At 61.1% G+C, this 55,987-nt stretch carries 56 protein-coding genes (2 of these 56 cut by a window edge); 30 read left to right on the top strand and 26 right to left on the bottom strand.

What is annotated here, in order from left to right:
- Positions 1 to 563 carry the 5' portion of a rhomboid family intramembrane serine protease gene (locus tag HY36_RS15905; RefSeq protein WP_035554829.1) on the bottom strand. It extends 148 nt beyond the left edge of the window, so only the first 563 of its 711 coding nucleotides appear in the window; its start codon is at positions 561 to 563; the stop codon falls past the left edge of the window.
- Positions 564 to 702: 139 nt separating this feature from the next.
- On the opposite strand from HY36_RS15905, the gene HY36_RS18585 reads away from it, so the two are divergent.
- Positions 703 to 1,083: a DUF4345 family protein gene (locus HY36_RS18585; protein WP_035554827.1), complete on the top strand. Its 381-nt coding sequence runs from the start codon at positions 703 to 705 to the stop codon at positions 1,081 to 1,083.
- A 51-nt stretch (positions 1,084 to 1,134) separates the two neighbouring features.
- Here the strand turns inward: HY36_RS18585 and HY36_RS15895 are convergent, their stop codons facing one another.
- A complete protein-coding gene (locus HY36_RS15895; protein ID WP_241764238.1) occupies positions 1,135 to 3,678 on the bottom strand; it encodes a TonB-dependent receptor in 2,544 nt (847 codons plus the stop codon).
- Between the two features lie 485 nt (positions 3,679 to 4,163).
- On the opposite strand from HY36_RS15895, the gene HY36_RS15890 reads away from it, so the two are divergent.
- On the top strand, positions 4,164 to 4,718 hold the full coding sequence (locus tag HY36_RS15890) for a PAS domain-containing protein (protein ID WP_162176016.1): 555 nt from the start codon (positions 4,164 to 4,166) through the stop codon (positions 4,716 to 4,718).
- Positions 4,719 to 4,734: 16 nt separating this feature from the next.
- On the opposite strand, the gene HY36_RS15885 is transcribed toward HY36_RS15890, so the two are convergent.
- Positions 4,735 to 6,372: a choline dehydrogenase gene (locus HY36_RS15885; protein WP_035554956.1), complete on the bottom strand. Its 1,638-nt coding sequence runs from the start codon at positions 6,370 to 6,372 to the stop codon at positions 4,735 to 4,737.
- Between the two features lie 148 nt (positions 6,373 to 6,520).
- On the opposite strand from HY36_RS15885, the gene HY36_RS15880 reads away from it, so the two are divergent.
- Entirely contained in the window at positions 6,521 to 7,132 is a 612-nt protein-coding gene (locus tag HY36_RS15880; protein WP_051602885.1) for a PilZ domain-containing protein, read from the top strand.
- On the opposite strand, the gene HY36_RS15875 is transcribed toward HY36_RS15880, so the two are convergent.
- Positions 7,129 to 7,659: a gamma carbonic anhydrase family protein gene (locus tag HY36_RS15875; protein WP_035554823.1), complete on the bottom strand. Its 531-nt coding sequence runs from the start codon at positions 7,657 to 7,659 to the stop codon at positions 7,129 to 7,131. The genes HY36_RS15880 and HY36_RS15875 overlap by 4 nt on opposite strands.
- Before the next feature lie 257 nt (positions 7,660 to 7,916).
- Between HY36_RS15875 and HY36_RS15870 the strand changes: the two genes are divergently transcribed.
- Entirely contained in the window at positions 7,917 to 8,726 is an 810-nt protein-coding gene (locus HY36_RS15870; protein WP_035554822.1) for a PhoH family protein, read from the top strand.
- A 76-nt stretch (positions 8,727 to 8,802) separates the two neighbouring features.
- On the opposite strand, the gene HY36_RS17970 is transcribed toward HY36_RS15870, so the two are convergent.
- Complete coding sequence (locus HY36_RS17970; RefSeq protein ID WP_206741219.1) at positions 8,803 to 9,567, bottom strand: hypothetical protein; 765 nt, start codon at positions 9,565 to 9,567, stop codon at positions 8,803 to 8,805.
- Between the two features lie 184 nt (positions 9,568 to 9,751).
- On the opposite strand from HY36_RS17970, the gene HY36_RS15855 reads away from it, so the two are divergent.
- Positions 9,752 to 10,210, top strand: coding sequence for a DUF3429 domain-containing protein (locus HY36_RS15855; protein WP_035554816.1), 459 nt, complete (start codon positions 9,752 to 9,754; stop codon positions 10,208 to 10,210).
- On the opposite strand, the gene HY36_RS15850 is transcribed toward HY36_RS15855, so the two are convergent.
- From HY36_RS15850 to HY36_RS15825, 6 genes are all read right to left on the bottom strand, one after another.
- Positions 10,207 to 10,776, bottom strand: a complete 570-nt coding sequence (locus HY36_RS15850) for a hypothetical protein (protein WP_035554814.1) — start codon at positions 10,774 to 10,776, stop codon at positions 10,207 to 10,209. The two genes, HY36_RS15855 and HY36_RS15850, sit on opposite strands and share 4 nt — an antisense overlap.
- Positions 10,766 to 11,269, bottom strand: a complete 504-nt coding sequence (locus HY36_RS15845; RefSeq protein WP_035554812.1) for an MgtC/SapB family protein — start codon at positions 11,267 to 11,269, stop codon at positions 10,766 to 10,768. The genes HY36_RS15850 and HY36_RS15845 overlap by 11 nt, the downstream gene beginning before the upstream one ends.
- Before the next feature lie 48 nt (positions 11,270 to 11,317).
- Positions 11,318 to 12,428, bottom strand: a protein-coding gene (gene prfB, locus HY36_RS15840) for a peptide chain release factor 2 (RefSeq protein WP_155841995.1) whose coding sequence is annotated in 2 segments (ribosomal slippage) — positions 11,318 to 12,358 and positions 12,360 to 12,428 — 1,110 coding nt in all. Because the reading frame shifts where the segments join, the coding sequence is not laid out codon by codon here.
- Between the two features lie 86 nt (positions 12,429 to 12,514).
- Positions 12,515 to 15,193, bottom strand: a complete 2,679-nt coding sequence (locus tag HY36_RS15835; protein WP_081806244.1) for a penicillin-binding protein 1A — start codon at positions 15,191 to 15,193, stop codon at positions 12,515 to 12,517.
- Positions 15,194 to 15,294: 101 nt separating this feature from the next.
- On the bottom strand, positions 15,295 to 17,217 hold the full coding sequence (locus HY36_RS15830) for a tetratricopeptide repeat protein (protein ID WP_035554808.1): 1,923 nt from the start codon (positions 17,215 to 17,217) through the stop codon (positions 15,295 to 15,297).
- A gap of 138 nt (positions 17,218 to 17,355) precedes the next feature.
- Entirely contained in the window at positions 17,356 to 19,038 is a 1,683-nt protein-coding gene (locus HY36_RS15825; protein ID WP_035554806.1) for an electron transfer flavoprotein-ubiquinone oxidoreductase, read from the bottom strand.
- A 94-nt stretch (positions 19,039 to 19,132) separates the two neighbouring features.
- Between HY36_RS15825 and HY36_RS15820 the strand changes: the two genes are divergently transcribed.
- Complete coding sequence (locus HY36_RS15820) at positions 19,133 to 19,921, top strand: uracil-DNA glycosylase (RefSeq protein WP_035554804.1); 789 nt, start codon at positions 19,133 to 19,135, stop codon at positions 19,919 to 19,921.
- Here the strand turns inward: HY36_RS15820 and HY36_RS15815 are convergent, their stop codons facing one another.
- Positions 19,922 to 20,398, bottom strand: coding sequence for a hemerythrin domain-containing protein (locus HY36_RS15815; RefSeq protein ID WP_035554802.1), 477 nt, complete (start codon positions 20,396 to 20,398; stop codon positions 19,922 to 19,924).
- An 89-nt stretch (positions 20,399 to 20,487) separates the two neighbouring features.
- Here HY36_RS15815 and HY36_RS15810 point away from each other — a divergent pair, with 89 nt between their 5' ends.
- From HY36_RS15810 to HY36_RS15795, 4 genes are all read left to right on the top strand, one after another.
- The gene (locus HY36_RS15810) at positions 20,488 to 21,171 is read left to right on the top strand and encodes a TIGR04283 family arsenosugar biosynthesis glycosyltransferase (protein ID WP_035554800.1); all 684 of its coding nucleotides are present in this window, start codon (positions 20,488 to 20,490) and stop codon (positions 21,169 to 21,171) included.
- Positions 21,171 to 21,776, top strand: coding sequence for a TIGR04282 family arsenosugar biosynthesis glycosyltransferase (locus HY36_RS15805; RefSeq protein ID WP_035554798.1), 606 nt, complete (start codon positions 21,171 to 21,173; stop codon positions 21,774 to 21,776). Before HY36_RS15810 ends, HY36_RS15805 begins: the two co-directional genes overlap by 1 nt.
- A 71-nt stretch (positions 21,777 to 21,847) precedes the next feature.
- Entirely contained in the window at positions 21,848 to 22,258 is a 411-nt protein-coding gene (locus HY36_RS15800) for a BLUF domain-containing protein (protein ID WP_051602883.1), read from the top strand.
- A 72-nt stretch (positions 22,259 to 22,330) separates the two neighbouring features.
- On the top strand, positions 22,331 to 23,464 hold the full coding sequence (locus HY36_RS15795; protein WP_035554943.1) for a PA0069 family radical SAM protein: 1,134 nt from the start codon (positions 22,331 to 22,333) through the stop codon (positions 23,462 to 23,464).
- On the opposite strand, the gene adhP is transcribed toward HY36_RS15795, so the two are convergent.
- On the bottom strand, positions 23,461 to 24,489 hold the full coding sequence (adhP, locus tag HY36_RS15790) for an alcohol dehydrogenase AdhP (protein WP_035554796.1): 1,029 nt from the start codon (positions 24,487 to 24,489) through the stop codon (positions 23,461 to 23,463). The genes HY36_RS15795 and adhP overlap by 4 nt on opposite strands.
- Positions 24,490 to 24,781: 292 nt before the next feature.
- On the opposite strand from adhP, the gene HY36_RS15785 reads away from it, so the two are divergent.
- Complete coding sequence (locus tag HY36_RS15785; RefSeq protein WP_035554794.1) at positions 24,782 to 25,864, top strand: site-specific DNA-methyltransferase; 1,083 nt, start codon at positions 24,782 to 24,784, stop codon at positions 25,862 to 25,864.
- 38 nt (positions 25,865 to 25,902) lie between these two features.
- On the opposite strand, the gene HY36_RS15780 is transcribed toward HY36_RS15785, so the two are convergent.
- Positions 25,903 to 26,742 carry a hypothetical protein gene (locus HY36_RS15780; RefSeq protein WP_241764236.1) on the bottom strand — a complete coding sequence of 280 codons (840 nt, stop codon included), beginning with the start codon at positions 26,740 to 26,742 and terminating at the stop codon, positions 25,903 to 25,905.
- A 50-nt stretch (positions 26,743 to 26,792) separates the two neighbouring features.
- Here HY36_RS15780 and HY36_RS15775 point away from each other — a divergent pair, with 50 nt between their 5' ends.
- A complete protein-coding gene (locus HY36_RS15775; RefSeq protein WP_035554792.1) occupies positions 26,793 to 27,710 on the top strand; it encodes a fatty acid desaturase family protein in 918 nt (305 codons plus the stop codon).
- Positions 27,711 to 27,716: 6 nt separating this feature from the next.
- On the opposite strand, the gene HY36_RS15770 is transcribed toward HY36_RS15775, so the two are convergent.
- The 3 genes from HY36_RS15770 to mutY form a co-directional block, all read right to left on the bottom strand.
- Positions 27,717 to 29,657: a sialate O-acetylesterase gene (locus tag HY36_RS15770; RefSeq protein ID WP_035554937.1), complete on the bottom strand. Its 1,941-nt coding sequence runs from the start codon at positions 29,655 to 29,657 to the stop codon at positions 27,717 to 27,719.
- Positions 29,658 to 29,775: 118 nt separating this feature from the next.
- Positions 29,776 to 31,614, bottom strand: coding sequence for a hypothetical protein (locus HY36_RS15765; RefSeq protein WP_155841993.1), 1,839 nt, complete (start codon positions 31,612 to 31,614; stop codon positions 29,776 to 29,778).
- A gap of 113 nt (positions 31,615 to 31,727) precedes the next feature.
- Positions 31,728 to 32,777: an A/G-specific adenine glycosylase gene (gene mutY / locus HY36_RS15760; protein ID WP_035554788.1), complete on the bottom strand. Its 1,050-nt coding sequence runs from the start codon at positions 32,775 to 32,777 to the stop codon at positions 31,728 to 31,730.
- A gap of 38 nt (positions 32,778 to 32,815) precedes the next feature.
- Between mutY and HY36_RS17965 the strand changes: the two genes are divergently transcribed.
- The 10 genes from HY36_RS17965 (at position 32,816) to HY36_RS15710 (ending at position 41,635) form a co-directional block, all read left to right on the top strand.
- A complete protein-coding gene (locus HY36_RS17965) occupies positions 32,816 to 33,397 on the top strand; it encodes a DUF721 domain-containing protein (protein WP_051602881.1) in 582 nt (193 codons plus the stop codon).
- A gap of 30 nt (positions 33,398 to 33,427) precedes the next feature.
- Positions 33,428 to 34,063, top strand: a complete 636-nt coding sequence (locus tag HY36_RS15750; protein WP_035554786.1) for a DsbA family protein — start codon at positions 33,428 to 33,430, stop codon at positions 34,061 to 34,063.
- Between the two features lie 74 nt (positions 34,064 to 34,137).
- Positions 34,138 to 34,794, top strand: a complete 657-nt coding sequence (locus HY36_RS15745) for a DsbA family protein (protein ID WP_051602880.1) — start codon at positions 34,138 to 34,140, stop codon at positions 34,792 to 34,794.
- An 18-nt stretch (positions 34,795 to 34,812) separates the two neighbouring features.
- Positions 34,813 to 38,274 (top strand): chromosome segregation protein SMC, encoded by a 3,462-nt coding sequence (gene smc, locus HY36_RS15740; RefSeq protein WP_035554784.1) that lies wholly within the window; start codon positions 34,813 to 34,815, stop codon positions 38,272 to 38,274.
- A gap of 149 nt (positions 38,275 to 38,423) precedes the next feature.
- Complete coding sequence (locus tag HY36_RS15735; protein ID WP_051602879.1) at positions 38,424 to 38,780, top strand: AtpZ/AtpI family protein; 357 nt, start codon at positions 38,424 to 38,426, stop codon at positions 38,778 to 38,780.
- Positions 38,777 to 39,559 (top strand): F0F1 ATP synthase subunit A, encoded by a 783-nt coding sequence (locus HY36_RS15730; protein WP_035554782.1) that lies wholly within the window; start codon positions 38,777 to 38,779, stop codon positions 39,557 to 39,559. Before HY36_RS15735 ends, HY36_RS15730 begins: the two co-directional genes overlap by 4 nt.
- 117 nt (positions 39,560 to 39,676) lie before the next feature.
- The gene (locus tag HY36_RS15725) at positions 39,677 to 39,913 is read left to right on the top strand and encodes a F0F1 ATP synthase subunit C (protein ID WP_027838455.1); all 237 of its coding nucleotides are present in this window, start codon (positions 39,677 to 39,679) and stop codon (positions 39,911 to 39,913) included.
- A gap of 86 nt (positions 39,914 to 39,999) precedes the next feature.
- A complete protein-coding gene (locus HY36_RS15720) occupies positions 40,000 to 40,539 on the top strand; it encodes an ATP synthase F0 subunit B (protein ID WP_035554780.1) in 540 nt (179 codons plus the stop codon).
- Between the two features lie 11 nt (positions 40,540 to 40,550).
- Entirely contained in the window at positions 40,551 to 41,135 is a 585-nt protein-coding gene (locus HY36_RS15715) for a hypothetical protein (protein ID WP_081806240.1), read from the top strand.
- Between the two features lie 125 nt (positions 41,136 to 41,260).
- Positions 41,261 to 41,635 carry a hypothetical protein gene (locus HY36_RS15710; protein ID WP_035554778.1) on the top strand — a complete coding sequence of 125 codons (375 nt, stop codon included), beginning with the start codon at positions 41,261 to 41,263 and terminating at the stop codon, positions 41,633 to 41,635.
- Positions 41,636 to 41,714: 79 nt separating this feature from the next.
- On the opposite strand, the gene HY36_RS15705 is transcribed toward HY36_RS15710, so the two are convergent.
- The 7 genes from HY36_RS15705 to HY36_RS15675 form a co-directional block, all read right to left on the bottom strand.
- Positions 41,715 to 43,391 (bottom strand): ABC transporter ATP-binding protein, encoded by a 1,677-nt coding sequence (locus HY36_RS15705; RefSeq protein WP_241764235.1) that lies wholly within the window; start codon positions 43,389 to 43,391, stop codon positions 41,715 to 41,717.
- A 100-nt stretch (positions 43,392 to 43,491) separates the two neighbouring features.
- A complete protein-coding gene (locus HY36_RS15700) occupies positions 43,492 to 44,616 on the bottom strand; it encodes an inositol monophosphatase family protein (RefSeq protein WP_241764234.1) in 1,125 nt (374 codons plus the stop codon).
- Entirely contained in the window at positions 44,603 to 45,949 is a 1,347-nt protein-coding gene (locus HY36_RS15695) for a TldD/PmbA family protein (protein WP_035554776.1), read from the bottom strand. The genes HY36_RS15700 and HY36_RS15695 overlap by 14 nt, the downstream gene beginning before the upstream one ends.
- A 44-nt stretch (positions 45,950 to 45,993) precedes the next feature.
- Entirely contained in the window at positions 45,994 to 46,380 is a 387-nt protein-coding gene (locus HY36_RS15690; protein WP_035554775.1) for an MAPEG family protein, read from the bottom strand.
- Between the two features lie 79 nt (positions 46,381 to 46,459).
- The gene (locus HY36_RS15685) at positions 46,460 to 46,735 is read right to left on the bottom strand and encodes a hypothetical protein (RefSeq protein ID WP_035554773.1); all 276 of its coding nucleotides are present in this window, start codon (positions 46,733 to 46,735) and stop codon (positions 46,460 to 46,462) included.
- Positions 46,736 to 46,855: 120 nt separating this feature from the next.
- Positions 46,856 to 47,167, bottom strand: coding sequence for a hypothetical protein (locus tag HY36_RS15680; protein WP_035554771.1), 312 nt, complete (start codon positions 47,165 to 47,167; stop codon positions 46,856 to 46,858).
- A gap of 61 nt (positions 47,168 to 47,228) precedes the next feature.
- Positions 47,229 to 47,942, bottom strand: a complete 714-nt coding sequence (locus HY36_RS15675) for a fused DSP-PTPase phosphatase/NAD kinase-like protein (protein ID WP_051602878.1) — start codon at positions 47,940 to 47,942, stop codon at positions 47,229 to 47,231.
- A gap of 152 nt (positions 47,943 to 48,094) precedes the next feature.
- On the opposite strand from HY36_RS15675, the gene HY36_RS17960 reads away from it, so the two are divergent.
- The 3 genes from HY36_RS17960 to HY36_RS15660 are packed head-to-tail and all read left to right on the top strand — an operon-like array spanning position 48,095 to position 49,388.
- A complete protein-coding gene (locus tag HY36_RS17960; RefSeq protein ID WP_051602877.1) occupies positions 48,095 to 48,469 on the top strand; it encodes a DUF6249 domain-containing protein in 375 nt (124 codons plus the stop codon).
- Positions 48,453 to 49,028, top strand: coding sequence for an RNA polymerase sigma factor (locus HY36_RS15665; protein WP_206741218.1), 576 nt, complete (start codon positions 48,453 to 48,455; stop codon positions 49,026 to 49,028). Before HY36_RS17960 ends, HY36_RS15665 begins: the two co-directional genes overlap by 17 nt.
- 12 nt (positions 49,029 to 49,040) lie before the next feature.
- Positions 49,041 to 49,388, top strand: a complete 348-nt coding sequence (locus HY36_RS15660; RefSeq protein WP_035554767.1) for a hypothetical protein — start codon at positions 49,041 to 49,043, stop codon at positions 49,386 to 49,388.
- Positions 49,389 to 49,400: 12 nt separating this feature from the next.
- Here HY36_RS15660 and HY36_RS15655 read toward each other — a convergent pair whose 3' ends face one another.
- Both HY36_RS15655 and infA read right to left on the bottom strand, forming a co-directional pair.
- Positions 49,401 to 49,982: a Maf family protein gene (locus tag HY36_RS15655; protein WP_035554764.1), complete on the bottom strand. Its 582-nt coding sequence runs from the start codon at positions 49,980 to 49,982 to the stop codon at positions 49,401 to 49,403.
- 5 nt (positions 49,983 to 49,987) lie between these two features.
- Positions 49,988 to 50,206, bottom strand: coding sequence for a translation initiation factor IF-1 (infA, locus tag HY36_RS15650; RefSeq protein WP_011646371.1), 219 nt, complete (start codon positions 50,204 to 50,206; stop codon positions 49,988 to 49,990).
- A 235-nt stretch (positions 50,207 to 50,441) separates the two neighbouring features.
- On the opposite strand from infA, the gene HY36_RS15645 reads away from it, so the two are divergent.
- From HY36_RS15645 to HY36_RS15625, 5 genes are all read left to right on the top strand, one after another.
- Entirely contained in the window at positions 50,442 to 50,762 is a 321-nt protein-coding gene (locus tag HY36_RS15645; RefSeq protein WP_241764233.1) for an ArsR/SmtB family transcription factor, read from the top strand.
- 83 nt (positions 50,763 to 50,845) lie between these two features.
- Positions 50,846 to 51,904 carry a helix-turn-helix domain-containing protein gene (locus HY36_RS15640; protein ID WP_035554762.1) on the top strand — a complete coding sequence of 353 codons (1,059 nt, stop codon included), beginning with the start codon at positions 50,846 to 50,848 and terminating at the stop codon, positions 51,902 to 51,904.
- 108 nt (positions 51,905 to 52,012) lie between these two features.
- A complete protein-coding gene (locus HY36_RS15635) occupies positions 52,013 to 54,310 on the top strand; it encodes a TonB-dependent receptor (RefSeq protein WP_241764232.1) in 2,298 nt (765 codons plus the stop codon).
- Positions 54,311 to 54,414: 104 nt separating this feature from the next.
- Positions 54,415 to 55,710, top strand: coding sequence for a spinster family MFS transporter (locus HY36_RS15630; RefSeq protein WP_035554904.1), 1,296 nt, complete (start codon positions 54,415 to 54,417; stop codon positions 55,708 to 55,710).
- Positions 55,707 to 55,987, top strand: partial view of an alpha/beta fold hydrolase gene (locus HY36_RS15625; protein ID WP_051602876.1) — the 5' portion only. The gene runs 622 nt beyond the window's last position; only the first 281 of its 903 coding nucleotides appear in the window; it begins with the start codon at positions 55,707 to 55,709; its stop codon lies beyond the right edge, outside the window. The genes HY36_RS15630 and HY36_RS15625 overlap by 4 nt, the downstream gene beginning before the upstream one ends.

The following is a 55,987-nucleotide window of genomic DNA, read 5'->3' as shown; positions in this document are numbered from 1 at the left end:
AGGAATACGGCGCTGGCCGAAAGGAATCGGCGCTCCAGAAGCTGCGCGGGCAGGCCGTTCTGGATCATCAAAGCCGCAGCAATCAGCCCTGAAACACCACCAGACGCGCCAATGGCCGGCGGACCAGAGGGGTAGTGAGTCGCAAGATGCGCGAGAGAGCCACCCACGACCGCAGCCACAAATAGGCCCAGAAACGCCAGATTTACACTGAGTTGAGAGCGCCAGAGCCGCGCAAAGACCGAATAGACCGGCTTCCCGACGGCGATCAGCATGATCGTATTCATCAGGACGTGTGACCAGCTGCCATGAACAAGCGCCGTTCCGGCCAAAGGAATCAGTGCCTCCAACGCATTATTATAGGGCGCGTAGCCTCCAGGGACCTGTTGTCCGGCGATCCATCCCCAGAATCGATCGGGAAACACCCCGCCGAGATCCACAAAGAACAGGTCGAGCGAGGATCCTGCGAGGATCCGCAGGCCGTGAAGCGCGATGATTCCCAAGGCCAACGCCGTAACGAATGGCGGGGCATTGATAATGGGGGGCGCACGCCGCGATTGGCGCATAAGCGATCTCCTGTCCGGTTTGCTTCACATCAGATGGGGCGTGACGGGCAAAATCCACCCCGTAAGGACAGAAATACGTCGCCGAACTTCGCGCAGGCCCGCCCTTTCCGATCATTGCGTTTGCTCTAGCTCTCCTCGCATGATGATTCGTATCTACCTTTTTCTCATGGCGGCCAGCTTTCTGGCGTTCGGAATATGGTCCCTGCTTGATCCAACAGGAATGGCGGCAAGCCTTGGCGTTACGATTGGTGGCGAGAATGGCGTGTATGAAGCGCGCGGCATCTATGGCGGGGTCAGCCTCGGTGCGGGTCTGCTGGCGCTCTCCGGCCTGATTCGCCCGCGCATGGTGCGGCCAGCGCTTTGGTTCATCACGACATATATGGGCGGCTACATGTTCGCCCGCATCGCCGGGCTGATTGCCGGGGACGTGCCCTCTTCCCGATTCCTGACCTTTGTCGGCTTCGAGATGGGCTGTCTGGTCATCGCAATCGTGTTGTTGACCGCCTACCGGCCCAAATAAAAAGCCCCGCCATGATGGGCGGGGCTTTCGAGTTCGTGATTCGAGTGAACCCTAGAACGTCTTGCGGACTGTCAGGCCGTAAGTTGCCGGCTGGTTCGGATAGCCGGAGATGGAGCCATCCTGGGCCACAGCCGGGAACGCCACGGTGATATACTCGTCGTTGAAGATGTTCCGGCCCCAAAGCGTGAAGCTCAAGCCCGATTCTGTGGTCAGGCCAGCCGATGCGTTGAACGTGCTGACTTTCTTCTGATCATTGATCAGTGCCTGGTTGGCTGGCTCGTCGAAATAATCCGACTCACTTTCGTACTGCCAGTCACCGCGGATGAAGGCGTCATAGTTCTTCACATTGAATGTGTATGTCGCCGCGGTCGATGTGGAGACTTCCGGAATGCCGTAAGGCTTCTGACCGGAAATGTCGCCGCTCGCCGATTCCTCGAAGCTGTCATAGACCGGATCAAGGAACGTGCCGGCAAAGCTGAGCAGCAGATTGTCGGTGGCATTCCACTGCGCATCCAGTTCCAGGCCTTGCGTGGATTGCTCACCCGCATTGGCGAGCGCAAAGCCCGTTCCCGTGAAGACGTTGGACTGGAACCCTTCGATCGTCTGGTCGAAGATGGCGACGTTAAACGCAAAGTCCGAATACGCACCTTTCACGCCCAGCTCGAACACTTTCGATTCTTCCGGTCCGGCAAAGCGCGTGCCGGTGGTCAGGTTCGGAAGCAACAGGCCGCCTTGCGCAAGCAGCGCGTAGTCGGCTGGAGTTGGACGGCTGTCACGCGACAGGTTCCAGGAGGACGCCTTGAAGCCGGTTGCATAAGATCCGTACACGTTGACGGAATCCGTCACGTCATAGGCAAGGCGGAAGGTGACTGACGTATCCTCATCATCCGTCGAGCCGCTTTCCACGGCGTTCGGGAAGTTCAGGAATGGCGGCAGGAATTGCAGCTGTTGCAATGCGCCGGGCGCACCTGCGGCCGTTGCCTGAATGGTTGCAAACTCTGTCGGGAACGCCGTTGCAAAGGCGGCGACAGCGGCCGGATCGGTCGGGTTCACACCAGCCTGCAGCAACAGACCGCCTGCCGTTGCCTGCGTGATGAACGGCGCAGCCGTATTCAGGTCCACTGCCGCAAACGTGTCCGTGGAAACCGCGTTCGAGAAGGCATTCTTGTTTACCTGCGTGTAGTTCAGGCCAAAGGTCGCTGTCAGGCGGTCGGTGACTTCATAGTCGATCGTACCGAATAGGGAAGCAGACGTATCGTCCTGCCCATAGAATTCGGTGAAGCCCTGGCCTGGCTGGAAGAAGGTGCCGGTCGGCACGCCGAACACCACAGGCTCAAGCGATGACAGAAGGCCAGACGACAGAATGTCGATATAGCCACGAATGTCGCTGCCATAGAGAAGCTGGTTTTCGATATCGACGGTTTCATCGAAGTAGAAGCCACCAATCATCCAGCTCAGCGGGCCACTGCCGTTTGAGGTCAGGCGGACTTCCTGTGTGAAGGTTTCGATTTCGACATCGTCAGACTTGCGCCCGAGCAGGTCTGCGCTGGTGAAGTCAGAATCCTGGTTCGTGCTGAGGTCAGACGTCCGGTAGGACGTGATGCTGGTGACGGTGAATGCGCCAGCATCATAGTCGCCCTGCAGGGAGATACCGCTATTCTTGATGAGGTTCTCGGACCCGAAATTGTAGGCCACTTCATAGGAGAACGGGTCTTCGGCAACGAGATTTCCGCCCAGCGCCAGGATGGCCGCGCCGGTCGGGCCGTTGACGACGTTCGCGGCAGCACAGCAGATTTCGTCGATCTCATCATAGTCTGCGATCACACGGAAGGAGAGGTCGTCGCTTGGCTCCCAAAGCAGGTCACCGCGAATGCCCCAGCGATTGCGCTCGTTCGTGTCCGGGCCATCGCCCAGATCTTCGACATAGCCATCGCGCGTGTTGAAATTGCCGCCAAGGCTGAAGGCAACCGTGTCAGACAAAGGACCGGTTACGAATGCGCCAGCGCGGTAGCCATTATAGTTGCTGACCGTGCCTTCGACATTGCCGCCCCATTCGAATTGCGGCTTCTGCGTCACGATGGAGATGACACCTGCGGAGGCGTTCTTGCCGAACAGGGTCGATTGCGGCCCGCGCAGAACTTCGACGTGCTGCAGGTTTGGCAAATCGGAAATCTGGGAGGTCGAGCGCGAGCGGTAAACGCCATCGACGAACACACCCACCGAAGGCTCGATGCCGGCATTGTTCGCGCCGTTGCCGAAGCCGCGGATGATGAAGTTGGTGTTGGAGGAGGATTGCTGTTGGCTAACGCGAAGCGAAGGCACGACGGATTGCAGATCTCCCAAATCGACAATCTCGGCCTTCTCGATCACGCTCTCATCAACAACGGACACCGCCACCGGCACATCCTGCAGCGTCTGTTCGCGCTTGGTGGCCGTGATGGTGACAGTCTGGAGGGTCCGGCTCTCTTCTTCTTCCGGCGCGTCTTGTGCGATGGCAGGCATGGAGAGAGCGGCGAACGCGGCAAAGCCCGCGCTGAGGGTGAGCGCCGATTTGAACTTCGGTGCACCCGATACAACAAATTTTCTGGATTTCACGTGTTGGTCCCTTTGAGCAAATTTCTGTTTTTGGTTTGGGAGGAATTTTTTTCAGCTGCGCTGTACTACCTAGGACTAAACAAACAGGTAGGCATGGCAAGGCATCACCATGAGTTAAGAGTGGAGTTTTGCCGAGACTGTGGTGTTGCAGCCGCATAACGCTGCTTTTGACGAAGAAATGAGCACGATCTTGCGCGCTCGGTCATGCAATCCATCCAGACATTGCACAGGCGAATCAAATCAACTCCCCTCAACGCTCCAATTTCGTGTCTCATCCTGTTCCGAGTCGAGACTCACCTGTCCCACAATTGAGCGAATGGCCGTGTACGGGCACTTCGAAAACTTCCTGACCGGGGAAATTCCCCGATTTCATCCCCTGTAATTCCCCAGCCGGGGGAATTGCTAACTGGAATATATATTGCGGTTTACGACTCCGACGCTGGCCCGGCTGGGCCCACAAACTATCAATGGAGCCCACGCCCATCATGCAAGACCGGTCTATACATCCGAACACCCGCATCATGCTGGAAGCCTGGAAACGCATGCGCGTTGATCCGGTTGCCAATGAAGACCGGACGCCCCGCGCGAACGACCATCCGGACCTGATCGCCAACATCTTCATGATCGAGGCAACCGATGATGGCGCCTGGATCTTCCGGACGGCCGGTGACGGCGTGTCTGACCTGCTTGGACGCTCCCTGCCCAATCACGACTTCCTCAATCTCTGGACCGGCCCGGACCGCGCAATGATTGGCGGCTTCCTGGAGGCTGTCCGCACCGATGGCGCCCCGGGTGTCATCCGAGGTCGCGGCGAAACCCTGACAGGCCAGCGTGTCGAGGTGGAGATCACGACGATGCCCCTGGAGCAGGCTGGCATGCCGAATTCAGCAACCCGTTTCCTCGGCCTCTACCAGACGCTGGGCGGCGTGCCGAAACTCAAAGGGCGTCCGATCTGGCGTCACCGCGTGGCGATGCTGGTACCGCCAGACTCCCAACCTGCCGAGCCAACGCTGAAGCTGGTCGCCAACAATTACCACTAGCGCAGGCGCGGCCTGATCAGGCCGCAACCGTCTCCGGCGCCTCCGCTTCCAGCGGCGGCTTGCCGAGGATCATGTCTGCCGCTTTCTCGGCGATCATGATGGTTGGCGCGTTCGTATTGCCGCCGATCAGGGTCGGGATCACGGACGCATCGACGACCCGCAAACCGTCTACACCACGCACACGCAACTCCCCATCAACCGGGCTGTCCTCATTCGCTCCCATCGCGACCGTCCCGATGGGATGATAAATCGTTTCGCCACACCGTCGGATAAAGGCGTCGATCTCTTCGTCTGTCTTCACGCTCTCGCCCGGCATCATCTCGGCGCCGGTGAAGGGCTGCAGCGCATTCTGACCGCAGATATCGCGGATCATCTTCACCGACTCCCGCATCGCGCGGCGGTCCTCCTCGGCTTCCAGATAATTGGGATCGATGGCCGGATGGGCGAACGGGTCTGCGGAAGCGAGGCAAACCGTGCCCCGGCTTTCCGGCCGCAGCTGGCAGGAATGGACCGTGTAGCCATCCTTGTTGGCCTGGTGCTTGGCGTGATCCATCATGATGGCATTCACGAAGTGGAGCTGCAGGTCGGGCATCTCCAACCCTTCGCGGGACTTCAGGAACGCGCCGGCCTGAAGGTGGTTGTCGGCACCAGCACCGGTCTGGTTCACGAGATACTGGATGCCCACGCCCAGCTTCTTGATGCCTTTCTGCATGGAGTAAGCGGAAATCGGCTGGGTCATCTCGTGGATGACGGTGACGTCCAGATGGTCCTGCAGGTTTTGGCCAACATTCGGGGACTTCACCTTGGTCTGGATATCGAACCGGCCGAGATGGTCAGGATTCCCGATGCCGGACAGCTGCAGTAATTGCGGCGATTGCACCGCGCCCGCGCAGACGATGACCTCACCCGAGGCGTGGATCTCCTGCGTGAGACGGCCCTTGCCTTCAACGACTTCCACCCCCGTGGCGCGGCCATTCTCGATCAGCACGCGCGTCACCATACCAGTGGAGATCACGGTGAGATTGTCCCGCACGCCGACGATGGGACGCAGATAGCCATAGGACGCGCTCCAGCGTTCGCCCTTGTGGATCGTGCGCTGATAGCGGCCGAAGCCTTCCTGATCGGCGCCGTTGAAATCCTTCGTGCTCTTGTAGCCAGCTTGCTCACCTGCCTGAAGGAAGGCGCGATAAACCGGAGAAGAGAGCGGGCTTTCCGACACTTTCAGCGGGCCGGTGCCGCCGTGGAAGTCGTTGTCGCCGCCTTCATAGCCTTCTGATTTCTTGAAATAGGGCAGCACGTCCGCAAAGCTCCAGCCGCGCAGGCCCATCTGCGCCCACTGGTCATAGTCGCGCGCGTGGCCGCGAATGTAGACCATGCCATTGATGGAAGAGGAGCCGCCCCAGCCCTTTCCGCGTGGCCACCAGAGCTTGCGACCATTCATATGCTTCTGCGGCTCGGTCCAGAAGCCCCAGTTGAAATCCCCCTCAGCCTTGATCAGGTTTCCAACTCCGGCGGGCATCCGCACCATGAGGTTGTTATCTTTCTTGCCGGCCTCGATCAGGCAGACCTTGATACGCGGATCTTCGCTCAACCTGTTGGCAAGTGTACAGCCAGCGCTTCCTGCGCCCACGATAATATAGTCGTATGTCTCCAGCACCGGAGGACCTCCCAATAAACCTTATGGTGAAGGATTGGCGTGAATCCTTCTGTTTTCCGCAACAGTTTGTGAACGAAACTCAGCTAAGTAAAGGCTTGATGGAGAAGAACAGACAGGTTGCCGTAACGGACTCAGGAGAATCCACATGCCCGCACTAGATTTGTCTGTGCCTCAATTCAACCCCGTGATCAAAAACGAGGAAGATCGCCGCCAGTATCAGCGAGTCGACCTGGAACTTGAAGGCTGCTTCCTGGATGAATCCAGCGAAGACCATCAACTTGTCACTGAAAACCTGTCCTGCTCTGGCGCCTATCTGCGCGCTGCGACCGTGCCGGAACATGGGGCCAATGTGATCTGCTATTTCGACGATCTGGGCCGCGTGGCGGGCCGGGTCGTGCGCACCTCCAAGGATGGCTTTGCCGTTGAGTTCAACGTCGTGCCTCACAAGCGCAAGAAACTGGCTGACCGTCTTAGCTGGCTGGTCAACAAGGATCTTATGGAAGCCCCGGAACAGCGCGCGGCAGCACGCTTCCCGACCGGTGGCCCGGCCTTCATCGCCCGCAAGGACGGTCTTCAGATCCCGTGCACCGTCATGGACATCTCTCTGACCGGCGCGAGCTTCAAGACCACTGGCCAGTTCCAGACACCGCCAATCGGCGAAGTCGTGACAGCAGGCAATCTGCGTGGCCGGGTCGTGCGCTCGAACGGCGTGGAGTTCGCGGTGAACTTCCTGCGCCCTGACGAGACGGATTCCTAATCGATCCGCTTCAGGCTGGCGCGGTGACGCTTCCAGTTCTCGACATAATGGACCGCTGACATCTTGATCACCTGAGCCTGGTGGTCGGAGATCTCTTTGACGATCTTGCCTGGCGCGCCCATGACGAGCGAATTATCCGGAATGACCTTGCCTTCGGGGATCAGGGCATGGGCCCCGATGATGCAATTCTTCCCGATCTTCGCATTGTTGAGGATGGTGGAGCCGATGCCGATCAGAGTCTCGTCTCCGATCGTACAGCCGTGCAGCATGACCATGTGGCCGACGGTGACGTCGCGCCCGATGGTCAGCGGGCAGCCGACATCCGTGTGAAGCACGCTGCCATCCTGGATGTTGGAATTCTCGCCAATCGTGATCGGGTCATTGTCGCCTCGCAGCACTGCGCCATACCAGATCGACGCATTCTCCTTCAGGACAACATTGCCCATGACCTGCGCATTTTCGGCCACCCAGTAATTGCCACTCTCGGGCAGCTGTGGGCGGGTTCCGTCAATCTCGTAAATGGCCATGGGGTTTCCTCTTTTTATCCGGGGCGGAATTTTCATTTAATCTTCTGATAACCTTGCTACACTCTAATCATCAACAGATTCGGAGTTGGAGACGGTCATCACACGATCCTGTCACACCCCGCCGCCCGGTGATACGTCCCGGGACCTGGCCACACCGCCCACGGGGCGGACGGCCTTTTCTTCCTCCCAGTTTCCGCCAAGCCATCGCGCGAGTCCGCCGGTGGCTTTTTTCTTGCCCGTAACCAAGGAGACCTTCCATGGGTAAACGCAATGCAGCAAAACGGATGAAGCACGGTTCCGAAGTGAACCTGAACGCGTGGTTCGAGGAGGGCGCCCGTGGAAAGGGCCCGAAGCTGCAAGCCATAGAAGGCGGCCGAGGCTGGCACCCGGACGATTGCGAAACTCGCGCAGATCATCAGCGTGCAGAAAATGGGCGTACGCAGAAATATCAGAAAACGGTAAAGCCCCGCACGGAAAACCAGGCCGAACTGATGAAGGCGATGGATGAAAAAGCCCTTGTCGCCGCGCTTGGCCCGGCGGGAACAGGCAAGACCTATCTCGCCGTCTGCAAGGCGGTGGAGGCCCTGCAGAAAGGAAAGGTCGCGCGGATCATCCTGTCCCGCCCCGCAGTTGAGGCAGGCGAACAGATCGGCTTCCTGCCCGGCGCGATGGAAGACAAGCTGGCCCCCTATCTGCGCCCGCTTTATGACGCGCTGTCGGACCGGCTGTCGCCCGGACAGTTGAAGCACATGCTGGCCGAGGGCGTGATCGAGATTGCCCCCATCGGCTTCATGCGGGGGCGTACACTGAACAATGCCTTCATCGTGATCGACGAGGCGCAGAACTGCACCTACACACAGCTGAAGATGCTGCTGACGCGGCTCGGCTGGCACTCCACAATGGTGATCACGGGCGACCCGGCCCAGTCGGACCTGCTGCCGGAATTCTCCGGACTCGCCACGGCAGCCGAACGGCTGGAAAAGCTGGGCGGCGCGTCTGTCGTCCGCCTCGAAGGCAAGGATGTGGTGCGCCACCCACTGGTCGCAGAAATGCTGGACGTGCTGTAGCGCCCTGACGTTTTTCCCATAGCTTCGCCCGCCCCTGCCACAGACAGAGGGCGGGCGATTATCATTTCAGAACGTATCAGGATGAATTGATCAGTTCATCGCGCGCATAAATGTCCAGATCATCCAGCCATTGGCGATAGTCCGCCGGCAGTGTGGTGCGCGAGGCCAGTCGCCGGGCTCGCCCCAGTGGCGAGGTGCGCCCGAACGGCGCCTTTGGCTCTGCCTCACCGCATTCATATTGCGCCCGCCAAAGCGTTCTCAGCCCGGCCTGCCGCGCGCGCCATCTTGCAAGGCGCCGCGCCGCCGCATCCGGGTCTCGGAAGGCCAGCTCCAGACGCTTGAGGCGCAATTGCAAGGGCTGGAGGGAAATGGCCGCTGGGGCTTCGGCAGCCTTCAGGGCGCGCAGCTCCGATGGCAGCAATTTCCAGTCCATGCCGAGCGTCCAGATGCGCGGCGGTTCTGCAAAGCGCTCTGTCTGCCGACGCGATGCATCCGCTTCCCAGAGCAGGAAAGGTGTCGGCGTGCGTGGGCCAAATGGCTCAGGCCGGGGCGCGCTGTCTGCAGGTGAAACAGGCGCGTCCGGTCCGCTTGGTTTCGACTGCGCGCGCGGCAGGATCGGCTCGACCTCCAGCGTCAGGGCCAGCATCAGGATCATCCGGCGCAGCATCGCCTCCCCCGCCCGCAACCGCCGCAGCACGAAATTGTAATACCGACGCGTCACAGACTGCCCGACCGATCGCCGGGACAGATCCAGCAGCGACGCAAAGATGTTGCCCAGCATCATCCAGCTGTCTTCCAGGAATATCTCGGCGTCAGGCGAAAGCGATCTCATACCAGCCATCATGGCCCGACTTCGCGCACCGGGGACGAAAAAATTTCCTGTCCCCCGCGTTTGGCGCCATGTGCGCGCCCACACGCCAAATGCCTCCTAACGCACCCCGTCCCCGCTATCCCCCTGACTTGAGGGGATAAGGGCCCTCGCGCGGCGCCCTCGACACTGAGGCAGATCACTCTAATTCGCAGGCATGACCAGACAAAAGATACCCGCCGCGCCGCTGGCGCTTGGCCTTGCCGGGCTGATCCCCTTCGTCTGGGGGACGCTCAGCCTGTTCATCCCCGCACTGCAGGAGTTTGGCAGCGCCGCCTTCGGGGCGCGCTTTGTCGGGCCGTATGTGCAGGTGTTCTACGGCGCGATCATCCTCGCCTTCATGTCCGGCGTGCTGTGGGGCTTTGCGACGAAATCCAGCGGACGCGAGGCGGTCGTCGGCTATGGGCTCAGCGTGTTGCCTGCGCTCTGGGCCTTCTTCGCTGCGGGCGGCGGCCACAGCTCCGCCGCATTGGGATTGATCATCGGCTATATCGGCCTGCTCGGCATCGAGACCTGGTTTGTCCAGCGAACGCTGGCGCCCGGCTGGTGGATGCGCCTGCGCCTCATCCTGTCGGCCGTCGTGATCACCTGCCTCGCAGCCACAGCGCTCGCTTAAAGGTGTTGTCTCAGCCAGACGGAATAGCTGAGATTGGGCAGATCGCTGAAACCGAAGCGATCCACATGCCGGGCCAGTTCGACGGCGCTCTCATGTTCCAGGCAAAGCGTGGTCCGCGCGCCCTCCCCCAATGAGGCCGACGTTATCTCCGCACGCAGGCCACCCGGCTCAGTCGCAATCTGTCGCTTCTTGTCGACTGTGAGTTCCGCACCTTCGGCCAGAAAGGCATCTCGCAGGGCCGCAAGGCTCTGCAGGGAATGCGGAATGGCTGGATAGAGACGGGCTAGCGTCGCGCGATCCTCATCATCAAACGGAAACTCCGCGGCGATTACGGGACGCCAAAGCTCCAGCCCCGCCTCCCTTGCCAGCAATTCCTTGATATCAAACCGCGCACCGCCTCTCAGCTTTGCCTGGGCGGGGGCACGGGCCGTCGCCATGAAATAGGTATCGGTCCGTGGCAACTCTTCCACAAAGTGTAGCGTCGTCTGAAGCTGATACGCCATCGCCCCGGCGTCATCAGGCCAGATGCGATACTCCCACATTGCCGGCGCGGCACTACTCATCATCCTTCCCTTCCCCAATGGGCTGTTTCCCGAAGAGATGCGTCTCCAGCATCCGGATCGGGAGCAGGATCAACACAGAAAAAAGGACGGCAAGAAAGGCGAGACGCAAATAACCAGCACCGCAGGCAAGGCCAATCGCCCCAGCGAGCCAGATACTCGCCCCGGTCGTTAGCCCTCTGACGGAGCCGCTGCCGTGAATGATCGTGCCTGCTGCCAGAAAGGCGACGCCCGCCGTGACAGCCTGCACGACACGGGTCGGGTCCAGCTGGGTGGTGTCGTCATTGCTGCCGAATGAGTGGATCATCTCTATAGAGATCAACATGAAGACGGCAGATGCCAGCGCTGTCAGCATGTGTGTGCGCAGGCCTGCAGGCCGGTTCCTCACTTCGCGCTCAAACCCGACAATCAATCCCGCCACGGAAGCCGCGATGAGGCGAACAGCCAGAACCCCGAGAGGCATCTGGCTGTCAAAAGATAGCGTCAGCAGATCGTCCATTCAGGACGAACGCACAGACCCCGGACTGGGTTGCGTGAGGCAAGCCCCCTATTCCTCGTCCTCGTTCTTGGCCACGGAGGCGGCCAGGGCGGCGGAGAGGAAGAGGTCGATGTCGCCATCCAGCACGCCGGACGTGTCGGAGGTTTCCACTTCGGTCCGCAGGTCCTTCACCATCTGGTAGGGCTGGAGCACGTATGAGCGGATCTGGTGGCCGAAGCCGATATCGGTCTTGCCGGCATAGCTGGCATCGGCGACTTCGCGGCGCTTTTGCAGTTCCAGCTCGTACAGTTTCGAGCGCAGCATCTGCCAGGCCTGATCGCGGTTGCGGTGTTGCGACCGGTCGTTCTGGCACTGGACCACAATGCCTGTCGGCTCGTGCGTCAGGCGGACGGCGGAGTCTGTCCGGTTGACGTGCTGACCGCCCGCGCCGGACGCGCGATATGTGTCTGTACGCACATCGGAGGGATCAATCTCGATCTCGATATTGTCGTCAATCACGGGCGTCACCGCGACCGAGGCAAAGCTGGTATGGCGCCGCGCGGAGGAGTCGAAAGGCGAAATCCGCACGAGGCGATGCACACCGGTTTCAGACTTCAGCCAGCCATAGGCGTTCTCGCCCTTGAACTGGAGCGTGGCGGATTTGATGCCCGCCTCTTCGCCCTCGCGCTCGTCGAGTTCCTCGACCTTCATATTGTGCGCTTCGGCCCAGCGGACATACATGCGGCGCAGGATATTTGCCCAGTCCTGGCTTTCCGTGCCGCCCTCGCCCGCATTGATCTGGATGAAGCAATCATTGCCATCGGCCTCGCCCGAAAGCAGGGCAGCCAGCTCTGCCTTCTCGGCGCGCTCGGCGGCTTTTTTCAGATTGGTTTCGATGTCCGCGATCATGTCTTCGTCGCCTTCGGCGAGTTCGAGCAATTCCTCGGCATCGTCAGCTTCGCGCTGTAGGGTTTCGACGGTTTCGATGCCGTCAGCCAGACGCTGGCGTTCGCGCATCATGGCCTGGGCGGCCTGTGGGTCATCCCAGAAATCGGGACGTTCGGAGAGCGCGGTCAGCTCATCCAGGCGTTTTGTGGCAGTATCCCAGTCAAAGACGCCTCCGTAGCAAATCGGCGGACTGGCGGATCTGGTCTGTAAGGGATTTGATTTCTGCGGACATGGGATCTGCCTCTTGTGATCTTGTTCGATAAAAACTGGAAAGGCGGGGCATAGCGCGCCCGCCTTCCTGCGTCAAAAGCAACTGCGTCAGTAAACGTCGCCGAGACTGTCATCCACTGGCGCTTCAGGCGCGGGGCGTGGCTGGGCCGGCTGGAACGGGAAGCCCTCATCGGTTTCCTCGACAATTCCGGCGTCGCGCTCAGGATCGAACCCGCTGGTCGAGCTGCCCGTGCCGCCCCCGCAATTGCCGGAAATGGACAAGCAGTCGCTGGTGTCGGTGAAGGCGCTCATGCCAGGCTCTGTGCCGGGGCGGAAGGCCTCATCGATGATGACAGCAGTATCCGGGCCGGGCAGTTCGCCATTGCGGGCATCCACCTTCACCAGGCGCACGCCGGGCGGGATGCGGAATGGCGTCGCTGGCTCGTTTGCCAGGGCGCGTTCCATGAAGTCCGTGAAGATCGGTGAGGCAACCGAGCCACCCGCTTCGCCTTCGCCGAGCGATCGATTGTCGTCAAAGCCGACCCGCACGCCCACGACGAGGTCAGGCGAAAAGCCCATGAACACCGCGTCGCGATAATCATCCGTAGTACCCGTTTTACCAGCCAGAGGCTTGCCGACCCGGCGGGCCCGGCGGCCTGTGCCGCGCTCTACCACGCCCTCCAGCATATGCGTCACCTGATAGGCGATGATCGGGTCCAGCACCTGCTCGCCCACTTCTGCCAGTTGCGGCGGTTCCGCGCCGTCCCACTCGTCCGCAGAGCATCCTTCGCACAGGCGTTCGTCATGGCGGAACAGGGTACGCCCATGACGGTCCTGCACACGGTCCAGAAGGGTCGGGTTGATCTTCCTTCCCCCATTCACGAAGCCGGCATAGCCGCGCGCAACATCGATCAGATACGCGTCGCCGGCGCCGAGGGACATGGCCGGATAGGGCGGAAGATCTTCATAGACGCCCATCCGCTCGGCCAGTTCGGAAACCGCTTCCATGCCGATGTCCTGGGCCACGCGGGCGGTGACGAGGTTCAGGGATTTCTCCAGCGCGACACGCAGGGTGACCATGCCATAGGTGCGCCCTTCGGTATAGTTCGACGGGCGCCAGTAATCATCCGTAGACACATCAAATGCCACGAAGGGGGCATCCAGCATGCGCGTAGCCGGCGTGTATCCACGCTCCAGCGCCGCTGCATAGACAAAGGGCTTGAAGCTGGAACCCGGCTGACGCTTGGATTGCGTGACGCGGTTATAGCTCGACTTGAAGAAGGAATAGCCGCCCTGCATGGCAAGGATACGACCCGTATGCGGGTCCAGCGCCACGAGGGAGCCGTCAACTTCCGGTACCTGACGCAGGATGGCATTGCCAACCGGCACCAGCATCGGCTCGGGTTCCGGCTCGTCGATCTCATCACCGTCGGGGTCCAGTTGCGGGTCCGCAGGCGCAGACGTTTCATCCGCATTCAGAACCTTGCGCTTCAGCTCAGCCAGGACAACGTCGCCGACATTCAGCCCACCCTTGCCTTCAGCAGGCTTGTAGGTCGCGGCCCACTCGACTTCCTCGGCGGGCAGCGGAATGGTCGCGCCGTCAGTCAGCAGAAGCTGCGCGCCGCGCGAGCCTGTGCTGGTCACCAGCGCGGCTTCCCACGTGCCATAGCCACCGGGCAGCGTGACGTCGTTCAGCTGTTCCAGAACATCGTCAGCCTCGGGATCAAGACGCGTGATTGGCCCCCGCCAGCCATGACGACGGTCATAGGCGATCAGGCCGTTCTGCAGGGCGTCCTGAGCGGCGAGCTGCAGTTTCGTATCGATGGTCGAGCGGATTGACAGACCGCCCTGTTGCAGCGTGTCTTCGCCGTAATTCTTGATGAGGTCACGGCGCAGTTCCTGCACGAAATAGGTCGCCGCGGCGTATTCCGGACCCTTCAGGCGACGCGTCGTGGACAGGGGCAGAGCCATCGCCTCTTCAGCTTCCTCGCGCGTGATGTAGCCATCATCAACCATACGGCCGAGCACATAGTTGCGGCGCGCCAGCAAGCGCTTGGGGCGGCTATAGGGGTTCACCGACGAAGGGGCCTTGGCCAGAGAGGCGAGGATCGCCGCTTCGGACAGGTCCAGTTCAGGCAGCGACTTGTCGAAATAGTTCAACGCCGCAGAACCCACACCGTAGGAGCGATAGCCGAGATAGATTTCGTTCAGGTAGAGTTCGAGGATCTCTTCCTTGGTGAATTCCTTCTCCATGCGCTGGGCGATGATCGCTTCCTTGGCCTTGCGCGTGAGGTTCTGGTCGCGCGTCAGCAGCATGTTCTTGGCGACCTGTTGCGTGATGGTCGAGCCGCCTTCCAGACCGCCGGAACCGGTGATCTTGTTCTTGGCGGAGTTCACCCCGCCGCGCACGATGCCTTTGTAATCGAGTCCGCCATGCGTGAAGAACGTCTTGTCTTCCGCCGCCACGAAGGCTTGCACCACATGGGTCGGGATCGACTCATACGGCACGAAGACGCGGTGCTCTCTTGCGAATTCGGCAATCAGCGTTCCATCGCCGGCGTGGACGCGCGACGTGATGGGCGGCTCATACTGTTTCAGCTTGTCGATGGACGGCACCTGACGGCCAAGCGCCGCGAAATACATCCAGAGCGCCACGAAGCCGAGCGCGGCGAGGACGAAGCCGAGGATCAGAAGGCGTCTTGCCCAGGTCCAGACCCAGGGTGGCCCCGGCAGGAAGCTGCGCTTTGGCTCCGGTTCCTGCATGTGCGGATTCATTTCGTTCGACATAGTTTTCCCGTCAGCGTTCGCATCGCGGAATCGCATTGATATCCGGCGATAGTAAGGCGCGTCGGAGGCGGGTAAAAGGTCTCAGCTGCCTGACAGTTTCGTCAGATATCCTGCCGGTCGATCTCGCCGTCACCGATGGACACGCTTGGCAGGGCCTGACGCTCTGGTTTTGGCGTCGTCAGGCCATTGGCCAGCTTGTCTTCCAGCTCAGCGCGCTGCGTTGCCGGTGGACGGGCCTCGATCGCATTTTGCCAGGCTTCGCGCGCGGCTTCCTCATCACCCTGATGCCAGTAGATGTCGCCCAGATGGGTTTCGATTTCCCAATGCTTGTGCGGCTCCAGCTTGGCACGTGACTGTTCGATCAGGCGCTGCGCATCCTTCAGGTGACCGAGGCGATAATAGGCCCAGCCGAGCGAGTCCGCGATATAGGGATCCCGCTCTGCCAGTGACCGGGCACGGTAGAGGATCTTGAAGCCCTCTTCGTACTTATCAGTATTCTCGATCAGGAAATATCCGAGTGAATTCAGCGTGTAAGGGTCGTTTGGACGCCCCAGAAGCTCTGTGCGCAAAATGGCCAGCGCGGGATTGATCTCTCCCACCTTGCCTAGCGCATTGGCCAGCGCCATGCGCCGGTCGTGCGTATCGTCCAGCTCCCGGGCCTTCTCGGCATGGTAGGCCGCCGCCTTGAGGTCTCCGAACTGGTCATTGATCTCGGCGGCCAGCCCGTGGGCGGAGGCACGCTCGGCCTGATTGGAGGCCAATGTGATCACTTCCTCCACCAATTCGGTCGACCCGTCCTTGTCGTGAAGCATCGTGCGCAGCTGCAACGCGCCATAGAGCGTCTGCAACCGGTCATCCTCATCGGTGATTTCCAGCGCGCGAGTAACGGCGGCGCGGGCCTCGTCTTCCTTGCCGGACATGATCAGCGCCTGCCCGGCAGCGATCTGCAACGAGGCGGTATCTTCCGGCGCGCTCATCGCGACATGGGCGACACCTTCATAGAGCGCGTGCTCGTAAAGCTGGTCGATGACAGCGGCGCGCAGGCCTTCGTCTTCCGGATTTATCAGCAATGCCACCTGATCAAACGCCGAGCGCTGGTCGTCAAAGCCTTCGATCTGGCCGCCCATCATGATGGTGCGGATGATGCGCTGTTCCTGCAGGGCGCGGGACACGTCGGCCAGCGACTGGGTAAAGGCGGCGGGCACGTCCAGCGCTTCATTGTCGAGGTTCTTGCCCGTTTCCAGGCTTTCCAGCGCAGCGGCGTAGCTGATCGCCTCTTCCGGCTCGGCATCGGCGAGTTTCTGATACACGGCCTTCGCTTCCTCGATCCGGCCAAGGCGCTGCAGCAGCAAGGCGTGGCGGGAAATCACCGTCCGGACATGGCTGTAGAGCAGGCCCTTCGGGTCGAATTGGTGTTCCGGGGCCTCGATCTCTGCGGGCGTCATGAATTCATAGACGGCGAGCGCCTGCTCCGGTCGGCCCAGCGCCTCAAGCATGGCGGCCAGCGAGAGGTCCCCGGTCAGGCCGGGCATGGAGCCCGCAGCGCCACGATGGCGCTCAATCGCTTCGTCCGGCTTGCCTTCCATTGCCAGCAGCCATGCGTCGAGGAAGGCGTAAAACCCGGTCTCGCCGTCTTCATCATCCTGGCTGTTGGAGGATTGCAGGATGTTGCGCGCGGCCAGCATGTCGCCATCAGCGGCGCGGTCCAGCGCGAGGAAGGCATCGAATAGCGGGCTGACGTCCCGGTCTTCCTGGGACAGGCCGGAGGTCATTTCCAGAAACGCGGCCATGTCCCCTGCCTTCACCGCGTCCAGCGGCGCGGGATATGCGGAGATGCCGACCGGCATGCCATTGTCGCCGATGACCGCCGTGGCGCGCGCGGCCGGTGACAGCGGAATGCTGCTCTCAACAATTGGCGCGTCGATCTCGGCGACAGGCTGCGCCGGGGCCGGTTCGGTGGCACAGGCGCTCATCATGGCGGAAAGGGTCAGGGCAGAGGCGGCAAAGGTCAGTCTGAAATGCATGGTAACGAGGCTTGCTCCGAATTCGCTTTGGCTGTGAGTGAAGCAGCCGGATGCGGCGAGAGCAAGGCGCGAAATGGAGAAAGCGCGGCAGGGTTAACCCCACCGCGCTTTCCGGAAACCATGACCTGAGAGGCCTGATTACATGTTCGGATAGGCCGGGCCGCCGCCGCCTTCCGGCACGGTCCAGTTGATGTTCAGATTCGGATCCTTGATGTCGCAAGTCTTGCAGTGAATGCAGTTTTGCGAGTTGATCTGGAACTTCAGCTCACCGCCTTCCTCGATCCACTCGTACACACCGGCCGGGCAGTAGCGCGCCGACGGACCGGCATACACGTCATGCTCGGACGCCTTCTGAAGCGCCATGTCCTTCACGACAAGGTGAACAGGCTGGTCTTCGCCGTGATAGGTGTTGGTGAAGGACACATTGGTCAGCTTGTCGAAGCTGATCACGCCATCGGGCTTTGGATACTCGATCGGCTTGAACTTCTTCGCAGGCTTCAGCGCCGCTGCATCGGTCTTGCCGTGGCTGAGTGTGCCGAAGAAGGAGAATCCGCCGAACAGGCTGGAAATCCACATTTCGAGACCGCCGAGCGGAATGCCGATCGCCGTACCGAGCTTGGACCAGAGCGGCTTCACGTTCCGCACCTGCTTCAGCTCCTTGTAGACGGAAGACGCTTTGTAAGCCTCTTCATAATCGGTCAGCACATCGCCCTGACGGCCACCCTTGATGGCTGCATAGGCGGCTTCTGCGCCCATCATGCCGGTGAGGATGGCGTTGTGGCTGCCCTTGATGCGGGGCACGTTGACGAAGCCGGCGCCGCAGCCGATCAGGGCGCCGCCCGGGAAGGCCAGCTTCGGAACGGACTGGAAGCCGCCCTCGGTGATCGCCCGCGCGCCATAGGCCACGCGCTTGCCGCCCTGAAGGTGTGGCAGAACGGATGGGTGGTGCTTGAAGCGCTGGAATTCCTGATACGGTGAGATGTACGGGTTCTCATAGTTCAGGTGAACCACGAAGCCGACCGATACGAAGGGCTCGCCATTGTCGCGGAAGTGATAGAGGAAGCTGCCGCCGCCAGTCTTGTTGTCGAGCGGCCAGCCCATCGTGTGCTGGACATAGCCTTCATTGAATTGCTCTTCCGGAATGGACCACAGCTCTTTCAGGCCGATGCCGAATTTCTGTGGGTCACGGCCCTCGTCCAGATTGTACTTGGCGATCAGCTGCTTGGTCAGCGAGCCGCGTGCGCCTTCGGCAAACAGGACGTATTTGCCGAGCAATTCCATGCCTGGCTCATAGTCGGCCTTGTGAGAGCCATCCGCCGCGATGCCCATGACACCGGCCACGATGCCCTTCACTTCGCCATTCTCGCCCAGCACCAGGTCTGACGCGGCAAAGCCCGGGAAGACTTCAACGCCCATATTCTCGGCTTCCTGTCCGAGCCAGCGGGCCACATTTGCCAGCGAGCCGGTGAAATTGCCGTGGTTCTTCATGAAGCCCGGCATTGGCAACCAGGAAATGTCCGCTTCGCCGTTTGGCCCGAGAAATTTGAACTTGTCGCCGGTCACTTCTGTCTTCAGCGGGCGATCATCGCGCGTGCGCCAGTCAGGGATCAGCTTGTCGAGGCCGACCGGGTCCATGACCACGCCGGACAGGATGTGAGCGCCGATCTCGCCGCCCTTCTCGATCACGACCACTTCAATGTCTTCGCCAGCTTCCTGTGCCAGCTGTTTCGCGCGGATCGCCGCGGACAGACCCGCAGGACCGCCGCCGACGATGACCAGGTCATATTCCATCGACTCGCGCTGAATAGCGTCATCAGCCATTGGTTTCTCCTCCTTGCGGGTGATAGGTTGCCCGCTCATAAGCCCATTTGGTAAAGCAATTACAGCGTCTATCAGGAAGGTCCAGAGCGTCCAGATGCCCGCCCCTGCGTCAATTGATGCAATTCAGGCCCTCACCGAATGGTGGGGCGACATGGGCGTGGAGGTCGATGACGCCACGGTACAGGCCTATTTGAAGGTCGCCGAGGGCGCCGCGCCAGCCGCGCCTGCAGTCTCTCCAACGCCTGTACGGCGTCCGCGTCGCAAGAAAGTCGACTGGGTGGAAGAGGCCCGAAACGCCGCTGCGGCGTGTGATTCGGTCGAAGCGCTGAAAGCGGCCATCGAAGCCTTTGAGGGCAGCCCCCTGAAAGCCGCTGCAGAAAAAACCGCCGTCTATGATGGCACACCGGGCGCGAGCCTGATGGTGATCGGTGAAGGCCCCGGTCCGGAAGAGGATCGTCGCGGTGTCCCTTTTGTTGGTCCGGCCGGACAATTGCTGGACCGTATGCTGGCCGCGATCCAGCGCGACCGTAAGGAAAATGCCTTCATCACGAATGTGAATTACTGGCGCCCGCCCGGAAACCGGAATCCCGAAGCCGAGGAACTGGCTGTGTGCCGCCCCTTCGTGGACCGGATGATCGAGCTGACCCAGCCGAAAGTGATCATCGCGGCGGGCGGCGTTCCGGCGAAATCCCTGTTGGCAAGCTCGGATGGCATCATGCGGCTGCGCGGCACGGAACATGTGTACAAAACGGCGGGCGGCTTTGCCGCGCCGCTGATCCCGATCCTGCATCCGGCCTATCTTTTGCGCCGCCCACAAGACAAATCCCGCGCATGGCGGGACTTGTTGCTGGTCGAACAGCGGCTTGGGGAACTGGGAGGATAATCACTCCTCCAGAGCGGCTTCGGCCTTTTCGTCTACGATCTTGCGTTCGCGTGCCTTGCGCTTGAGGAAGGACTGGCTGATCGCGCCGTCTTCATCCTTGCCGATAACCTTCTTCGCCACCGGGAAGATCTCTTCTTCTTCCTCGTCGATGTGATGCTCATAGTCATGGCGCAGCGTCTTGAAGCGCGTCATCCAGCCGGGGGAGCTCATATCCATCTCGTCCAGTTCCTGGATGATGTCGTCGAGTTCCTTGTGCTCGGCAACCGAATGGCGGCCCTTGGGCTGGCCGTCTTCCTTCTCCATCAGCGGGCTGTAGAAGGTTTCCTCTTCTGCTGCGGCGTGGCCACCGACATCATAATAGAACTGCTTCCAGAGCTCGCGACGGCGCGAGGAATCGCCGGTCGTCTCTGCCAGCTGGGCGAGCAACTCGCGATGTTTGTCATGGTCTTTCTTCAGGGTTTCGTAAATCGACGGCATGTGAGGGATCCTTGTTCAATTCTGTCCCTGCTGAACGTGTTAACCGCTCGTCGGTTCCGCAGCGCACAATTGCCTGCTAGGGGAAATTCATGGCCGCCCCACTCTCTCTCATCATTCCCACACTGAACGCCGCCCCCAGCCTGCCGGACTGTCTGCAGGCGCTGATGCCGGGGCTGGAGCTGGGCCTGATCCGTGAGGTGATTGTCTCTGATGGCGGCTCTGATGATGCAACGCCGCGCATTGCCGGGGACACAGGCGCGACACTGGTGACCGGCGCAAGCGGGCGCGGGGCACAGCTTGCCGCCGGCGCGAAGGCCGCGCGGGGCGAGTGGTTGCTGTTCCTGCACGCTGACACGTATCTCTCCCCCGACTGGGCCGAACGTGCCGCGCACCATATGGACACTCGGCCCGGCAAGGCGGCGGCCTTTACGCTCAAGTATCGCTCGGATGATCGCGCAGCCCGCTGGCTGGAGGCGCGCGCCAATCGCCGCGCCCGCTGGCTTGGCCTCCCTTATGGCGACCAGGGCCTGCTGGTCTCCCGCAAGCTGTATGACGAGATTGGCGGTTATGCGGATGTGCCGCTGATGGAAGACGTGATGATCGTGCGGGCGCTGGGCAAGGCGCGGCTCTCATTCCTGAGTGCTGAAGCGCGCACCTCCGCCGAGAAATACGAACGCGATGGCTGGCGCAAACGGGCCTGGGGCAATGCCGCCCTGCTGACGCGGTTCCTGCTCGGGGCAAAGCCGGAGACGCTGGCAAAGGCGTATCACTGATGCGCCGCGCCCGGCTTCTCATCTATGCCAAGCCGCCGCGTATGGGCCTTGCCAAGACACGGCTTGCCGCGGGTATGGGCCGGACGGAGGCACGCCGCATTGCCCATTTCACGCTGGCCCGCACCATGCGCGCGGCCGCGGCCAGCGGGCTGGACGTGTCGCTGTATCTCTCACCCGACCGCGCGCTGGGCGAAACGCTGGGGGGCCTGCTGCCGCCACATCTGCCGCGCGTCAGTCAGGGGCCGGGCACACTGACCGAGAAGCTGACAAAAGGGCTTGCTGACTCCCCAAACGGGCCGGTCATGTTCATCGGCACGGATGCGCCGGACATCAGCCCCGCCCTGCTCTTGCGCGCCGAGCGGCTCTTGTCGCGCAATGACGCCATCTTCGGCCCGGCGACAGATGGCGGATTCTGGCTATTCGGGTTGAACAAAAGGCCCGGTTTGCCACCTATGTTTGAAAACGTGCGCTGGTCAGGGCCTCACGCAATGGCCGATCTTCGCAAGAATCTGCCTTCCGGCTTTTGCGTGGCCCTGTTGCCAACGCTACAGGACGTAGACACGAAGGAAGATTGGAAAATCTGGAGTGCTGACAATCTCTGTTAACTTGATTTAAGTTATCGAACAAAATCTGGAAGCGGTGTCCAAGGGGGGCGCGCTCAGGCAACAGGACACCTATGAAAAGACTGATCTATATCAGCACAGCAATCGACACGATTCAGGAAAGCGATATCGACGATATCGTGGCAACGGCTCAGCGCGTAAACGAGGTGCAGAGCCTGACGGGTGTGTTGCTGTTCAATGGCCTGAACTTCCTGCAATTGCTGGAAGGCCCGCAATCGAATGTCGAGAATATCTACAATCGCATTCTGACCGACAAGCGACACGTTTCAGTGACGACTGTCCTTGTTGAACCAGCCCAGCTGCGGATCTTTTCAGACTGGCGCATGGTCGCGCGCAAGACGCCGGAGCTGCAAAGCAAAGAGAAGTTCAAGAAGATGCACGTCATGACAGATGTGCTCGACCGCGAGATGCCCGTCAGCGTGCGCAAGGTGTTTGATAATTTCGCCTCCCTGAAGGGCATCTGATTTCACAGGTTTCCGCCAGACGCGGCAACAAATGTTCTTGATTTGTTCTTGGCGCTGTGGCCTGTTCTCTTCATGAGGACAGGACAGAAACTTTCGCCCAAGGGCCGCGTCACACTGATGGACACCAACGCCGCGCAGGAACGCTTTGAACATCGCGGGCGCGGCGCCGTTTCCAATCAGACTGGCCGGTATGAAAAGCAGACTCATCATGCCTTTGACGATGGCTGGGGCACGATAGAGGATGATGCCGGGCGGCTGGAAACGGTCCTGATGAAGGATACCGCCCGCAAGATCATCACTTACAACAAGTCGCCGGACATCTCCTTTGACCGGACTGTGAACCCCTATCGCGGCTGTGAGCATGGCTGCATCTACTGCTTCGCCCGGCCCACGCATACCTGGGAAGGGCTTTCGGCCGGTCTCGATTTCGAGAGCAAGCTTTTCTACAAGGAGAACGCGGTCGAATTGCTGAAGCGGGAGCTGTCAAAACCCGACTATGTGCCGCGTGTGATCGCGCTGGGCATGAACACGGATGCCTACCAGCCGGTTGAGCGGGAACAGCGCCTGACCCGCGAATTGCTGGAAGTGCTGTACGCTTATCGCCACCCGGTCAGCCTGCTGACAAAGTCTGCCCTGATCCAGCGGGACATCGACCTGATCGCGCCCATGGCCAAGGCCGGGCTTGCCCGTGTCGGCGTGTCCATCACCACGCTGGACCGCACACTCTCCCGCAAGATGGAGCCGCGCGCCGCAACGCCCCAGAAACGACTGGACACGATGCGCGCACTGGCCGATGCGGGCATTCCGGTCACCGCCATGACCGCGCCAATCATTCCCGGCCTGAACGATCACGAGATTGAAAGCCTTCTGGAAGCGGTGTCCGATCATGGCGCGACCCGGGCGGGCTATGTGATGTTGCGCCTGCCCTATGAGATCAAGGACCTGATCCTCGAATGGCTGGTGCAGCATGTGCCGGACCGGGCCGCGCGGGTGATCAACCTTGTCCGGGAAATGCGCGGCGGGAAGGATTATGACGCCACCTGGCATGAACGCATGCGCGGCGGCGGGCCGATGGCGGACCTGATTTCCAAACGGTTTGGCCGCGCCATCGCAAAGCTCGACATGAACCACCCGGTAGAGCCCCTGCGCACGGATCTGTTTCGCGTAGTCGAGGACAGAGGCGGCCAGATGCGACTGGATGTCTAGGCGAAATCGAGCACAATTCTCCCGTCGATACCGCCTTCCAGCATCTTGTCAAAGACGGTGTTGATCTCTTCCAGGCGCGCGGTAGCCGTGTGCGCGCGCACCCTGCCCGCCGCTGCAAAATCCAGCGACTCCTGAAGGTCGAGGCGGGTGCCGACAATTGAACCGCGCACCGTGATGCCGTTCAGCACCATGTTGAAGATGGACAGAGGAAAATCACCAGGCGGCAAGCCATTCAGCGACACGGTCCCGCCGCGACGTACCATGCCGAGAGCCTGTTCGAACGCTTTCACCGAAACCGCTGTAACAAGGGCGCCATGTGCCCCGCCGATTTCCTTGCGCAGGAAAGTCGCCGGATCCGTCTGGGCAGCATTCACCGTCACCTCTGCCCCCAATTGCCTTGCGAGGGCGAGCTTGGACTCGTCAACATCGACTGCGGCCACACGCAGTCCCATTGCGCGCGCATACTGGACTGCCATATGGCCCAGCCCGCCAATGCCGGAAATCGCAACCCAGTCGCCGGGCTTTGTGTCGGTCACCTTCAGCCCCTTGTAGACGGTCACTCCGGCGCACAGGACCGGCGCAATCTCTACGAAGGAGATATTGTCCGGCAGGTGCCCGACATAATTCGGGTCGGCGATGACATATTCGGCAAAGCCGCCATTCACCGAATACCCGGTATTGCGCTGGCTCTCGCACAGGGTCTCCCATCCGCCGAGGCAATGCTCACAATGTCCACACGCCGAGTAGAGCCACGGGACGCCCACGCGGTCGCCCTCCCTGACATGCGTAACGCCAGCGCCAACGCCGGACACGTAGCCCACACCTTCATGACCGGGAATGAAGGGCGGTTGCGGCTTGACCGGCCAATCGCCGCGCGCGGCGTGCAGATCCGTATGGCATACGCCGCACGCCTCGATCTTTACCTGAATTTCCCCTGGCCCCGGCTTCGGCGTCTTCACCTCCTCGATCACCAGCGGTTTGCCGAATTCCCGCACCACGGCAGCCTTCATCGTAGCCTCAGTCATGATCTTTCTCCGTTGGACTGACGCGCACCGTAATGCGCACGGCAGAAAACGGGATAAGGACATTTCCCGAGTAAGACGCAGCAGCAGGATGCCCACGCTGATTTCACAGGGTTTCCCGAGCCTTGTGCACAGGATTATCCACAACTCTATCCACAGGTCATTTTCGCTGTTAGTTTCGGACCCGAAATATTTCCGGGCTGATTCGGATGCGCAATAATTAGGGATTCAGAAACCGACCTCCGGCACTGATTCGCGCTTCGATACGACATCTTGTGCAAGCGGGGCTGAACCTATGGAACTACAGAAAAACGTGATCATGCAGGGCGATTGCATCGACATCCTGTCCCGTCTGCCGGACCGGTCGGTTGATCTCGTCTTTGCCGACCCGCCCTACAATCTGCAGCTTGGCGGCGGCCTGACCCGTCCGGACCAGTCGCACGTGGCCGGCGTGGACGATGACTGGGACAAGTTCGACAGTTTCGACGCCTATGACCTGTTCACCCATCAATGGCTGGAAGAATGCCGCCGCGTTCTGAAAGATGATGGCGCCATCTGGGTGATCGGCTCGTATCACAACATCTTCCGCGTTGGCGCGATCCTCCAGGATCAGGGCTTCTGGATCCAAAATGATGTGATCTGGCTGAAATCCAACCCGATGCCCAACTTCAAGGGCACCCGCTTCCAGAACGCCCACGAGACCCTGATCTGGGCGGGCAAGTCCGAAGCCTCGAAATGCACATTCAATTATGATGCGCTGAAAGTCTTCAATGACGACAAGCAGATGCGCTCTGACTGGATGATCCCGCTTTGCACCGGCGGCGAGCGCCTGAAGGATGAAGACGGCAAGAAGGCCCACCCGACGCAAAAGCCGGAAAGCCTGCTGCAACGCGTGCTGCTGGCCACAACCAATCCGGGCGACACGGTGCTGGACCCGTTCTCCGGCACGGGCACAACCGCCGCCGCCGCCAAGCGCCTTGGCCGCAACTATGTCGGCATCGAGCGCGACGAAACCTATATCCGCCTCTCCCGTGCGCGCCTGAAGGCCATTGAGCCGATCGAAGGCGCGGTGCTGGAAACGGAGAAGAGCAAGAAATCCCTGCCGCGCGTCCCCTTTGGCGCGCTGCTGGAAAGCGGCTGGCTGAAGCCCGGCGACCGCCTGTTCAGCCCGCAGCGTCGCTATCAGGCGCGCATCCGCGTCGACGGCTCACTGACGACCGGCACCATTTCCGGCTCGATCCATCGTCTCGGCGCGCATGTGCAACAGGCGCCGGCCTGCAATGGCTGGACCTATTGGCACTATGAAGACCCGAAGCGGAACCTTGCGCCGATCGACTTGCTGCGTCGCCGCTATCGCGAGGAAATGGGGCTGAACTAGACCGCCCCCGGACCATCAGAAAACGAAGCGGCGCGGGATCACTCCTGCGCCGCTTTTTCTATGGAGGCATAATATCGCTGCCAGCAGGCCTGTCCGATCTTGTTGTAGGCGCGCATCTTGTCCGCCATTCGCAACAGTCCATCCTGATCGCCCAGCTCTGGCGGCAATAGCGGATCAAAGTTGATGGCGCGGATCACGGGCTGTCCGATCAGCAGCGTCTCGCGCGCCGCTGCATCCACCGCCTTCCCGTCCAGCGTGGCCATGCTCTTGTCCATTGTGTCGATTGCGTGCGCATAGGAGCGCGACAGCGCATCCGGCGACCACAGGCTCGCCCAATCCTGCGGCCCGGCCATCGCCATGTCGGACGCGCGCATGAGGATAATGTCCTCGTCCGCGCCGATCTCTGTCAGGCCCGCCCGGTGACTTTCCAGATCGCCTGCCAGATTTGCGGGCCGCACCCAGAAGCCTTCCTCCGTCTGCTGATAGCCGAACAGGGCCAATGCCCGCTCCCGCGCACGCAGCTGCTTGCGATCGCTGCGGCCGAGATGCCTGGTCAGCGCGACGAGCCAGTCACCATTCCAGTCGACCATGCGCCCGGCCACATGCTCCCACTGTTTAACCCGCCGCATCAACGCCTGCGCCTTCGGGCCGGGGGAATAGATGCCCCGCTCAGGGCTTTCCAGCAATTCATCCTTGATCAGCCGCGTAACGGCCACGCGCAAGGTCGACGCCTCGATCCCGAACAGGGCCGCGGCGTGGATCAACCGCCCGATCGCCTGCGGCGACGCATCCGTGCTGCTCATCAGGGACAGGACCAGCGCGCGGGCCGAAACGTCTTCGGGGGTCAGGGGCTCATAATAATACACAAATTGACTCATACTGCCTTTTTATGTAATAAACGATTAAAGCACAGGATGGGAGGCCTGCCATGTCCGCCAAGATGAAGCTGTCGGAAGCCGTTACCAAGGAAGAATTGCGCGAGCTGCGCAAGAAATCCGATATCCGCGCTCTGGCCACGCTTAGCTGGAACTGGGGCCTGATCATTGCGGCGTTCGCGGTGGCGATCATCTGGCCGAACCCTCTGACCATTCTGGGCGGCGTGCTGATCCTTGGCGGGCGGCAGCTCGGCCTTGGTATTATCAATCATGACTGCGCGCATCACGCCTTCTTCAAGAGCCCGAAAATAGATGAGTTCGTCGGGCACTGGATTGCTGGCGCACCGATGAACATCTCCCTGCCCGCCTATCGCGCCTACCATTTGAAGCACCACAAATATGCCGGCACGCCAGACGATCCGGACATCATCTTCGTGAAGAATTATCCGGTTCCGAAAGAGAGCCTGCGCCGCAAATTCGTGCGCGACCTGACCGGGCAGACCGGGTTTCGCGACACGATGCGCAAGATCCGGAGTTTCAAACTCTCTCGCCACTGGCCCTGGCTGACTTTCCATGTCGGCCTGCTTGGCGTGCTGACAGCGGTCGGCGCCCCGTGGGCCTATTTGATGTGGTGGGCGGCTGAATTGTTCGTCTACCCCGCAATTGTCCGCCTGCGCCAGATTGGTGAACATGGCACGGCACTGGATCGCACCAGCCTGGACCCACGCCTGAACACCGGCACGACAGTGGCGCCCTTCTGGCAACGTGTCCTGATCGCGCCGAATGATGTGAACTATCACCTTGAGCATCACATGTTCGCGTCGATCCCGCCCTACCGGCTGAAGCGGCTGCACACGCTATTGTCCTCACGCGGATACTATGATGAGTTCGATTGCATCTCGCACGGCTATGGCGATGTCATCCGCCGCGCCATCCGCCGCGACGCGCCCGACATGGTGCCGGCCGAATAAGTCGCCTCAGTCGATCTGCATCCAGAACGGGCCTGCCGGCAGGCCATTGCCGTCAAACAGATTGCACAGCGGCGAGTCGCCTTGGCAGTAGCGGATTTCCGAAACCTGTGCGCCATCGGTTTCAATGATCATGACATCCCCGTCCAGCGTCGCCGGGGCAAACCGGCAAGCCGCGCCATCGCAAAGCTCGACGCCGGTCACATTGCTGGAGCTGATCGTGACCAGCCCCTGATCAATTCCCTGAAATGAGACGCGAATCTCGTCCGCCAGAATTTCGGCGTCTGTCGCGACCGGCCCGCTCGGCCCGTCAATCGCCTCGCCGTAGATCAGTGCCTTCGCGACACGGATGACCCGATTGGAGGCTGAAATCTTGTCGGCGGGGTGAATGTCATACGGGTCACCAAGGTCTATGGTGACGGCCAGCCCGACCCGGTCATCCTGCGCAGCGACCCGGCGCATGGATTCCCGAACCATGCCCCAGCCAGGCTCCCCGGCCACTGTCGGCAACGCGCCAAAGCGCGGCAGCTGAACCACCACCACAGGCAGGTCCGCGCCGAACTTTGCGCGCCAGTCCTGAACAAGCAGAGTCAGCAATTCCTCATAAGCCGCACCGGCCCCGGCATTGGACTCGCCCTGATACCAAATCGCGCCTTTCAGCCCGACGCCTTCCAATGGCGCGATCATCGCATTGTGCAGCATCGAATATCCCTGAATGGTTTGCCAGGGAGCAGGCTTGGGCCGCGTCACATCCGTCGGCACCTTGCGATAGGTCCAGCCCTCCGCGAGCGAAACCGAACTGCCATCGGCAAGCTCAAGCCGTAGCTCCGCATCCGGACCATTCATGCCGCCTTCGCCATAATCATTATGCGCATTGACGAGCAGGACATTGCGCCCAGCCCTCAACAGGTCCGCCGGCACGTCATAGACCCGCAATCCGCCCCAATCGAACGTGGTGCCAATCGCCACACCATTCATCCAGGTTACGTCCGTATCGTCGATTGACCCGATGTGCACACTGGCTGACTGGCTGGCCTGCGCCTCTGTCAGATCGAAGCTCACCTTGTGCCACACCATCCCCTTGTGATCGGCCAGTTCAGGGTCTCCCCATGTGCGCCAGTCGCGTAGTTGGCCGGGCACCGCTGCCCAGTCGCCCTTGTCCGGCGCGTCCCAAACTGCGTCTCCACCCGTTGCCGGATCGGCCAGCCAGCTCGCCTGCCAACTTTCCGAATAATCCTTTGCCGCCTTGACCGGATCATCAACATGAGTGCGCAGCAACTCAACCTGTTCGGCATGCTCCGCCGCCGCGCCCGCAACCTCGGCATCAATCCAGGATTCGATACGAGAGCCGCCCCAGGCTGACTGGATCAGGCCGACCGGCACATCATAAGTCTCGGCAATGTCTCGCCCAGTGAAATAGCACATCGCAGAGAACCACTCCGCGGCTTCCGGCGTCGCCTTGCTCCATGCGGTCGGCTCGGGCAGTTTTGACTGAGGCTCCAGCGCTGCCTTTTGATAAATATTCAGCAGGCGTATATTTTCCTCGCTCGCCTCCTCAAGGATCTGCGGCGCGTAAGGCATGTTCCTCAGCGGATATTTCATGTTCGACTGGCCGGAGCACAGGAACACATCACCTGACAGAACATCGCCGACATGATCCAGCTTGCGACCGCCTTCATGGAGAGAGATTTCGTGAATGCCACCCGCGGGCAGAGCGGCAAACTCCACCTGCCATGCGCCACTTTCGGCGACGGTAACCGTGCGTTCGGCCGCATCGAGTTTTACCGCCAGTTCGGTTCCGGGCTCGCCGGTGCCGAACACGCGCACCGGCTGGTCTCTCTGGATGACCATGTGGTCGCCAAACACATCCGCCAGTTCGGCGCTGTTCGGTTCAGCACATCCCGCCAGCATGGCAATCGCCAATGCGCTTAGCCCAAGCTTCTGAATCACGAATCCGCCTCCGCCCTCTTTGTTTGAAGGGACATTCCCCAAACCCGACAGCCTTGTCCAGTGTTAGCGGTAACTTTTCAGTCTTCGATTTCTGATCCGACGTTGTTCCCAGTCGGCGTCAGGACTCCTCATCCGAGCCGGACGAGGTGTCCTTGTCATGAGAGACTTGTTGAGGTGTGTTCGACTTCATGCCCAGCACGTTTGGTGTTTCCGCCCCATGCTGCACGGCCTTGGCGTATTGGGTGTTGATCGATACGACATCCTGTACGGCGGCGGCATCCCGACGTTGTAGCTGAGGCATGAACTTCAAATCGTCCAGTGACTTCACCGCCGTGGCGACAATTTCCTTCAACTCGTCCGTGTCGCTGCCAAACTCCAGAATGGATCGCGGGCCCATCAGTCCATTCTTGTTTGGCCGGGCAAAGGCGCAAGAGTGCACCAATACTGCGCTCCCTTCGACCACGCCATTCGTGAAGGGGATATCGATTTCGGTCTTCATCGTGTCGAATGAGGCATTGCCGATGGCCTGCGTCACGCTTGTTTCTGTTCCGGTCATCTCTGCCCGGAAGAACAAGCTTCTGAAATTGGTTTCGCCAAGGAACACTTCGGAGAGTCCGATGAACCATTTCCCGAACCCGCCGAAAATGAGGAACACCAGGATCCAGGGTCCTATGGCCCCCAGATCGCGCCATCCATTCACGATGGCTTCGTCGCTGGGTTCGTTCCCGGCCTGAAGAACGGCGGAAAGGCTTTCCAGACCCTCCACTTCCGGAATTCGAAACGCCAGCGCCAATGCAGCCACCAGCAAAAGAATGTTGCCGCACCCTTCCGCCAGAAATGGCACATATTTCGCGATTGGGGCTTTCTGAAGCTGAGGCTGCGTCTCAGCATACACGCGCGGCCCCGTATTGTAGATCCGGATGGCCTGATTTGGGTACAGGTCCTGCGTTGCCGTGATCATGGCTTCGGCAAACTGGCGAGAATTGCCCACGCCATCCCGTTGGAAGCGGATTTGCGTAACGCCCTCATCCAGTTCACCTGACAGCGACCTCAATCGCGCCATCCTGACGAACCAGAAGAAAACAGCTACGCCCGACAACGCCGCGGCCAACACCAGGATCAGCATGACCAGCCCCTGTGGTACGCTTGCATCCGACGTTCTCATCAATGCGTTGGCACTGGCCGGGTCAACTCCCAGCGCCGCATAGTCGAGGCTGGACACCAGCACGCCCCCGATTGCAAGCAGCGCCAGGAAGAAGATCAGCCCCCTGAGGGTGCCGGGCGACGCATTTCTCATCTGCGCCAATTGCATGGTCAGCGTGGAGGAGCGGACAAACATGCGCCACCGCGCCAGCAAGACGGTCGCAAGCACCCACCAGAACATGCTCTTCGTATTTCCCGTCATTTCCAGGCCGACTGTATTTGAGGCCGCCACGAAGAACAGCGCCAAACCCAGCACAATCAATGTGCCGATCAGGCAGGCAAAAATGTACTCAATCAGAAGGCGAATCTCGGGGGGCGAAAATCGAAGTCCGGGCAAGAACAGTTCTGCCAACCGGCCCAGTAAGCCAGCCTGTATACTTCCCTCTGGCGGTGAGCCCACATCCAGCAATTCCGACAATTCCCCGGGGGAGTAACGTTGCGCCTTTCCGATGGATGCGACAGCTTTGCCACCTTGCGAGCGCACAGCAAGGTCGGCTGGAGAGCGTGGATCAGGCTCGAACCCGGTCAGCCTGTCCACAGCCTGCTTCAGTCCCGTCAAGCCTGACAGGATCAGCACCGACGCAGCAAAACCTGACAGCATCATCAAAGGCATGTTGTCATTACTGAATGCGCCAAGCGCCTGGAACAGCACAAACAATCCCACCAGAAAAACGATCACCGCGCGAGCAAGGCGCAACAGCCCTGACACAACGAACGGATTTCGGAAATTGTCTGAACGCCTTCTGGTTTTCATGTTTGCCCCCAAACTCATCAAACCCAAAACAGAATTCTACCTTCCGCAATCGATCGGCTTAGTCAATCGCGCGTTGATGACGTTTTCTGGTTGCGCGCCCCGATGAGCGCTCCCTACTTCAAAGCGAGTTTGTAGGCTTTTTCGAAGACGCTGGGCAGGCCTTTGACGGCGTTGGCATTGGTCCAGATCGCGCCGGGGATCTTCGGTTTGCGTGCGGCTTCGGCCCGCATCACCCGAAAGCGCAGCGCGAAATGCGTGAAGACATGGCGCACTTCGCCAATGTCTTCCCACTCTGCCGTTGCCGGGGGGCGGGTTTCGGCAAAGCCGCCTTCCACCCAGTCTTCCGTCGGCAGGGCGAGCATGCCGCCCAGCAGGCCCTTGTCCGGGCGCCGGACCAGCAGGACCTGATCCTTCACGCGCAGCACATAGGCGGTTCCGTAGCGCACAGGCTTGGCCACTTTGGCAGGCTTGATGGGGTAGCGCTCCGGTTCCCCTTCGGCCCGCGCAGCGCAGAGATCCGAGACGGGGCAGATCAGGCAGTTCGGCTTGGTCGGCGTGCAGACGGTCGCGCCAAGGTCCATCAGAGCTTCGGCGAACTCTCCGGGCCGATCTTCCGGCACCAGCGCGCGGACGGTTTCCGCGATCACTTTCTTTTCTGCCGCCCATTCGCCCTTCAGGGCCAGCAGGCGCGCGAACACACGGTCGACATTGCCATCCACCGCTGCGGCTTTCTGATCGAAGGCAATCGCCGCAATCGCGCCCGCCGTATATGGCCCGATGCCCGGCAACTTGCGCAGCTCTGCCTCGGTTTCCGGAAATCCGCCGCGCGCCGTTACTTCACGCGCGCATTTCAGGAGGTTCCGCGCCCGCGCATAATAGCCAAGCCCGGCCCATGCGCTCATCACGTCTTCATCCTTCGCCGCCGCCAGCGCCTCGACACTTGGCCAGCGCTCCGTGAAGGCGTGGAAGTATGGCGTGCCGTGCGGGATGGTGGTCTGCTGCATCATGATCTCGCATAGCCAGACGCGGTAAGGGTCGGGCCGCTCTCCCACGGCGCGGTCAGCCGGCAGCGTCCGCCACGGCAAATCGCGCGCATGCCGCTCGAACCAGGGCAGCAATTTGCCCGGCAGGCTGTTCAAATCTCTGTGCTTTGCCGGCGCCATGCCTTTTCCTCGCCCGAAAGCCGTGCAATCTCGTGCGAATGGTCACGAGATCAAGTCTTGATCCCATTGAGGAAGCCCGCGCGCGGATCCGCCTTCGCTACCAGCGGGCGACGCGCGCCCATCCGGGCATGCGCCAGATCGGCCTGTCGGCAGAGCGGATCGGGCGCAAGTCCGGCGCCAAGAAACTTCCCCCCATCCAGATCCTCCGCCAGCGCTGGCGCGAGATTGCCGGGGAGCAACTCTACAAATACTGCCGCCCGGAACGACTCAGTGGCGGCAAGGATGGCCGTGTGCTCACCCTGCTCGTCGTGCCCCAGGCCGCGCCGATGGTGCAGCACCAGTCCGAAACGCTGCGCCAGCGTGTCTCGGTCTCTGCCGGGGGTGACATCACCGCGATCAAGATCAAGCAGGGCGCACTCGGAAACGAGCCTGCCAAGCCGATGCGCCGCAAGACACGCCCCCTGACCCGCGCCGAGCGTGAGGCGCTGCAGGAATCCGCCGCCCGCATCCAGGACGACAAGCTGCGCGCCGCAATTGTTGCGCTTGGAGAGGCCATGCTAACCGCAGAAGACACGCCGCCCGCCGACACGTCCGGTACAGGCGGTGACCTGCCCTTTTAGACATCCGCGCTGCCCGCAAGGAGCCCCGACATGCTGAAACCCCTTCTGACCGCCCTCATTTCTGCCGCCGCGCTTGCCCTGCCCGCGCTCGCGGATGATCTGTCGATCGGGCACTCAAAGGGATCGGAAGACGCGCCCATCACGCTGATCGAATATGGCTCCGTCACCTGCGGCGGATGCAAATTCTTCCACGACAAGATCATGCCGCGCGTCGAGCAGGATTATATCGAAACCGGCAAGGTCCGTTTCATCTTCCGCGAGGCACTGCGCAACGATGTGGATACGGCCCTCATCGCCATGGCGCGCTGCAAGGGGCCTGACAAATTTTTCGCGATCACTGATGCGATTTTCGAGAAACAGCCGGAGATCATCAAATCCGCGCAGGCCGGCAAAGTGCTCGACACTTTCCTGGATATCGGCGCGGAGTTCGGCATCAACACACCGGCCCAGTTCGATGCCTGCTACGAGGACATGGATATCCGCCTCGACATGATCGAAGTGCAGGAAACCAGCGAACTCTACGAATTGCGCGGCACGCCCACCCTGATCGTGAATGGCGAGGAGAAATATGTCGATGAGGATTTCAAATCCGCCGACGCTTTTGCCGCCTATCTGGATGAGCAGCTGGCCGCGCTTTCCGAAACGCCTGCCGAACAGGCAGAATAGTTAACAGACACCGGGGTTGCAGTTAACCAATTGGCAACCTAACCGACTCAATTCTTAACGCGAAGGTTATGACCATGAACATCTTCTCACGACGCACTGCGCTTGCCGCACTCTCCGCGCTGGCCCTGGCTGCCTGCGGTGACTCCGGCGCGGCCAACACGCCGGCAGGCGGCACGGTAAGCGCCGGTAGCGAACTGGGCCATGTGAAGGGCAATGCCGATGCGCCGGTCACGCTGATCGAATACGCGTCCCCGACCTGCCCGGCCTGTAAATACTGGCATGATGACATCAGCCCGGTCGTTCAGTCAGACTATGTCGACACCGGCAAGGTGAAGTTCGTATTCCGCGAATACCCGATCCACGGGCCGGACGTGCCTGCCTACCTCGTGGCAATGTGCGCGGGCGAAGACAAGTATTTCGATGTTCTGGACGAGCTTTTCGAATACCAGTCCGGCATCGTTGAATCCGCCCAGAATGGCGTTCTGAAAGCCATGCTGCAAACCATCGGACAGCGCCACGGCATTGAATCCGAAGCTGATTTTGATGCCTGCATGAACAATCGCGAGCTGCGCGAGCAGATGGCGGATGTGTACCAGACCGCAGAGGCCTATGGCGTGACCGGCACCCCGACCTTCATCATCAATGGTGAAGTGCACCAGTTCGCCAACATGAACTCTGCCGAGAAGGTCACTGCCGCACTGGACGCCGCACTCGAGGCTGCAGGCGAATAAGGATATGGGGGAGCCAGCATGCAGATAACCGAACTCCGTATCGCTGGCTTCAAGTCCTTCGTGGACCCTCAGGATGTTCCGATCGAACCCGGCCTGACCGGGATCGTCGGCCCGAATGGCTGCGGCAAGTCCAATCTACTCGAAGCCCTGCGCTGGGCGATGGGCGCCAGCTCTGCCCGCGCCATGCGCGGTGGGGAGATGGATGACCTGATCTTCTCAGGTGCAGACGGGCGCCCGGCCCGCGAAACGGCGGAAGTCACGCTGGTGCTGGACAATTCCAAGCGCACCGCGCCGCCGGAATTCAACGCCTCTGACACGCTGGAGATCATCCGCCGCCTGAAGCGGGGCGCGGGCTCCACCTACAAGCTCAATGGGCGCACCGTGCGCGGCAAGGACATCCAGCTCCTGTTCGCGGATGCCTCCACCGGGGCGAACTCCCCGGCGCTGGTGCGTCAGGGCCAGATCTCCGAACTCATTGGCTCCAAGCCCCAGAACCGTCGCCGCATCCTCGAAGAGGCCGCCGGCATTGCGGGTCTCAACTCCCGCCGTCACGAGGCTGAGCTGAAGCTGAATGGCGCAGAGACCAATCTGGAGCGCCTGTCCGAAGTTTCCGCCGAGGTCGAACGCCAACTGGCTAGCCTGAAGCGGCAGGCCGCAAAGGCGCGCCGCTACAAGCGCCTGTCTGAAGAAATCCATGCCCTCGACGCGCTGATTGCGCATTTGCGCTGGCACGAGGCCAAGCTCGCCTGCGACACCGCCCGCACCCAGCTGGAAGACGCACGCCGCGCCGTTGAAGAGAAAACCCGCGAAGATGCCGTGCGCGAGCGTGAGCGCATCGAGGCCAGCGAGGGCCTGAACCCATTGCGCGAAGCAGAGAGCATCGCCGCTGCCAAGCTGGGCCAGGCCCGGATCATGCTGGCGAAACTGGAAACCGAGCGCAAAATCGCCGCCGAAACGCATCAGCGCCTCGACGCCGAAGCGACCCGTCTGATGGAAGACATCGAGCGCGAACAGGACCAGAAGCTGGAAGCTGAAGACGCGCTGGCCCATGCCAAGTTCGAACTCTCCTCCCTGCCGGTGCTGGACGAAGCCCGCAATGAAGAGATTGAGGCCGAAACGCGCCGTGCGCTGGAAAATGCCCGCATGCGCCTCGCCGAAGCTGAAAAGACTGCCGACGAAGCGCAAGAACGTTTGGCACAGGTCCGCGCCCAACGCCGCGCGTCTGAAGAGAATGCCGCCGCCCAGCGTCGTCGCCAGTCGCAACTGACCGCAGAGATCGACCGCCTCAAGGGCGAGATGTCCCGCATCGAAGACGTGGTGACCCTCACCTCCCGTCTGAGAGACGCCAAGACGGCTGAGCAATCTGCCGAAACGGCGCTGCACGAGGCGGAACGTGCCGTAGAGGCCGCAGAAGCGAAGCTGGCCGAAACCCGTGAAGCAGAAACCTCGGCCCAACCCCCACGGGACTCAGCGCAACAGGAAGTTCGCGCGCTGGAAGCCGAGATTGCCGGCTTGCGCAAATTGCTCCGCAAGGCGGAAGGCCCCAAGGCCCCGCCGGTCGTGGAGCGCATCCGCACGCAGGATGGATACGAAAAGGCCATCGCCGCCGCCCTTGGGGATGACATTGAAGCACCGACAGACCGGTCCGCGGCCATGTTCTGGGGCGGTGCCTCTCTCGCCGGACAAACCCTGCCAGATGGCGCACGCCCGCTGACGGACGTGACCGAAGCCCCCGGCGAACTGGCTGCGCGCCTTGCCCAGTGTGGCGTGGTGGATGTGGCGGATGGTGAGCGCCTGATGGCTGAGCTGAAGCCGGGCCAGCGCCTTGTTTCGGTCGAAGGCCATCTCTGGCGCTGGGATGGCTATATCCGCACGCCGGATGCCCCCGTCAGCGCCGCCGCCCGTCTGGAGCAGCAGGCCCGACTGGAAGCGGCCGAAGCCGAGCTTGGCCCGCTGACCGAAACCTATGAAGCGCGCGAAGCCGAATGGGTCGCGGCGCGCGAGGCCCGTCAGGCCGCCGAAACGAATCTGCGCGATCTGCGTCAGGCAATCGCCCCGGCCCAGCGGGCGCTGAGCGAAGCCCGCAATCGCGTCTCGCAGGAGGCGCAGGCCTCTGAACGCGCGGCGATGAAACGCGACACCAGCGGCGAAGCACTGACCCGCGCCGAATCAGACCTTGCCATCGTCAATGAAACGCTGGCCATGATCTCTCCCGAAGGCCCGGCAGAGGATGAAAGCGCGCTGGAGGCCCGCCTCGCCGAAGCGCGGACAATGGTGGCCGAGGCCCGCACTGAAGAGGTCGAAGCGCGTGGCCGCCTGACCGACATCACCCGTGGCCGGGAACAGGCCGCTGCCCGGCGCGAGGGATTGGAGCGGGACATCAAGACCTGGTCTGGCCGCATCGCCTCAGCCGAGGAACGCGTTGGCCGCCTGATCGAGCGCCGCAAATCCGCAGCCTCCGAAGCGCTCGCCGCCAAGGCGCGGCCGGAAGAACTCGCCAGCGAGATCGAGACCCGCAGCAATGAGGTCGAAACGCTGGAAACAGAGCGCAAGCGCGTCGCTGACCAGCTGGCCCAAAAAGAAACCGCGATCCGCGAAGCCGAACAGGCCGCCCGCCGCGCCGCCAATGAAGCCTCTGAAGCGCGCGAGAATCTGGCTGGCTGGAAAGTGAAGCTCGAAAACGCCGAAGGCCGTCTCGAAGAATCGGTCGAGATCGCGCGCAACAATTTCCAGCGCACGCCCGAAGGCCTGCTGGCGATTGCCGAAGCGGGCCTCGACGAAGAAGAGATGGGCGAATTCTCCCCGCGCGACGCAGAGCGCAAGGCCGACGAACTGCGCCGCACGCGAGACCAACTCGGCGGCGTGAACATGAATGCCGAGGAAGAGGCCGCAGAGCTGGAAGAACGCCTCGGCTCACAGGTTACCGAGAAGGAAGACCTGATCGCCGCCATCGCCAAGCTGCGCCAGGGCGTCGACAAGCTGAACGCCGAGGGCCGCGAACGCCTGCTGACCGCGTTCGAGACCGTGAATGAGCACTTCAAGGCACTGTTCACGGCACTGTTCCGCGGCGGGCAGGCCGAGCTGCGCCTCGTCGATGCGGACGACCCCCTTCAGGCGGGACTCGAAATCATGGCCCAGCCGCCCGGCAAGAAGCTCGGCACGCTGAACCTGATGTCGGGCGGAGAGCAGGCCCTGACAGCGGCAGCGCTGATCTTTGCGGTCTTCCTGTCCCGCCCTGCCCCGATCTGCGTGCTGGACGAGGTGGACGCTCCGCTGGACGACGCCAATGTCGACCGCTTCTGCAACATGCTGAACGAGATGCGCCAGCGTACCGATACGCGCTTTGTGGTGATCACGCACAATCCGGTCACGATGAGCCGGATGGACCGTCTTTTCGGCGTCACGATGCGCGAAAAAGGCGTTTCCAAGCTGGTTTCTGTGGACCTGCAGGCAGCCGAAGAGCTTGTTGCGGCGGAGTAGCGCACACCTGAACAATAGAAACTCAATAAAATCAGGCGTCTAGCTTTCTGCAATCGCGGTTGACTTGCCCGCCCCGTATACATAGTTTGCGCCGAAATCCGGGGGGCACCCCATCAGAAGGGATTCGCACGCGCGAAGCTTGTCATATCATGTCCAGTGAAGGCCCGAACGACCTCGGTGAACGCATCGCCAAGGCTCAGGCGGCCCGAGCGGCAAAAGAGGCAGCCAAGCGCAAGCTTGAACCAGATGATGGAAGTCTTTCGGCCGGGGCTTATGCCCTGCGATATGGCGCGGAGTTTGTCGCCTGCATCTTTGTCGGAGGCCTGATTGGTTTCTGGATTGACGCATTCGCAGGAACAAAGCCCTGGGGCCTGTTGATTGTCGGGACTTTCGGCTTCGCAGCAGGTATTCGAGCGATGATGCGCGCTTATCGGGAACTGAATGCCCGGGCGCAAGGACACTTAAAGGAGCCGGAGGCTCCAACAGACGGGACCGGGAACGAATGAACTTCGCTCTGCAAAACACCGCGATTGATCCGATCCACCAGTTCCAGGTCACGAAGTGGCTGGACCTGAGCATTGGCGGCGTGGACATTTCCTTCACCAACGCGTCCGGCTTCATGCTGCTCGGCGTGGTTCTGTGCATTGCCTTCTTCGGCTATGCCGCCTCCAAGAAAGCGCTCGTACCGGGCCGCACCCAGTCCATGGCCGAGATCGGCTACGGCTTCGTGGCGGACATGGTCCGCTCCACGGCTGGCGAAGAAGGCCTGCGCTTCTTCCCGTTCGTCTTCACGCTCTTCTTCTTCGTCTTCTTCGCGAACATGATCGGCATGGTGCCATATGCCTTCACAACGACCAGCCACTTGGTTGTCACCGGCGCCTTGGCCATGCTCGTCATTTCCATCGTCATCGGTTTCGGCATCTGGAAGAACGGCCTCAGCTTCTTCAAGCTGTTTGCCCCGTCCGGCGCACCGTTCCTGATCTATCTCATCCTCGTCCCGATCGAGATCATTTCCTTCCTGGCCCGTCCGGTCACGCTGGCGCTGCGTCTGTTCGCCAACATGCTGGCCGGTCACATCATGCTGAAACTGTTTGCAACCTTTGCAGCCCAGCTCATCGGCGCGGCCCTGTCCGGCGCGGTGTTCATGGGTGTTGTGGGTCTGCTGGCCTTCGGCATGGGGGTTGCGCTCAACGCGCTCGAGCTTCTTGTGGCAGGTCTTCAGGCCTATGTTTTCGCAATCCTGACCTGCGTTTACCTGAACGACGCACTGCACCCGTCACACTAAGGACCTCTTCGCCAGTGTGGGCCCCGGCGCACACTAAAAACCTTGACGCAGCCTAACGAACACGCTTCACGGGCCGCAAAATACTGAAACCCTTGCATTCCAAACAGGAGACTACCCATGGAAGGCGATATCGCTCTCGGTCTGAAATACGTAGGCGCTGGCCTCGCAACGCTCGGCATGATCGGTGCCGCAATCGGTGTGGGCAACATCTTCAGCTCGTTCCTCGACGCTGCCATGCGCAACCCGTCCGCTGCTCCACAGCAGACTGGTAACCTCTTCATCGGTATGGCTCTCGCAGAGGCACTCGGCATCCTGTCGTTCCTCGTGGCCGTCCTGATCCTGTTCGTGGTCTAAGACCAACTCGAACACGCCAAGAACGGGCCGGGGGATGTAAACGTCTCCGGCCCGATCCAGCCTGATGCTGCACCAGAGGTATTGAAATGCTGCTCGCCCTGCTAGCGGAAACTGCCCATCACCTGCCGGATGACGCCCCGCCGCCATTCCCGCCTTTCGAGGCATGGCACATGCCGGGCCAGTTGTTCTGGCTCGCGATCCTATTCGCGGTCCTGTACTTCTCCCTCTCGCGCTTCATCCTGCCGAAGATGTCGGACACGATCGAGAAACGGTCTGACCGGATCGCATCTGACCTCGACCAGGCTGCAAAACTGAACGAGCAGGCCGAAGAGGCCCAGCAGGCGCTCGAACTGCGCATCGCTCAGGCGAAGGCCAAGGCTCGCGAAACCGCGAACAAGGCCACCGCCAAGGTCGAAGCCGAAATGACGGCTGAAACCGCTCGCGTCGATGCCGAGATCGAAAAGAAGCTGGACGCTGCCGAAGAGCGGATCTCCGCCCTGCGCGCAAACGCCATGCAGAACGTCGAACAGATTGCCGTGGATGCCGCGGACGCCATGACCAGCCGTTTCGGGCTGAAAGCGTCGGCAGCAGACCTCAAGAAAGCCGTTTCGGCGGCGCTGAACTAAGAGACACGCAGATGACCCTTCGTCTTGTCCCTGCCCTGACCCTGGCCGCGCTGGCCGCATCGCCCGCCTTTGCGGCGTCCGATTCGCATGGCGGCGGGTTCGTTGGCGGCCTGATGTATTCGCTGACCGATCCGGTCACGCATACCGCATTCCTGGCGCTTGCCGTCTTCCTGCTGATTGCCTGGCGCATGGGCGCCTTGAAGGCCATCACCAGCGGTCTCGACAAGCGCGCGGATGACATCCGCAAAGAGCTGGATGAAGCCCAGAACCTTCGTGAGCAGGCTGCTGAAACCCTCGCTCTGGCTGAGCGTCGCCAGCAGGATGCCGACAAGGAAGCCGAAGCGATGATCGCCCAGGCCAAGGAAGACGCCAAGCGCATCATGGAAGAGGCCCGCAAGGACATTGCAGAACGCCTCGCCCGCCGTGAAGCGCAGGCCGAAGCCCGCATCGCCCGCGCCGAAGCCGAGGCAACCGAGCAAGTTCGCCGCGCGGCTGCCGACGCTGCGACAGAGGCGGCCCGCCGCCTGCTCGCTGAAGACACTGCCGTCGACCAGTTCGAATCTGCAGCGCGCGAAATCGAGAAAGCGCTCGGCTGATCCGGGGACACCATCCGGCCTCTCCCCGGCCCTGAACACCGAAAACCCCTGATCTGCCATGCAGGTCAGGGGTTTTTCGTTGTCCCGTATCCGACAGGCCCTCGCGCTGTGGCAGGCTAAGCGGCATGGACTCGCTGTTCGCCCCGCTCGGCCCGCTGTCGCCGCATCTGGAACCCTACCGGTTCTGGATCTGGCTGCAGATCGTGATGATCCGCGTGTATGTGCGCGCGGTGCGCGGCAAGGGCGTCGTGTTCAGCACGCTGATTGACCGGCGCGGCAATGTCTATCTCAACTGGATTGAGAAGGCCCCGGAAGATCTGAAGCCCGATCCGTTCAGCTTCACCCCCTCCAAAGCCTATCAGGCCGCCCTCTCCGGCCCGGACCCCGCTCATCCCGGCGAACGCCGGGACCTTGCGCCCCTTGCCGCGCCCTCTCCGCGCCGCATCGCGTACATCCCGCGTGTCTTCACGCAGGGCCCCCTGCCCTTGCCGGACACCTGACCGCGCATTTCTCTGTGGAAAATTCAGCCCACGACCGAAGCGCCCTCACAGGCGTCGCACGTGCGGGTGGGGTATCGGATCAGCTCAGCTGCAGTTCCACGAGGCGCTTGTACGCGCCGCTGGAGGCCATCAGCGTGTCGTGCGTGCCCTCCTCGACCGCGCGGCCGTCTTCCATCACGATGATGCGGTCTGCCGCCCGGACGGTGGACAGGCGATGCGCAATGATCAGCGTGGTGCGCCCACGCGAGAACTCTGCCAACGCCGCCTGCACCTTGGCCTCGCTCTCCGCGTCCAGCGCCGAGGTCGCTTCATCCAGCAACAGGATCGGCGCGCCGCGCAGGATAGCCCTGGCGAGGGCCACGCGCTGGCGCTGGCCACCGGAGAGGTTGCGGCCCATTTCGCCCGCTGGCGACTGATAGCCCTCCGGCATGGCGGAGATGAACTCATGGGCATTGGCCGCCTTGGCGGCTGCCTCGATCTCGGCATTGGTCGCGCCCAGCCGGCCCAGCGCGATATTGTTCTGGATCGTGTCATCGAACAGCGCAGAATCCTGCGCCACGAGGCCGATATTGGCGCGCAGCGTATTCCCGATCACACGCCGCACATCATGGCCATCGACACGCACGCTGCCGGTCTCGGCATCATAGAGGCGCATCAACAGGTTGAAGACGGTGGACTTGCCCGCGCCCGACGGGCCGACAATCGCCACGGTCTCTCCCGGCGCGGCCTTGAAGGACAGCCCGTTCAGGGCGCGCGTCCCGTCCGGATAGGCAAAGGTGACGGCGTCGAACTCGATCTGGCCACTTGCCCGGGTCAGCCGCTCGGCGTCCGGCGCGTCGGCAATGTGGGTTGTCGCATCGACAATCTCGAACACGCGATCTGCGGCGGCCCCACCTTCCTGCGCCACGGCATTCAGCGTGCCGAGCGCTCGCAATTCCGGAGAGACAATGCCCAGCGCTGCGATGAAGCCCAGCAGATCGCCCAGCGTCATTGCCCCTTCGGACATACGCCAGGCGGCAAAGCCCAATATGCCCGCCAGCGCCGCGCCGCCCGCAACTTCCAGGATCGGGTCCACGGCGGCCCGGTCGGTCAGCACTTTCAGGAACAGTTTCGACCGCTCCTTGAAGCCCTGACGTGCGCGGGATTTCTGGTAAGGTTCCAGGCCATAGGCCTTCACCACGCGGGCGGACTGAAAACCTTCCGACAAGAGCGATGTCACCTGCCCCACCTGTTTCTGCGCCTGCTTGGAGCGTTTGCGAATCCGGTTGCCCAGCCCGATCACGGGCCCGAAGGCGATGGGATAGGCCACCAGCAGCAACAGGGTCAGCTGCCAGTCGATCACGATCATCACCCCGAACATTCCGATCACGGTGATTGTGCTCTTGGTGAAATTGTTGGCAAAGCGCAGCGCAGCATCGCGGATCGCGTTCACATCATTGATGAAGCGCGAGACGAAATCACCCGAGGCATCCGCCGCCACGCGGGCATAGTCCCCATCGGTGAGAGAGTCGAACTGGCTGGACTGGACCGACACGAGCCCGCGCTGGACACCGGTATTGTTGAACACCGTCATCAGGTAGAGCGTCAGCGCCCGCGCGCAGGACAGGGCCACGATGGCCCCGCCAATCCACCAGATCCAGTCCGGGCCAGCGATCGGCGCTGCGGCCTCGTCTCCGAAATTTGCCTGAAGCCGGTCGCCCAGCTCTTTCAGCACAAGCGAATAGCCCATGGCGCTGAGCGAAGTCAGCAGGGCCATGAGCGTGCCGACCGCAAACCAGCCGAGGTGCGGTCGGAAATAGGCTGCAAACAGGCGCCTCAGGCTCCCCGTCTGTCTGGGGGCCTCAGCTGTCACCACCTCAGACGTGATGATGATCCCCCGTCTCCGGGTCCAGCAGCTTGTGGGCATGGAGGATGAAGTAGCGGGTCTCGGCACTGTCGACCGTGCGCTGCGCGGCATTCTTCCACGCGTCGTAGGCGGCCTTGTAGTTCGGGAAAGCACCGACAAAGTCGACCTTGGACAGGTCTTCGAATTCCACTTCGGTCACATCCTTCAGCTCGCCGCCGAACACGATGTGAAGAAGCTGTTTGGTCTGAACGTTCGTATCGCCCATTTTGACTGGCTCCGTAGTCTCTGCAGGCGCGGGTTTGGGCGCCCTTTCCTGTGGGTCAGGTATAGTCACAAATTCTGACCTGCGCACTAACAGAGGATGCAGGGCGTTTCCAGAAGCAATGACGCTACGTTGTGCAGGTACTGCCCGGTTGAATATGAGTTTTTCACCGCGATGTGTCGTCGCGACACCGCCTGCCTCTTCGATGAGCACAGTCCCGGCGGCAAGGTCCCAGTCCGACTTCTCGCCCAGGACGAGCGTGGCATCCCATTTTCCCGCCGCCACGAAGGCCATACGCAACAGGGTGGAGTTCGGCTTGGGCCGGGCAATGGTCAGCGGCGGCCACGGCTCCGGCCAGCCGGGATGCTCCAGCATCTGCTCGGCGGCGATCAGGCGGCAGCCCTCTTCGCTGGTGCACTCGCTGACCCGGATTGCCGCGCCGTTCAGGAACGCGCCCTGCCCGCGATGGGCCTCATAGAACTCGTCCAGCTCAGGCGCGTAGAGCACGCCGCCCACCGCTTCGCCTTCCTCGACAATGGCCAGGCCGATGCACCAATACGGGTCGCCGCGAATATAGGCGCGCGTACCATCAATCGGGTCGACCACCCAGCAACGGTCCCGGCGCCGAGCGTCCGGATTGTCGAGCGTCTCTTCCGACAGCCATCCATATTCCGGGCGGAACTGCGTCAGCCGGTCTGCGCACAGCTGGTTCACCGCCATGTCGGCTTCAGTGACCGGGCTGCCTCCCGTCTTTTGCCAGGTCTCGGCCTGATTGTCCCCCTGCATGAAGGACTGGGCGAGCTTGCCAGCTTCCTGCGCCAGTTCGCGCAGGATTTTCATGTCTTCAAACAGGGTGCGGTCAGCTGCCCGCAAGGCTCATATCCTCGATCATGATGCTTGGCGCATCCCGTGTGCCCCGGAATTCCAGGTCAGAGGCCGGGATCAGGCGGGCAAACATGGAGGGCAGATCGCCCGCAATCGTCACTTCCGACACCGGATAGGCAATCTCGCCATCCTCGAACCAGAAACCCGACACGCCGACAGAATAATCGCCCGTGTTCGGGTTGATCGACGGGCCGAACATGTCAGTGACCAGCAGGCCCTTGCCGACGGCCTTGACCAGTTCGCCCGGCGTCTTGTCGCCGGCCTTCAGGTACAAATTCGATGTCGTTACGCCCGGTGGGTCGCCAAAGCCCAGCGCGGAGAAGCCATTCGGCTCCAGCCCCAGCTGGCGGGCAGACGGTCCGTTCAGCAGCCAGGTCGTCAGGCGGCCATTGTCGATCAGATGCGTCTCCCGCACCGGCAGGCCCTCACCATCATGGCTGCGCGATCCCATGCCCATCGGGCGGAATGGATCGTCGATGATGTGTATACCATCGGCAAACACCTGCTCGCCCATCCGGTCCTTCAGGAAGCTGACGCCCCGCGCCACGGACGGGCCGGAGATTGCGCTGAGGAACGCGCCGAGCAAGCCCGCCGACACCCGGCGATCGTACAGGACGGCCGCTTTCTGGGTCTTCAGCTTGCGTGAGCCGAGGCGGGAAATGGTGCGCTCACCCGCCGTGATTCCGATCTCTGCAGCGGTCGGGCGGTCCTTGGTGAAACGAACAGACCAGCTGTCATAGTCCCGCTCCATCTGGCCATCGCGTTCCGCCACAGCCGCCAGGCCAAGGCTGGTAGATGTGCCGGTCTTGAAGGCGGAGAAGCCATTGCTCGCCGCAACCCAGCGGGTCGAGCGGTTCCAGGACGCGCCGCACCCGGCCACGGTCTTGATGCCGGAAATGCCCAGCGCCGCCGCCTCAGCGGCCAGCGCTTCCGCCTCCAGCGTCTCGGCGGGGATTTCCGGCTCGCCGGTCAAATCCATGTCCAGATCGCCAGTGGCCAGAATGCTCGCATCCGGCAGGCCGCAATACTTGTCTTCCGGCACAGCCTTCGCCATCGCCACACAGCGCTCGGCCAGCGCCTTCAGCCCTTCCGGGGACAAGTCTGCGCCGGAGACATGCGCCTGACGTTTGCCATACAGGCAGCGCAGCGCGACCGAGCGGCCTTCTTCGCGTTCGATGCTTTCCAGTGCGCCATCCCGCACGGAGACGCTGACGCCTTCAGTCACGCCTATGCGGGCGTCTGCGGCGTCTGCACCTTCCTTGCGGCAATGGTCCAGTAGTCCGGCGAGCAAATCGGCCGGCGGTGTCGTAAAATCAGCCATTCCGGCTAGATGGACTTTGCGCAGGTTTCGCGCAACTGCTCAGTTCAGGCGAAAGCGTGGAACAGCAGCGCCCCGGCAACGAGGATCATGGTAATCCAGCTGAGCAGGATGCCCCCTGCACGCAGCGGCAGGATGTTTCCGCCCATACCGATCATGTGCATCACCCGGCCCAGCGTGAACAGTCCGCCGCCAACATGAATGGCCCAGGCTGGCAGTCCCATCAGCGCAGCCACGACGAGGCCAACCAGCATGGCCGGAATGTATTCCGTCGCATTGCCGTGGACCCGCGTGCGCAGTTCCAGGGTCTCATTGCCACCGGTCCCGACGGAGACTCGCGCGGACTGGCGCACGGAAACCACGCGGAGCGCGAGGTAGATCAGCAGCAGCATGTTTACGGCCACGTAGATGGCGGCCACTTCGAGTGATGTCATGTTTATTTCCTCCCTATTGAAAAGGGCCATCGAATGATTCGATGGCCCTTGAATATTCCTGGCGGTTCACCGGCCCCGATCAGTCGTCGCGACGGGCGTCTGGCAGGCGGTCGTTGATGTCGTCCCGGATGTCCAGCAGCGTCACGATCAAGCCGCACACGAGGCTGGCTGCAATCCATCCCCCGACGGTGAAGACAGCAAAGTCTGCCACCTGAGCCAGCGTACCGGTCAGGCCGAGCAATTCGCCCGTGAACTCCCCGCGATTGTACAGTCCCAGCGCGATGCCCGCGACAATGATCGCGATATAGGCGACGTAAACCATCGTGCGGAAGCTGTTGATGATAAAGAACTTCATGAGATCCCCTTCCTTAACTCCAAGCTATTTCTATGCGGATTGCTTCCGCGCGTCACCCGATTACACGTGACAAACGAATATCCCATGACTGGCGGGAAACTGTTTTGCGACAGGCCGGGTTCATTCCCCCTCCTGCCCTGACAATTCACAACTGATCATGGCCGAAAGCGTACCAGCGAATTCGAGCTGTTCGCTCATCGACAGTGATTCCACGAAATCGCCCACATCCCGGCGCTCGCGCCCTATGGCAGCAGCCGTGCGACGGTAAAGGTCCGGGCTCAGCTTCTCTTCCATGACGCCACTGATGCAGGCGCAGGTTTCTGGCGCTTCGCCATCGGCAATACAGGCTTCGGTGAGCAGCTCGCGGTCCGATTTCTGGCTGCAGGCAGCCAGCATCGCCAAGCATAGGCAGGACAGGGTCAGGACGCGCATTCTGGCAGCTCCGGAAACTTCAATGCCCAGCCAAGCATGAAATTAACCAACAGGAAAGCGCCTATTCCCGTCGCAGGATCTTGTCGACCTGAACGCCCTTGCCGAACTCGCGCAGGAAATCCTCCTTCACCTGCAACCGGTCATAATCCTCTTCCACCCAGTCCAGGAAGGGTTTCCAATCCGCCGGATCGCGGCCTGCATTATAGTCGGCATAGGTCTGGAAAAAGGCATCCAGCATGCCGGTCTTGCCGTGTTTCACATGCAGGTATTTCAGCGACAATTGCTCGATTGCCTCTTCATAAGGCACTTGTTCACGCAGCAATTTGTAGAGAACAGACATCAGTCCCGCGCGATCTGCGCCGGATTTGCAATGCATCAGTGCCGGATACTCGATTGTGTCGAACAATTCCTTCGCCGCGAACAAGGCTTCCTTCGTTGGCGTGTCGCGGGAGAAGACCTGAAAATCGACCAGCGTGATTCCCGCTTTTTCGCAGGCTTCCTTCTCCAGAAGGTAATAGCCCTTGGTGCTGGTGCCGCGAAGATTCAGGATCGTGCGAATGCCCAGCGTTTCGGCATATTCAACCACCTTCTTCGGCGATGGCTGGTTTGCACGCCACATCTCCGGAGAGATCTGGTGCAGGTTCGAGAACATCTTGCGCAGGAATCCGTGATCGCCCCAGACAAGTTCACGCCGGGCACGGGCGCGCCCCTGCGGCGTCGACAGGTCCGGCGCGACATGCGGTTTGCGATTCTTCTTGGATCTCAGCTTTACCATTGCCCCGCGATTAGCCGCCGGGCCTGCCTGGGGCAAGCGGAGGCGGCAGAAAGAAAAATGTCTGCCCCCTGCATCCAAACACGATCCTGCCTGCATCTACTCAGCAAAGGCGCAGAAATCCGCCGCCACATTTTGCTTGAAGGAGCCCTCTAATGAGTGAAGACATCATCGTCCCTATCGCGTTTTTCGGATCGATTGCCGGCATCGTCTGGCTGGTCAGTCACTACAATTTCAAGAAGCGCCTGACCCTGCACGAAACTGTGCGCCATGCCGTCGACAAGGGCCAGGACCTGACCGGAGAGGCGATGGAGAAACTCGCCCTGATTACCGATCCCGTCCGCGCGGACCTGCGCCGCGGCGTGCTGTTCATGGCTGTCGGCATCGCCTTCGGCTTCCTGGGCCTCATGGTCGGCATGGAAGAAGGTGAAGCCGTCAAGCCGATGATCGGCGTTGCGTCCTTCCCTGTCTTCATCGGTCTGGCCTATCTTGGCCTCTGGGCAGCGGGTCGCCGTGAGCAAAGGGGCTGAGCTGAGACTGGTTGCCGAGGGAGGGCGCGACATGCGCAGCGATCCGGACCTGGCCGCAAGTGCTGCGCGAGGGCATGAGGCAGACTTTGCCGAACTCGTGCGGCGCCATCAGGCTCGCGTGCGCGGCATGGCCCGCCGCCTGACCGGCTCGGTTAGCGACGGAGACGACATTGCACAGGCGACCTTCCTGAAGGCCTGGCAGAAAATCGGCTCATACGCGGGCGGCACCTTTTCTGCCTGGGTCTGCACGATCTGCTGGCGGGAATACCTGCAAGCCCGCCGCAAGCAGAAGATCGAGATCGAGTTTGACGAAACGGCCGAGATCATCCCGTTTGAACGCACGCAATCCGATGAGGTCGGAGACCAGATGGATCTCAACCGGGCTCTGGAGAAACTGTCAGAGGCCCAGAGGGTTTGCGTGGTGCTGTGTGTGGCCTCGGGCCTGTCCCACCGCGAAGCAGCCGAAGCGACCGGCTGGCCGCTTGGCACCATAAAATCCCATGTGACGCGCGGCGTGGCGGCGCTTCGCAAACACCTTGAAAGCAGCCATGTGGCGTGATGGAGTAATCTGATGCGAGACCAGGAAACTTATTCAGACCTGACCGATCTCTTCGCGGCAGAAGACCGCAAGATGGATCCCGCCCCCTTTGTGGATGAGGTCATGACCGGCATCCGACGTAGATCCCTGTTCCGCCGCCTTCTGCTGGGTGCAGTCGGCATTGCGGGCGCAGGGGTTGCCGCCATGCAATTGCCGGGCCTGCTGGCCAACTGGACGGGACTGGACCAGATCGTCACCCGAACCGTGACCGATGCACGCCAGGACGCGAGCCTCGTGACCAGTGCGGACCCGATTTGGCTGATGGTGGGCGGGGTTGTGGCGCTGAGCCTGCTGGCCATCACCAGCTGGGAACGGGCCTAACAGGCGCGGGTCTCAGGCCGGTCGCCACCCCATGCCTTCGAGCAGGGATTTGGTCTCATACAGCGGCAGGCCGACAATGGTGGTATAGCTGCCGCTGATATGGGTGATGAAGGCTCCGGCCATGCCCTGAATGCCATAGCCGCCTGCCTTGCCGCGCCATTCCTCGCTGGCGATGTAGGCGGCAATCTCCTGATCAGTCAGCCGCTTCACCTTCACACGGGCCATCACGGTGCGGCTGTTCACCCGGCCATCCGGCGCTTTCACGGCTACGCCGGTAATGCACTGATGCGCCCGGCCCGACAGCAGCCGCAGGAAGGCTTCGGCCTCTTCGGCGTCGGCCGCTTTTTCAAGGTTCCTCTGGCCCAGCGAAACCACGGTGTCCGCGGCCAATACAAAGCCTGCTTCCGGGCAAGCCTCAGCCTTCTCTCGCGCCAGCCGTTCGGCCAGCGCGCGGGGAGACTCGTCCTTGCGACGGGTTTCGTCGATATCAGTGGGGCAGATCGCGTCCGGCACTATCCCGATCTGGGCGAGCAGGTCTCGCCGCCGGGGACTCGCACTGGCGAGGATCAGGGGAACAGGCCCTGAGGACGCCATATCTCTTATTTGAAGCGGTAGGTGATACGACCCTTGGTCAGGTCATATGGGGTCATCTCGACCATCACCTTGTCACCCGTCAGCACGCGGATGCGGTTCTTGCGCATCTTGCCAGCCGTGTGGGCAATGATCTCGTGGTCGTTCTCGAGTTTCACGCGGAACGTCGCGTTCGGCAGCAGTTCCACAACTGTGCCTTCGAATTCAATCAGTTCTTCCTTCGACATGCAGTCTCCAAATCAGGGCGGTCCGTTGCGCCGCCGAAACGCATATAGGGGGCGCATAAAGCCTTGCACAGATTCCGGCAAGATTTGAAGCTCAGCAAAAGCCCCGTAATACCGGCAGTTTCAGCTTTCAGAGACCGGTCAACTGCTGATCGGCCTCTGTTTTGCACTTTGTTGATGCATATATACGCATATTGGACAGAATTGGTTCTGAAATCTGAAGCGAGATTGAAAATAAATGGCTGCACACGCAAAACCCCAGACCAAGGACGCCTTTGACCTGATGTCAGAGCGCATCCATGAGGCGTCAGAGGTGATGAAGGCCATGTCGAGCGATACGCGGCTGAAGATCATGTGCGCCCTGAATGAAGGCGAACGACCGGTTCACCAACTGGCTGAAATGACTGGCCAGTCGCACTCTGCCGTTTCTCAGCACCTGGCAAAGCTGCGTGCGGCGAATCTGGTGGAAAGCCGCCGCGATGCGCAGACCATCTACTATCGCTGCGCCGGCGGTATCGGCCGCGAACTCGTCAACACGCTCTGCGCCTATTATCGCTAGACCTGTTGCGGGAAGGACATAATCGGAAACTTCCTCTGGAATCAGGATACGTTTTCGATACCGAAACCTGCTATAAGCGCTCCATGTCGACCACAACGGCCCGGGCCAGTTTTGAACTCCAGCAGATCGAACCGATCCTTTCATGGGCGGGCACGTCCGGCGTGGATGTGGACGGTTTGCTGCACCGACTGGGCATCGACCCAGGCAAGCGCCGTGATGCGCCGGGTACGCGGATTGACCTCGTCGACTATTACCGCATCCAGCGCGAAATCGCCCGATCCTTTGATGACCTGACCGCACAGCTGTCAGAGCGAAAGCTGCTCTACCAGACCGGCACATTCGTGGTCACACAGATACAGGCCGCCGCCACTTTGCAGGATGCCATTCGCAGCCTCGCATCGCATTTCAACATGATGCATGGCGGGCGCTACAATTATGTGCGCCAGACCGACCGCACCCTGACGCTGGTCGTTGATGATTCCACCTTCCCCTATCGCTTTCGGGATGATCGCGCGCTGACACATTTCGTGGGCGACGCGCTGCTCATCAAGACTCACGCCCTGCTCGACAGCCTGACCGGCGGCGCAGCCGGTCGCGGCCTGCAACGCGTGAGCCTGCTGCGAAACCGGCACGATGACGGGAATGGCCAGTTGGGTTTCTGGCAAGTCCCCATCGGCTACGGCCATGCGGCCTACGAGCTGATCTACGACATCGACATTGCCTGCGAGCCCATCACGCCCGCCCCGGAAGTGGACCTGACCGCTGATGGCATTTTTGCGCGCGTCATCCGACATCTCGACGGCCTCGCCCCATCCGCCGATGTGCGGGCCTTCGCCGTACGGACCTCTGATCTGATTTCGGATGGATATGAAACCCAAGCTGCTGTGGCCCAGCGTCTCGACGTGAGCGTCGCCACCCTGCGCCGGCGCCTGAGCGAAGAAGGCACCAGCTTCCGAGATATTCTTCAGGAGAGCCGCGCCGAACGAGCCGGCCTGATGCTCAGCCAGGGTATCAGCGTCAGTCAGGTTTCCGATTCCCTCGGCTATTCTGACGTGCGGGCCTTCAATCGCGCCTTCAAGAAAATGCGCGGCGTGTCACCCGCAGCCTATGCAAAGTCTGGCGTCGAAACCGCTCAAGCCTGATTTGCGCGAGCGAATATGTTCACTCGCGCTGAACCCATATGTCATCGCCGTCATGTGCGGTTTCTGGAAAACTCCCGTCAAATAGAAGAATGCCCTTGGGAGGAAAAATTGGGACATCACAAATTCACTACGCTGAGATTCGGTCTCGTTTCGGCGCTCGCGCTGACCGCAGGCCAATACGCTGCGCATGCGCAGGACGCTGAAGAAGACACGGCTGAAGAGGCCCGCACCCTTGGCCGCGTCACCGTCACCGCGCAACGCCGCGAGGAAGACCTGATCGACGTTCCGCTTTCCGTCTCTGCTTTCAGCGGTGAACAGCTGGAAGCCACCGGCGCGGTCGACATCACCTCCATCCAGCGCTCGACGCCGAACGCCACGATCGAAGTTGCCCGGGGCTCGAACTCCACACTGATCGCCTTCATTCGCGGTGTTGGTCAGCAAGATCCGCTCTGGGGCTTTGAGCCAGGCGTTGGCCTCTACGTGGACGATGTCTATATCGCTCGTCCACAAGGCGCGATCCTCGACATTTTCGACATTGAACGGATCGAAGTCCTGCGTGGCCCTCAGGGCACATTGTATGGTCGCAACACCATTGGCGGCGCAATCAAATACGTCACCGCAAAAATGGAAGATGAGCCGGACCTGAAAGCCAAGGTCAATTTCGGTTCCTATGGCCAGATGGACGCCATCCTCTCCGGCTCCGTCCCGCTCAGCGATACGTTCACAGTCGGCGGCGCGGTCGCAAGCTATCAGCGCGACGGTTATGGCGAGAACCTCTTCACCGGCGCCGATCATTACGACAAGGACGTATTGGCCTATCGCCTGAGCGCGGAATGGGCCCCGACAGACTCCCTGTTCTTCCGGCTCGCCTATGACAAGTCAGAAGACGATTCCAACGCCAAACACGGCCACCGCCTGATCCCGAGTGGAGATGGCACCCTGCCAGTCACAGACAATGTCTATGATACGCGCGCAGGGATCGGCGATGACAACTCGGTGGAAACCGAGGGCTTCTCTCTGACTGGCCAGTGGGACGTGAACAATGAATTCACGCTGAAATCCATCACGGCGTTCCGCGAAGGCTCGACCGTCACACCGATTGACTTCGACGCCCTGCCAAACCCGGATTTTGACGTCCCCGCCTTCTACAGCGACGAACAGTTCAGCCAGGAATTCCAGTTGCTTTACAATGGCGACCGTCTCTCGGGTGTCGCCGGTGTCTACTATCTGGACGGTACGGCAGATGGCGCATTCGACCTGCTGCTCAGCGCCCTTGGCGTGACAGTCTACCAGGCCGGTGTGCAGGACAAGGAGAACTTCTCCCTGTACGGTGATTTCACCTACGATCTGACCGACCAGTGGAGTGTTTCCCTCGGCGGCCGCTTTACGAAAGACGAAACAACGGCAGACGTAACTCGCGAGCTTTGGCTCGGTCTTGGATCGGCCTCTTTTGATCCGACCAATTCCACATCCATCTTCCTTGCGACCCAGACCGGCTATACTGGCCTGAACCGGGAAGATGAGGAATTCACCCCGCGGATTTCGGTATCCTATCAGCCTACCGACGACTTGAATATCTACGCAACCTTCGCGCAGGGCTTCAAGGCCGGCGGCTTTGACCCCCGCGCCCGGGCAGACCTCGATCCGCTCGGCCTGTCGGAAGAAGGCTTCGGTCCTGAAAAGGTCGACAGCTATGAAATCGGTGTGAAGGGCAGCTTCTTTGATGACCGCCTGCAGCTGAACACCGCCGTCTTCTTTGCCGAATACACCGACCAGCAGATCACTGTGCAAAGCGGCGCAGACTCTGACAATGACGGCGTGAACGACACATTCGTGTCTTCCGTCTTCAATGCCGGTTCATCTGAATACACCGGCCTCGAGATCGAAGGCAGCTGGTTCATCAATGACGAGTTCACGCTGATGGGCAATCTCGGCTACATTGACGCAGAGATTCAGGAGATCATCTCCGCCGGAACCAACATCGCCGACCAGTTCGTGACGCAGAATACGCCGGAACTGCAGGGCCAATTGTCCCTGAACTATATGCGCGATTTCGGACCGGAGTTCGGGGCAATTTCCATCACCGGTTCGGCCTCCTATCGAGACGAATACAATCTCTTCAACATCGACAATGAAGGTTTTGCGCCGGGTACGAACGTGCTGTTCCCGAATGGCGGCCCAGCGCTCGACCCCGATGCCTACACGCTGCTGGATCTCAGCTTCGTCTGGACGTCTCCCTCTGAACGCCTGCGCTTTGGCATTCACGGACGCAACCTGACCGACGAAGAGTATCGCGTCGCAGGCTATAACTTCGTTACGCCAAGCCAGCTTGGTTTCGACAGTGCGTACTCCGCCTTCTACGGCCCGCCACGCACGCTGACTGCCTCAATCTCGGTTGATTTCTAATCAGCTGAGCGGGTCGGCAATCTGAACACATCGGATTGCCGACCCGCCCCTCCCAGGACCTTGCATATTGTTGCGTGCGGATCGCCGCACCCTGAAGGATGCTCATGACACAGACTGCGGCTGCCCCCTCCCAGACCTCCCGGAACAACTCGCGTGCCTATGTCCTGGCGCTGCTGACGCTGGTCTACACTTTCAATCATATTGATCGTCAGATCCTGTTGATCCTGATCGAGCCGATCAAGGCGGAACTCCAGATTTCGGACGGCCAGATCGGCTTGCTGACCGGCTTTGTCTTCGCCGCATTCTACGCAACCTTTGGAATCCCGATCGCCATGTGGGCGGACCGGGGCAACCGCCGGAACATTCTGGCCATCTCGCTGGCGCTCTGGTCGGGCATGACTGCGCTCTCCGGCTTTGCCCAAACCTATTGGCAGCTTCTGCTCGCGCGCGTCGGCGTCGGCGTCGGAGAAGCAGGCGGAACACCTCCCGCAACATCGATCATCTCAGACCTGTATGCGCCAAAAGAAAGAGCCTTCGCGCTTGGTATCTACACGGCCGGCATCGGGCTTGGCGTATTGGCCGGATTTGTCATCGGCGGGTATGTCTACAAGTATTTTGGCTGGCGCACCGCATTCCTCGTCGCGGGTATTCCTGGCCTGATACTGGCCGCCATTGTCCGCTTCACGATCCGCGAACCAAAGCGCGGCGCCATCGAGCAACGCAGCGATGACGGCCAGGCCTCCACCCTCGGCGAGACTCTCAAATTCATTGGGGGACAAACCTCTTTCCTGCTGATGCTGGCTGGCTGCTGCCTCATCTGCATCTCCGCCAATGCCTTCCTCGCCTGGACGCCAAGCCATCTGCAGCGGACCTATGATGTTGGCCCAAGCGACATTGCGATTCCTCTCGGTCTATTGATTGGCGGAGTTGGCAGCGTGGGCGCGATCCTCCTGGGCCGCGTTTGTGACCGGCTGTCCGCGCGCAACCTGGCATGGCGTCCGTGGATGATCGCCGTATGTGCAGCCATCGCCCTGCCGTTCGCGTGGATGTTCCTGCAGGCTGACACGATCAATATGGCATACGCCTGGAACGTGGTGCCGGCATTCATTGGCCTGATCTATGCCAGCATTGCCTATACGGCCTCACAGGAACTGGTCGGGCTTCGCATGCGGGCGTTCGCTTCGGCATTCATGCTGTTCTGCCTCACCCTGATCGGCATCGGCGGAGGCCCCAGCATCGTCGGCTATCTGAGCGAGTATTTTGCGGCTCAGGGCAATGAGGCTCCACTGAAGTCGGCGCTTGAACTCATGCTTGGCCTAAACGCGCTGAGCGTCGTGTTCCTGGCTCTGGCGGGTCGCACATACGCACGCGACGCCAAACGTGCTGCGGAGATCGTATGAGCGAAGCAGCGTCCCTCCCGGCAAACACAACCCTGACCAAACGCGACCTCTTCTACACGTCGCATGACGGGCTGACCCTGTATGCCGCTGACTACGGCCCGATCGACAGCGACACCGTCATCCTGTGCATGCACGGGCTGACGCGGAACCACAAGGATTTCGAGCCCATGATTGAAGGGCTCGGCCTGAAAGCACGCTTCATTTCGGTGGACGTGCGCGGGCGCGGGAAATCAGACCGTGACCCGAACGGCACCACCTACCAACCGCCCTTTTACGC

Origin of the sequence: Hyphomonas atlantica corrig. (assembly GCF_000682715.1) — a bacterium.
Classification (GTDB): domain Bacteria; phylum Pseudomonadota; class Alphaproteobacteria; order Caulobacterales; family Hyphomonadaceae; genus Hyphomonas; species Hyphomonas atlantica.
This window is presented reverse-complemented; position numbering and strand designations above follow the sequence as displayed.

Bases quoted from the DNA above. Each gene is read 5' to 3' on its own strand.
- HY36_RS18585 (WP_035554827.1), top strand. From the start codon at position 703: ATGATGATTCGTATCTACCTTTTTCTCATGGCGGCCAGCTTTCTGGCG.
- HY36_RS15890 (WP_162176016.1), top strand. From the start codon at position 4,164: ATGCAAGACCGGTCTATACATCCGAACACCCGCATCATGCTGGAAGCC.
- HY36_RS15880 (WP_051602885.1), top strand. From the start codon at position 6,521: ATGCCCGCACTAGATTTGTCTGTGCCTCAATTCAACCCCGTGATCAAA.
- HY36_RS15875 (WP_035554823.1), bottom strand. From the start codon at position 7,659: ATGGCCATTTACGAGATTGACGGAACCCGCCCACAGCTGCCCGAGAGT.
- HY36_RS15870 (WP_035554822.1), top strand. From the start codon at position 7,917: ATGGGTAAACGCAATGCAGCAAAACGGATGAAGCACGGTTCCGAAGTG.
- HY36_RS17970 (WP_206741219.1), bottom strand. From the start codon at position 9,567: ATGGCTGGTATGAGATCGCTTTCGCCTGACGCCGAGATATTCCTGGAA.
- HY36_RS15855 (WP_035554816.1), top strand. From the start codon at position 9,752: ATGACCAGACAAAAGATACCCGCCGCGCCGCTGGCGCTTGGCCTTGCC.
- HY36_RS15850 (WP_035554814.1), bottom strand. From the start codon at position 10,776: ATGATGAGTAGTGCCGCGCCGGCAATGTGGGAGTATCGCATCTGGCCT.
- HY36_RS15845 (WP_035554812.1), bottom strand. From the start codon at position 11,269: ATGGACGATCTGCTGACGCTATCTTTTGACAGCCAGATGCCTCTCGGG.
- HY36_RS15835 (WP_081806244.1), bottom strand. From the start codon at position 15,193: ATGTCGAACGAAATGAATCCGCACATGCAGGAACCGGAGCCAAAGCGC.
- HY36_RS15830 (WP_035554808.1), bottom strand. From the start codon at position 17,217: ATGCATTTCAGACTGACCTTTGCCGCCTCTGCCCTGACCCTTTCCGCC.
- HY36_RS15825 (WP_035554806.1), bottom strand. From the start codon at position 19,038: ATGGCTGATGACGCTATTCAGCGCGAGTCGATGGAATATGACCTGGTC.
- HY36_RS15820 (WP_035554804.1), top strand. From the start codon at position 19,133: ATGCCCGCCCCTGCGTCAATTGATGCAATTCAGGCCCTCACCGAATGG.
- HY36_RS15815 (WP_035554802.1), bottom strand. From the start codon at position 20,398: ATGCCGTCGATTTACGAAACCCTGAAGAAAGACCATGACAAACATCGC.
- HY36_RS15810 (WP_035554800.1), top strand. From the start codon at position 20,488: ATGGCCGCCCCACTCTCTCTCATCATTCCCACACTGAACGCCGCCCCC.
- HY36_RS15805 (WP_035554798.1), top strand. From the start codon at position 21,171: ATGCGCCGCGCCCGGCTTCTCATCTATGCCAAGCCGCCGCGTATGGGC.
- HY36_RS15800 (WP_051602883.1), top strand. From the start codon at position 21,848: ATGAAAAGACTGATCTATATCAGCACAGCAATCGACACGATTCAGGAA.
- HY36_RS15795 (WP_035554943.1), top strand. From the start codon at position 22,331: ATGAGGACAGGACAGAAACTTTCGCCCAAGGGCCGCGTCACACTGATG.
- adhP (WP_035554796.1), bottom strand. From the start codon at position 24,489: ATGACTGAGGCTACGATGAAGGCTGCCGTGGTGCGGGAATTCGGCAAA.
- HY36_RS15785 (WP_035554794.1), top strand. From the start codon at position 24,782: ATGGAACTACAGAAAAACGTGATCATGCAGGGCGATTGCATCGACATC.
- HY36_RS15780 (WP_241764236.1), bottom strand. From the start codon at position 26,742: ATGAGTCAATTTGTGTATTATTATGAGCCCCTGACCCCCGAAGACGTT.
- HY36_RS15775 (WP_035554792.1), top strand. From the start codon at position 26,793: ATGTCCGCCAAGATGAAGCTGTCGGAAGCCGTTACCAAGGAAGAATTG.
- HY36_RS15765 (WP_155841993.1), bottom strand. From the start codon at position 31,614: ATGAAAACCAGAAGGCGTTCAGACAATTTCCGAAATCCGTTCGTTGTG.
- mutY (WP_035554788.1), bottom strand. From the start codon at position 32,777: ATGGCGCCGGCAAAGCACAGAGATTTGAACAGCCTGCCGGGCAAATTG.
- HY36_RS17965 (WP_051602881.1), top strand. From the start codon at position 32,816: ATGGTCACGAGATCAAGTCTTGATCCCATTGAGGAAGCCCGCGCGCGG.
- HY36_RS15750 (WP_035554786.1), top strand. From the start codon at position 33,428: ATGCTGAAACCCCTTCTGACCGCCCTCATTTCTGCCGCCGCGCTTGCC.
- HY36_RS15745 (WP_051602880.1), top strand. From the start codon at position 34,138: ATGAACATCTTCTCACGACGCACTGCGCTTGCCGCACTCTCCGCGCTG.
- smc (WP_035554784.1), top strand. From the start codon at position 34,813: ATGCAGATAACCGAACTCCGTATCGCTGGCTTCAAGTCCTTCGTGGAC.
- HY36_RS15735 (WP_051602879.1), top strand. From the start codon at position 38,424: ATGTCCAGTGAAGGCCCGAACGACCTCGGTGAACGCATCGCCAAGGCT.
- HY36_RS15730 (WP_035554782.1), top strand. From the start codon at position 38,777: ATGAACTTCGCTCTGCAAAACACCGCGATTGATCCGATCCACCAGTTC.
- HY36_RS15725 (WP_027838455.1), top strand. From the start codon at position 39,677: ATGGAAGGCGATATCGCTCTCGGTCTGAAATACGTAGGCGCTGGCCTC.
- HY36_RS15720 (WP_035554780.1), top strand. From the start codon at position 40,000: ATGCTGCTCGCCCTGCTAGCGGAAACTGCCCATCACCTGCCGGATGAC.
- HY36_RS15715 (WP_081806240.1), top strand. From the start codon at position 40,551: ATGACCCTTCGTCTTGTCCCTGCCCTGACCCTGGCCGCGCTGGCCGCA.
- HY36_RS15710 (WP_035554778.1), top strand. From the start codon at position 41,261: ATGGACTCGCTGTTCGCCCCGCTCGGCCCGCTGTCGCCGCATCTGGAA.
- HY36_RS15705 (WP_241764235.1), bottom strand. From the start codon at position 43,391: ATGGCCCTGCTGACTTCGCTCAGCGCCATGGGCTATTCGCTTGTGCTG.
- HY36_RS15695 (WP_035554776.1), bottom strand. From the start codon at position 45,949: ATGGCTGATTTTACGACACCGCCGGCCGATTTGCTCGCCGGACTACTG.
- HY36_RS15690 (WP_035554775.1), bottom strand. From the start codon at position 46,380: ATGACATCACTCGAAGTGGCCGCCATCTACGTGGCCGTAAACATGCTG.
- HY36_RS15685 (WP_035554773.1), bottom strand. From the start codon at position 46,735: ATGAAGTTCTTTATCATCAACAGCTTCCGCACGATGGTTTACGTCGCC.
- HY36_RS15680 (WP_035554771.1), bottom strand. From the start codon at position 47,167: ATGCGCGTCCTGACCCTGTCCTGCCTATGCTTGGCGATGCTGGCTGCC.
- HY36_RS15675 (WP_051602878.1), bottom strand. From the start codon at position 47,942: ATGGTAAAGCTGAGATCCAAGAAGAATCGCAAACCGCATGTCGCGCCG.
- HY36_RS17960 (WP_051602877.1), top strand. From the start codon at position 48,095: ATGAGTGAAGACATCATCGTCCCTATCGCGTTTTTCGGATCGATTGCC.
- HY36_RS15660 (WP_035554767.1), top strand. From the start codon at position 49,041: ATGCGAGACCAGGAAACTTATTCAGACCTGACCGATCTCTTCGCGGCA.
- HY36_RS15655 (WP_035554764.1), bottom strand. From the start codon at position 49,982: ATGGCGTCCTCAGGGCCTGTTCCCCTGATCCTCGCCAGTGCGAGTCCC.
- infA (WP_011646371.1), bottom strand. From the start codon at position 50,206: ATGTCGAAGGAAGAACTGATTGAATTCGAAGGCACAGTTGTGGAACTG.
- HY36_RS15645 (WP_241764233.1), top strand. From the start codon at position 50,442: ATGGCTGCACACGCAAAACCCCAGACCAAGGACGCCTTTGACCTGATG.
- HY36_RS15640 (WP_035554762.1), top strand. From the start codon at position 50,846: ATGTCGACCACAACGGCCCGGGCCAGTTTTGAACTCCAGCAGATCGAA.
- HY36_RS15630 (WP_035554904.1), top strand. From the start codon at position 54,415: ATGACACAGACTGCGGCTGCCCCCTCCCAGACCTCCCGGAACAACTCG.